The 57,671-nt window shown below is 66.9% G+C and carries 38 protein-coding genes; 20 read left to right on the forward strand and 18 right to left on the reverse strand.

The window, feature by feature from the left end:
• Both KAJ83_RS17605 and KAJ83_RS17610 read right to left on the reverse strand, forming a co-directional pair.
• Positions 1 to 9,674 (reverse strand): T1SS-143 repeat domain-containing protein (locus KAJ83_RS17605; RefSeq protein ID WP_210683432.1); only part of this gene is annotated, 9,674 nt, incomplete at its 3' end.
• Positions 9,675 to 10,457: 783 nt separating this feature from the next.
• Positions 10,458 to 12,485, reverse strand: coding sequence for a TolC family outer membrane protein (locus KAJ83_RS17610; RefSeq protein ID WP_210683433.1), 2,028 nt, complete (start codon positions 12,483 to 12,485; stop codon positions 10,458 to 10,460).
• Positions 12,486 to 13,054: 569 nt separating this feature from the next.
• Here KAJ83_RS17610 and KAJ83_RS17615 point away from each other — a divergent pair.
• From KAJ83_RS17615 to KAJ83_RS17630, 4 genes are all read left to right on the forward strand, one after another.
• The gene (locus KAJ83_RS17615; protein WP_210683434.1) at positions 13,055 to 13,828 is read left to right on the forward strand and encodes an ABC transporter ATP-binding protein; all 774 of its coding nucleotides are present in this window, start codon (positions 13,055 to 13,057) and stop codon (positions 13,826 to 13,828) included.
• A gap of 139 nt (positions 13,829 to 13,967) precedes the next feature.
• Positions 13,968 to 14,762 (forward strand): ABC transporter substrate-binding protein, encoded by a 795-nt coding sequence (locus KAJ83_RS17620; protein ID WP_210683435.1) that lies wholly within the window; start codon positions 13,968 to 13,970, stop codon positions 14,760 to 14,762.
• A 115-nt stretch (positions 14,763 to 14,877) separates the two neighbouring features.
• Positions 14,878 to 15,567, forward strand: coding sequence for an ABC transporter permease (locus KAJ83_RS17625; protein WP_210683436.1), 690 nt, complete (start codon positions 14,878 to 14,880; stop codon positions 15,565 to 15,567).
• Positions 15,568 to 15,571: 4 nt separating this feature from the next.
• Positions 15,572 to 16,387, forward strand: a complete 816-nt coding sequence (locus KAJ83_RS17630; RefSeq protein ID WP_246484852.1) for an ABC transporter permease — start codon at positions 15,572 to 15,574, stop codon at positions 16,385 to 16,387.
• 9 nt (positions 16,388 to 16,396) lie between these two features.
• Here KAJ83_RS17630 and KAJ83_RS17635 read toward each other — a convergent pair whose 3' ends face one another.
• Positions 16,397 to 17,554, reverse strand: coding sequence for a succinylglutamate desuccinylase/aspartoacylase family protein (locus KAJ83_RS17635; RefSeq protein WP_210683437.1), 1,158 nt, complete (start codon positions 17,552 to 17,554; stop codon positions 16,397 to 16,399).
• A gap of 194 nt (positions 17,555 to 17,748) precedes the next feature.
• Here KAJ83_RS17635 and KAJ83_RS17640 point away from each other — a divergent pair, with 194 nt between their 5' ends.
• Together KAJ83_RS17640 and KAJ83_RS17645 are read left to right on the forward strand one after the other, a co-directional pair.
• The gene (locus KAJ83_RS17640; protein WP_210683438.1) at positions 17,749 to 18,552 is read left to right on the forward strand and encodes a sulfite exporter TauE/SafE family protein; all 804 of its coding nucleotides are present in this window, start codon (positions 17,749 to 17,751) and stop codon (positions 18,550 to 18,552) included.
• Between the two features lie 64 nt (positions 18,553 to 18,616).
• Positions 18,617 to 19,165: a PAS domain-containing protein gene (locus KAJ83_RS17645; protein WP_210683439.1), complete on the forward strand. Its 549-nt coding sequence runs from the start codon at positions 18,617 to 18,619 to the stop codon at positions 19,163 to 19,165.
• Positions 19,166 to 19,288: 123 nt separating this feature from the next.
• Here KAJ83_RS17645 and KAJ83_RS17650 read toward each other — a convergent pair whose 3' ends face one another.
• Complete coding sequence (locus KAJ83_RS17650; RefSeq protein ID WP_210683440.1) at positions 19,289 to 20,212, reverse strand: LysR substrate-binding domain-containing protein; 924 nt, start codon at positions 20,210 to 20,212, stop codon at positions 19,289 to 19,291.
• Positions 20,213 to 20,324: 112 nt separating this feature from the next.
• On the opposite strand from KAJ83_RS17650, the gene KAJ83_RS17655 reads away from it, so the two are divergent.
• Entirely contained in the window at positions 20,325 to 21,554 is a 1,230-nt protein-coding gene (locus tag KAJ83_RS17655) for an aromatic ring-hydroxylating oxygenase subunit alpha (RefSeq protein ID WP_210683441.1), read from the forward strand.
• A gap of 30 nt (positions 21,555 to 21,584) precedes the next feature.
• Here KAJ83_RS17655 and KAJ83_RS17660 read toward each other — a convergent pair whose 3' ends face one another.
• From KAJ83_RS17660 to KAJ83_RS17670, 3 genes are read right to left on the reverse strand one after another with little or no spacing between them, the layout of a single operon-like run.
• Complete coding sequence (locus KAJ83_RS17660) at positions 21,585 to 23,612, reverse strand: adenylate/guanylate cyclase domain-containing protein (protein WP_210683442.1); 2,028 nt, start codon at positions 23,610 to 23,612, stop codon at positions 21,585 to 21,587.
• A gap of 47 nt (positions 23,613 to 23,659) precedes the next feature.
• Positions 23,660 to 24,916 (reverse strand): ABC transporter substrate-binding protein, encoded by a 1,257-nt coding sequence (locus tag KAJ83_RS17665; RefSeq protein ID WP_210683443.1) that lies wholly within the window; start codon positions 24,914 to 24,916, stop codon positions 23,660 to 23,662.
• A complete protein-coding gene (locus tag KAJ83_RS17670; protein ID WP_210683444.1) occupies positions 24,913 to 29,658 on the reverse strand; it encodes an nSTAND1 domain-containing NTPase in 4,746 nt (1,581 codons plus the stop codon). Before KAJ83_RS17670 ends, KAJ83_RS17665 begins: the two co-directional genes overlap by 4 nt.
• A gap of 336 nt (positions 29,659 to 29,994) precedes the next feature.
• On the opposite strand from KAJ83_RS17670, the gene KAJ83_RS17675 reads away from it, so the two are divergent.
• From KAJ83_RS17675 to KAJ83_RS17685, 3 genes are all read left to right on the forward strand, one after another.
• Complete coding sequence (locus KAJ83_RS17675) at positions 29,995 to 30,714, forward strand: hypothetical protein (RefSeq protein ID WP_210683445.1); 720 nt, start codon at positions 29,995 to 29,997, stop codon at positions 30,712 to 30,714.
• A 5-nt stretch (positions 30,715 to 30,719) separates the two neighbouring features.
• Positions 30,720 to 32,780, forward strand: coding sequence for an MFS transporter (locus KAJ83_RS17680; protein ID WP_210683446.1), 2,061 nt, complete (start codon positions 30,720 to 30,722; stop codon positions 32,778 to 32,780).
• A 378-nt stretch (positions 32,781 to 33,158) separates the two neighbouring features.
• Entirely contained in the window at positions 33,159 to 35,261 is a 2,103-nt protein-coding gene (locus KAJ83_RS17685; RefSeq protein WP_210683447.1) for a hydantoinase/oxoprolinase family protein, read from the forward strand.
• Here KAJ83_RS17685 and KAJ83_RS17690 read toward each other — a convergent pair.
• The 7 genes from KAJ83_RS17690 to KAJ83_RS17720 form a co-directional block, all read right to left on the reverse strand.
• Complete coding sequence (locus KAJ83_RS17690) at positions 35,258 to 36,346, reverse strand: aminoglycoside phosphotransferase family protein (protein WP_210683448.1); 1,089 nt, start codon at positions 36,344 to 36,346, stop codon at positions 35,258 to 35,260. The two genes, KAJ83_RS17685 and KAJ83_RS17690, sit on opposite strands and share 4 nt — an antisense overlap.
• Before the next feature lie 16 nt (positions 36,347 to 36,362).
• On the reverse strand, positions 36,363 to 37,007 hold the full coding sequence (locus KAJ83_RS17695; protein WP_210683449.1) for a TIGR04282 family arsenosugar biosynthesis glycosyltransferase: 645 nt from the start codon (positions 37,005 to 37,007) through the stop codon (positions 36,363 to 36,365).
• Entirely contained in the window at positions 37,000 to 37,749 is a 750-nt protein-coding gene (locus KAJ83_RS17700) for a TIGR04283 family arsenosugar biosynthesis glycosyltransferase (RefSeq protein ID WP_210683450.1), read from the reverse strand. The genes KAJ83_RS17695 and KAJ83_RS17700 overlap by 8 nt, the downstream gene beginning before the upstream one ends.
• A 110-nt stretch (positions 37,750 to 37,859) precedes the next feature.
• Positions 37,860 to 38,372, reverse strand: a complete 513-nt coding sequence (locus tag KAJ83_RS17705) for an Lrp/AsnC family transcriptional regulator (RefSeq protein WP_210683451.1) — start codon at positions 38,370 to 38,372, stop codon at positions 37,860 to 37,862.
• A gap of 25 nt (positions 38,373 to 38,397) precedes the next feature.
• On the reverse strand, positions 38,398 to 39,327 hold the full coding sequence (locus tag KAJ83_RS17710) for a DMT family transporter (protein WP_281413176.1): 930 nt from the start codon (positions 39,325 to 39,327) through the stop codon (positions 38,398 to 38,400).
• Between the two features lie 52 nt (positions 39,328 to 39,379).
• Positions 39,380 to 39,670 (reverse strand): membrane protein insertion efficiency factor YidD, encoded by a 291-nt coding sequence (yidD, locus tag KAJ83_RS17715; RefSeq protein ID WP_379786820.1) that lies wholly within the window; start codon positions 39,668 to 39,670, stop codon positions 39,380 to 39,382.
• Positions 39,667 to 40,125: an iron-sulfur cluster assembly scaffold protein gene (locus KAJ83_RS17720; RefSeq protein WP_210683453.1), complete on the reverse strand. Its 459-nt coding sequence runs from the start codon at positions 40,123 to 40,125 to the stop codon at positions 39,667 to 39,669. The genes yidD and KAJ83_RS17720 overlap by 4 nt, the downstream gene beginning before the upstream one ends.
• A gap of 256 nt (positions 40,126 to 40,381) precedes the next feature.
• Between KAJ83_RS17720 and folE the strand changes: the two genes are divergently transcribed.
• The gene (gene folE / locus KAJ83_RS17725) at positions 40,382 to 40,984 is read left to right on the forward strand and encodes a GTP cyclohydrolase I FolE (RefSeq protein ID WP_210683454.1); all 603 of its coding nucleotides are present in this window, start codon (positions 40,382 to 40,384) and stop codon (positions 40,982 to 40,984) included.
• A gap of 43 nt (positions 40,985 to 41,027) precedes the next feature.
• Here the strand turns inward: folE and KAJ83_RS17730 are convergent, their stop codons facing one another.
• A complete protein-coding gene (locus KAJ83_RS17730; RefSeq protein WP_210683455.1) occupies positions 41,028 to 41,522 on the reverse strand; it encodes a GNAT family N-acetyltransferase in 495 nt (164 codons plus the stop codon).
• Between the two features lie 89 nt (positions 41,523 to 41,611).
• Complete coding sequence (locus KAJ83_RS17735; protein WP_210683456.1) at positions 41,612 to 45,196, reverse strand: indolepyruvate ferredoxin oxidoreductase family protein; 3,585 nt, start codon at positions 45,194 to 45,196, stop codon at positions 41,612 to 41,614.
• Between the two features lie 294 nt (positions 45,197 to 45,490).
• Here KAJ83_RS17735 and KAJ83_RS17740 point away from each other — a divergent pair, with 294 nt between their 5' ends.
• Positions 45,491 to 46,495 (forward strand): SDR family NAD(P)-dependent oxidoreductase, encoded by a 1,005-nt coding sequence (locus KAJ83_RS17740; RefSeq protein WP_210683457.1) that lies wholly within the window; start codon positions 45,491 to 45,493, stop codon positions 46,493 to 46,495.
• A gap of 33 nt (positions 46,496 to 46,528) precedes the next feature.
• On the opposite strand, the gene KAJ83_RS17745 is transcribed toward KAJ83_RS17740, so the two are convergent.
• Complete coding sequence (locus KAJ83_RS17745) at positions 46,529 to 47,464, reverse strand: maleate cis-trans isomerase family protein (protein ID WP_210683458.1); 936 nt, start codon at positions 47,462 to 47,464, stop codon at positions 46,529 to 46,531.
• Positions 47,465 to 47,558: 94 nt separating this feature from the next.
• Positions 47,559 to 48,065: a YbaK/EbsC family protein gene (locus KAJ83_RS17750; RefSeq protein WP_246484854.1), complete on the reverse strand. Its 507-nt coding sequence runs from the start codon at positions 48,063 to 48,065 to the stop codon at positions 47,559 to 47,561.
• A 280-nt stretch (positions 48,066 to 48,345) separates the two neighbouring features.
• On the opposite strand from KAJ83_RS17750, the gene KAJ83_RS17755 reads away from it, so the two are divergent.
• The 8 genes from KAJ83_RS17755 (at position 48,346) to KAJ83_RS17790 (ending at position 57,483) form a co-directional block, all read left to right on the forward strand.
• Positions 48,346 to 50,571, forward strand: coding sequence for an adenylate/guanylate cyclase domain-containing protein (locus KAJ83_RS17755; RefSeq protein ID WP_210683459.1), 2,226 nt, complete (start codon positions 48,346 to 48,348; stop codon positions 50,569 to 50,571).
• Positions 50,572 to 50,729: 158 nt separating this feature from the next.
• Positions 50,730 to 51,896 (forward strand): acetyl-CoA acetyltransferase, encoded by a 1,167-nt coding sequence (locus tag KAJ83_RS17760; RefSeq protein WP_210683460.1) that lies wholly within the window; start codon positions 50,730 to 50,732, stop codon positions 51,894 to 51,896.
• Positions 51,897 to 51,956: 60 nt separating this feature from the next.
• Positions 51,957 to 52,958: an MDR family oxidoreductase gene (locus tag KAJ83_RS17765; protein WP_210683461.1), complete on the forward strand. Its 1,002-nt coding sequence runs from the start codon at positions 51,957 to 51,959 to the stop codon at positions 52,956 to 52,958.
• Between the two features lie 190 nt (positions 52,959 to 53,148).
• Positions 53,149 to 53,910 carry a tetratricopeptide repeat protein gene (locus KAJ83_RS19565; RefSeq protein ID WP_210683462.1) on the forward strand — a complete coding sequence of 254 codons (762 nt, stop codon included), beginning with the start codon at positions 53,149 to 53,151 and terminating at the stop codon, positions 53,908 to 53,910.
• Positions 53,911 to 54,114: 204 nt separating this feature from the next.
• The gene (locus KAJ83_RS17775; RefSeq protein ID WP_210683463.1) at positions 54,115 to 54,804 is read left to right on the forward strand and encodes a corrinoid protein; all 690 of its coding nucleotides are present in this window, start codon (positions 54,115 to 54,117) and stop codon (positions 54,802 to 54,804) included.
• Positions 54,805 to 54,856: 52 nt separating this feature from the next.
• The gene (locus tag KAJ83_RS17780; protein WP_210683464.1) at positions 54,857 to 55,561 is read left to right on the forward strand and encodes a DUF1638 domain-containing protein; all 705 of its coding nucleotides are present in this window, start codon (positions 54,857 to 54,859) and stop codon (positions 55,559 to 55,561) included.
• A 3-nt stretch (positions 55,562 to 55,564) separates the two neighbouring features.
• Positions 55,565 to 55,870 carry a virulence factor gene (locus KAJ83_RS17785; protein WP_210683465.1) on the forward strand — a complete coding sequence of 102 codons (306 nt, stop codon included), beginning with the start codon at positions 55,565 to 55,567 and terminating at the stop codon, positions 55,868 to 55,870.
• 113 nt (positions 55,871 to 55,983) lie between these two features.
• On the forward strand, positions 55,984 to 57,483 hold the full coding sequence (locus tag KAJ83_RS17790) for a hypothetical protein (RefSeq protein ID WP_210683466.1): 1,500 nt from the start codon (positions 55,984 to 55,986) through the stop codon (positions 57,481 to 57,483).
• The last annotated feature ends 188 nt before the right edge of the window (positions 57,484 to 57,671 follow it).

Consider the following 57,671-nt stretch of genomic DNA (forward strand, 5'->3'; position numbering starts at 1 on the left):
TATTGCGTCGCGCTGTCCGTCGAGCCGTCGGCGTCCGACACCGTGTAGGTGAAGTTGTCCGGCAGATCCCCGCCCGAATGATCCTCGCTGGCGTCGGAGGTATAGCTCCACGTCCCGTCGCCATTGACCGTCAGCTCGCCATATTGCGTGTTCACCGTGTCACCGGCCGACGCCGACTGCTCGTCGCCATTCTCGTCCGTGTAGGTGAAGCTCACGACCTCGAGGCCACCATCGGCGCCCGCGTCGTCGTTATCCAGCACATTGCCGCCGACGCTGTTCGTGCCCTCGGCCACCGTGGCCCCGCCGTCGCCGGAATCCGGGCCGTCGTCGCGGGCGATCGGCTCGCCGCCATCCGTGATCTCGATCGCCTGCTGCGCCGTCGACGTGTCCCCGTCGCCGTCCGTGATCGTGTAGCTAAAGCCGTCGGTCGGATTGCCGTTGGAATTGTCGACATCCGCCACCGGCGTGAAGGACCAATCGCCGTTCGCCGAAACCGTCAACGAGCCGTACTGCGTCGTCACCGTCGACCCGGCGGCAGCCGTCTGCGCCTGACCGTTGGCATCGGTATAGCCGAAGCTCGTCAGCGTGGCGCCGTCCGGACCCTCGACGTCATTACCCATGACATTACCGGTGATCGGGCCCGTGCCCTCCGCCACCGACACCGTCGCGTCATCCACCGCGACCGGAACGCCGTCCGTCACCGTGATGTATTGCGTCGCGCTGTCCGTCGAGCCGTCGGCGTCCGACACCGTGTAGGTGAAGTTGTCCGGCAGATCCCCGCCCGAGTGATCCTCGCTGGCGTCGGAGGTATAGCTCCACGTCCCGTCGCCATTGACGGTCAGCTCGCCATATTGCGTGTTCACCGTATCCCCGGCCGACGCCGACTGCTCGTCGCCATTCTCGTCCGTGTAGGTGAAGCCCGTAACCGTCAGCCCGCCGTCGGCGCCGCCCTCGTCGTTCGTCAGGACATTGCCGCTCGTGCTGTTCGAGCCTTCCGCGACGCTCGCCCCGCCGTCGCCGGCACCCGGGCCGTCGTCGCGGGCGATCGGCTCGCCGCCATCCGTGATCTCGATCGCCTGCTGCGCCGTCGAGGTATCCCCGTCGCCGTCCGTGATCGTGTAGCTGAAGCCGTCGACAACGGCCCCGTTCGTGTTGTCCACGCTCGCGTTCGGCGTGAAGCTCCACGTCCCGTCCCCATTCACCGTCAGCGACCCGTTCGCCGTCGTCACCGTCGACCCGGCCGTCGCCGTCTGCGCCTGACCGTTCGCGTCCGTGTAGCCGAAGCTCGTCAGCGACGCCCCGTCCGCGCCCTCGACATCATTATCGAGAACATTGCCGTCGACGGTATTGCCGCCCTCAACGACGCTGACCGTCGCATCGTCGATCGCCTGCGGGACGTCGTCCACGACATCGACCGTGAAGCCCGCGACCGCCTCGCTGCCGTCGGTGTCGGTAACCTTCACCTCGAAGGGCAGATTCGTGATCGCGTTCTCACCCGCGCCGTCCGGATGGTCGATCCGCCCTTGAAGATCGAAGGTGAAGCCATATTGGCCGCCCGATTCACCGAGCGTCACCGTGAAGATCGTGTCGGAGCCGGCGGAGCCGGTGATCGTCTGGCCATCCGGCGAGACGCTATAGGTGAGCGGCACGCCACCGGAGGTCAGGTTGGCATCCTGCAGCCCCTGAGGCACCTGCAGAACCACGCCAGAGAGACCGTCCGTGCCGCCGTCGATGGTCAGGGATCCGGACACACTGGTGGCGTCGCTTCCGTCCGACCCGCTCGTCAGATCGTCCTCGTCGATCGTGAAGGCATCGCCCTGAGCGCCCAAACCACCCTCGACATCGACCGTCGGGCCGCGATCCGTGACCGCGATCGGTTGCACGGCCGTGTCGGTATCCCCGTCGCTGTCGGTGATGGTGTAGGAGAAGCTGTCCTCGAGATACGAAGCGGTACCGTGGTCCAGCCCACCATTGGCGGTGTAGCTCCAGGTTCCGTTCGCGTTGACGGTCAACGAGCCATATTGCGTATCGACCGAGCTGCCGGCGGCGGCGGTCTGTTGCTGGCCGTTTTGATCGGTATAGGTGAAGCTGGTGAGCGACGCGCCCTCGGCATCCGCCCCCAATTCATCATTGGCGAAGAGATTCACCGCGCCGTGCGAGGTGCCGATGGTAGCGCCGCCCTCGCCAACGAAGATCGGTGTTTCGGAGCGCGCGTTCGGCACATCGTCCACCACCTGGATATCGAGGTCGCCGCGCGCCTCGTCCCCATCCAGATCCGTCGCGACGACGGTGAGCGGGATATCGCTGATCGCGTTCTCGCCCGCACCCGCCGGGTGGTCGAGATTGCGGACCAGATCGAAGCTATAGGAATAGCCGCTGTTGGCGTCGCCCGTGATCGTCGCCGTGAAGACAGTCTGACCGTCGGCCGTCGCGGTCACGGTCAATCCATCGGAGGAAAGGCTGTAGCTCAACGCCTCCCCGCCCGAGGTCAATCCAGCGTTCGTGAGTTCCGTCGGGATCTCGAAGCGCACCGGGTCCGTCGCGGCGGGTCCATCGTCGCCGAAATCGATCTGAATCGCCTGGGTGAAGGACGACGCGCCGGTTCCATCCGTACCGGTCTCACCGTCCCCAACCTCGGAGCCGAGATCATCCTCATCCACGCTGCCGCCGCCGGGCTGGCCGAAGGGCTGCGAGGCGAAGCCGATCTGGGGACCGCCGTCGGTGATCGAGATCGCCTGAACGGCGCTCGCCGTATCGCCGTCGGAATCGGTCACCGTATAGCCGAAGCCGTCCTCCAGCGCGGTTGTCACATTGTCCAGATCATCCGTGACCGTATAGGTCCAGGACCCGTCGCCATTCACCGTGAGTTGGCCGTATTGCGTGTCGACCGTGGAGCCGGCGGCCACCGTCTGCTGCTGGCCGTTCTCGTCGGCATAGGTGAAGCTGGTAACCGTGCCTCCGTCGGCGCCGATCGCGTCGTTGAGGAGCACATTGCCACCAACGCCGCCCTCCGCCTCGGTCATGGAGATCGCCGGCTCGTCGTTCGCGACCGGCGCGTCGTCGACGATATCGACCGTGATGTCCGCGCGCGCGACCGACCCATCGCCGTCCGTCGCCACCAGGGTGAAGGGCAGGTTGGAGATGACATTCTCGCCCGCGCCCGTCGGGTGGTCGATCGGCTGGGAGAGGGTCGCGGTATAGCTGTAGCCGTTCGTCGGATCGCCATTGAGCGTGATCGACAGCACCTCGTCCCCACCGGCGGAACCGATGATCGACATGCCGTCGCCCGACAGCGCGAAGGTAATGGCCTGTCCGCCCGCGGTCAGACCGGCCGCGGTCAATGCGGCCGGAATCTCCAGCACCAGGGGCGCGTTCGCCGCCGGACCGTCATTGCCGAAATCGACCGCGATATCCTTGGTGACGAAAACGGCGTCGCTCTGATCGCTGCCGCCGGGCGACAGATCATCCTCGTCCAGCGCGATGTCGGACGTATCCGACAAGGGGTCGCCCGGGCCGCCGGGGAAGCCGAGCTCCGGCCCGCCATCGCCGATGGTGATGTCCTGCGTCGCGCTGGCGATATCGCCGTCACCGTCCGTGATCACATAGGTGAACGGATCGTGCATCCCATCGCCATCGACACTGGTATTCGTCGTATAGCTCCAATTGCCGTCGGCATGAACGGTCAAGGAACCATATTGCGTATCGACCGCCTGGCCGACCGTTCCGGTCTGCTGCTGGCCGTTCTCGTCGGTGTAGGTGAAGCTCGTGATCTCCGCCCCGTCGGCGCCGAGATCGTCATTGGCCAACAGATTCGGCGCGCCGTCATCGGTGCCGATGGTCTGCCCCCCTTCGGAGACGGTCAGGGTCTGCTCGTCCGCGGCCTGCGGCACGTCATCGACGACATCGACCGTGAAGGTCGCGCTGGCCGTGCTGCCGTCGGTGTCCGTGACCGCGACGCCAAAGGGAATGCCGGACAGAACATTCTCGCCCGCCGCGTTCGCGTGATCGAGCGCGCCTTCCAAGTTGAAGGTGAAACCGTACTGGCCGCCCGATTCCGTCAGATCGACCGTGAAGACCGTATCGCCGCCCGCGCCCGCGGTCGCCGTCAGGGTTTGGCCGTTATTGGACAGCGTGTAGACGAGCCCCTGCCCACCCGAGGTCAGGTTGAGATCCTGCAGCGCCTGCGGCACTTCCAGCGAGACCCCGCCGATCCCGTCGGCCCCGCCGTCGATGGTCAGCGAGCCGGAGACACTCGTCGAGTCCGATCCGTCCGTCCCGCCGGCGACATCATCCTCGTCCAGCGCGAAGGAATCGCCGCCGACGCCAAGGCCACCATCGACATCGATGCTCGGCCCCTCGTCGGTTAGCTGGATTCCCTGCGTCCCGGCGGAGGTATCGCCGTCGGCGTCGGTCACGGTATAGGTGAAGCTGTCGAACGGATGCGGCGTCACATCGTGGTTCGCCGCCTCGTCCGCGGTGTAGCTCCAGCTACCATCGGCATTGACGGTCAGCTTGCCATATTGGGTATCGGCCTCCTGGCCGACCGTTCCAGTCTGCTGCTGACCATTGTCGTCGGTGTAGGTGAAGCTGGTGATCTCGCCGCCATCGGCGCCCAGATTGTCGTTCGCCAACAGGTTCGGCGCGCCGAAATCGGTGCCGATGGAACCGCCGTCCTCGCTGACATTCAGGGACTGCTCGCCCGCGGCCAACGGCACGTCGTCGACGACCGAGACATCGAAGCTCGCCTGCGAGGTGCTGCCGTCGGAATCCGTGACGGTCACGTCGAACGGCAGGGTCAGGCTGTTTTGCGCCTGGCCGGCCGGATGGTCGATCGCCTTGGAAAGCGTGAAGTCGTAGCCGCTGTTATTCGCGTTGATCGTCGCCGTGAAGACGGTATCGCCGCCGGCCGAGCCGGTGATCGTCTTGCCGTCGCCCGACAGCGCATAGGTGATCTCCACCCCGTCGGAATAGAGCGTCGGCAACCCGACCGTGCCCGCGAAGGACACGTCCGTCACCGCGTCGGTGCCATGGGTTTGGGTGAACGTGCCGGAGACGGTCGTCGATTCGGGCGTGGCATCGCTGCCCGCGCTCAGGTCGTCCTCGTCCACCGTGGCATCGGTCGCGTCGATCTGCGCGGCATTGCCGTCCGTGATCTCGATCGCCTGTTCGGCCGTCGACGTATCCCCGTCGCCATCGGTGATCGTGTAGCTGAAGCCGTCGGTCGGATTGCCGTTGGAATTGTCGACATCCGACACCGGGGTGAAGGACCAAGTACCGTCGCCATTCACCGTCAAGGAGCCGTATTGGGTCGTCACCGTCGACCCGGCAGCGGCCGTCTGCGCCTGACCGTTGGCATCGGTATAGCCGAAGCTCGTCAGCGTGGCGCCATCCGGGCCCTCGCTGTCATTCGCCATCACGTCGCCGGTAATCGGGCCCGCGCCCTCCGCCACCGTGGCGGTCTCGTCGTTCACCGCGACCGGCACGCCGTCGGTCACCGTGATGTATTGCGTCGCGCTGTCCGTCGAGCCGTCGGCATCCGACACCGTGTAGGTGAAGTTGTCCGGCAGATCCCCGCCCGAATGATCCTCGCTGGCGTCGGAGGTATAGCTCCACGTCCCGTCGCCATTGACCGTCAGCTCGCCATATTGCGTGTTCACCGTGTCACCGGCCGACGCCGACTGCTCGTCCCCGTTCTCGTCCGTGTAGGTGAAGCTCACGACCTCGAGGCCACCATCGGCGCCCGCGTCGTCGTTATCCAGCACATTGCCGCCGACGCTGTTCGTGCCCTCGGCCACGCTGGCCCCGCCGTCGCCGGAATCCGGGCCGTCGTCGCGGGCGATCGGCTCGCCGCCGTCCGTGATCTCGATCGCCTGCTGCGCCGTCGACGTGTCGCCGTCGCCGTCCGTGATCGTGTAGCTGAAGCCGTCGGTCGGGTTGCCGTTGGAATTGTCGACATCCGCCACCGGCGTGAAGGACCAATCGCCGTTCGCCGAAACCGTCAACGAGCCGTACTGCGTCGTCACCGTCGACCCGGCGGCAGCCGTCTGCGCCTGACCGTTGGCATCGGTATAGCCGAAGCTCGTCAGCGTGGCGCCGTCCGGACCCTCGACGTCATTGCCCATGACATTACCGGTGATCGGGCCCGTGCCCTCCGCCACCGACACCGTCGCGTCATCCACCGCGACCGGAACGCCGTCGGTCACCGTGATGTATTGCGTCGCGCTGTCCGTCGACCCGTCCGCGTCCGACACCGTGTAGGTGAAGTTGTCCGGCAGATCCCCGCCCGAGTGATCCTCGCTGGCGTCGGAGGTATAGCTCCACGTCCCGTCGCCATTGACCGTCAGCTCGCCATATTGCGTGTTCACCGTGTCACCGGCCGACGCCGACTGCTCGTCCCCGTTCTCGTCCGTGTAGGTGAAGCTCACGACCTCGAGGCCACCATCGGCGCCCGCGTCGTCGTTATCCAGCACATTGCCGCCGACGCTGTTCGTGCCCTCGGCCACGCTGGCCCCGCCGTCGCCGGCCCCCGGGCCGTCGTCGCGGGCGATCGGCTCGCCGCCGTCCGTGATCTCGATCGGCTGCTGGGCGCTGGAAATATCGCCGTCGCCATCCGTGATCGTATAGGTAAAGCCCGTGGAGACCGGCCCGCCGCTCTGGTCGATGCCGTCGTTCGGGGTGAAGCTCCAATCCCCATTCGTGCCGACCGTGAGCGAGCCATATTGCGTGTCGACCGTGGAGCCGGCGGCCACCGTCTGCTGCTGGCCGTTCTCGTCGATATAGGTGAAGCTCGTCAGCGTGGCGCCGTCCGGGCCGCCATCGTCATTACCCATGACATTGCCGGTGGCGGCGGAGCCGCCCTCGACCACGGAGACGAGGGTGTCGTCCACCGCGACCGGAACCCCGTCCGTGACCGTGATATACTGCGTCGCGCTGGAGCTGTCGCCGTCCTGGTCGGCGATCATGTAGGTGAAGTTGTCCGGAAGCGCGCTGACGGCGGAATGATCCTCCGTCGCGTCCGGGACATAGCTCCAACTCCCGTTCGCATTGACGGTCAGCGAGCCGTACTGCGTATCGACCGCCTGGCCGATCGTTCCAGTCTGCTGAGCGCCGTTCTCGTCCGTATAGGTGAAGGAGGTGACGGTGACGCTGCCATCGCCGCCGGCATCGTCGTTATCCAGAACATTGCCGGAAATACCGGTCGCGCCCTCGACCACCGTGGCCCCGCCATCGCCGGCGCCGGGCCCGTCATCCTCGGCCACCGGGCCGGGGCCATCCGTAATTTCGATCGGCTGCTCCGCCGTCGAGGTGTCACCGTCGCCATCCGTGATGGTGTAGCTGAAGCCGTCCGCGACGGCCCCGTTCGTGTGATCGATGCCGGTATCGGGCGTGAAGCTCCAACTCCCGTTCGCATTGACGGTCAGCGAACCGTATTGCGTATCGACCGCCTGGCCGACCGTGCCGGTCTGCTGCTGGCCGTTCTCGTCCATATAGGTGAAGGAGGTGACCGTGGCGCCATCCGGGCCGGCATCGTCATTGCCCATGACATTACCGGTGATCGGGCCCGCGCCCTCGACCGCCGTGGCGGTCGGATCGTCCACCGCGAGCGGCACGCCGTCCGTCACCGTGATGTACTGCGTCGCCGTATCGGTCGAGCCGTCGGAATCCGACACCGTGTAGGTGAAATTGTCCGGCAGATCGCCGCCCGAATGATCCTCCGACGCATCCGACACATAGGTCCACGTGCCGTTCGCATTGACCGTCAGCGAGCCATATTGCGTATCGACGGTGGAGCCGGCCGCCGCCGTCGCCGTCGCGCCGCTTTCCGTCGTGTAGGTGAATTCGGTGACCGACAGCCCGCCATCCGGGCCGGCGCTGTCGTTCGTCAGCACATTGCCGTCGATCGAGTTGACGCCCTCGGCCACCGACTGGCCGCCATCGCCCGCACCAGGCCCGTCGTCATTCGCGGTCGGCACGCCGACATCGGTGATCAGGATCGGCTGCGTCGCGGAAGAGGAATCGCCGTCGCCGTCCGTGATCGTGTAGGTGAACCCGTCCGGAACCGGCCCGCCGCTATTGTCGACGGTGGCATCCGGCGTATAGCTCCAGGTGCCGTTGGCATTGACCGTGAGCTGGCCGTTCTGCGTCGTCACCGTCTGTCCGGCCAGCGCGACCTGGATGCCGCCGCCCGGCGCGGTATAGGAGAAGAAGGTGAGCGAGGCGCCGTCCGGTCCCTGCACGTCGTTGGACATGACATTGCCGGAAATGGCCGCACCGCCTTCCGCGACGGAAACCGCCGAATCGTCGATCGCGGTCGGCACGCCGTCGGAAACGCCGATGAACTGCGTCGCGCTATCGGACAGACCGGCGCTGTTGGTCGCGGTATAGGTGAAGGTTTCCGTAAGGCTCGTGCCCGCGGAATGGTTCTCGCTCGGGTCGGAAGTATAGCTCCAGGTGCCGTTGCCGTTCACGGTCAACTGGCCATAACGGGTATCGACCGGCACGCCGGGCGTTCCGGTCTGAACCGCGCCATTCTCGCCCACATAGGTGAAGGAGGTCACGGAAACCGTGCCCGACCCGGCCGAATCATTCGCCAGGACATTGCCGGAAACCGAATTGCCGCCTTCCGCGACACTCGCGCCGCCGGCGGTCAGCGCCGGCCCGTCATCCAGGGCGTTCGGCGGCGCCGGCAGGGGCGGCGTCGTCGGCACCGCCGGCGGGTTCGGCAGAGGCGTCGGACCCGCCGTCGTGATCGGCGGCGGGGTCGTGATCGGCGGCGGGGTAATGCCCCCGGACGGCGGGTTGGAGATCGTCGAGGGGCCCGAGCCCCCCCCCGAGGACGTGGATGGCAGCGCACCCGAGCCCGTCGTGCCGCCGCGCGAGGTATCGCCCCCGATGCCCTCGCTGCCCGGGCTGGATTCCCCCGACCCGTTGCCGTAGTTGGTCACCGGGCCGACATTCGATTGACCGGAGGCCGTATTGGTATCGGCCAGCGCATCGGCCAGCGCGTCGATGTTGGAGCCCATGTCGATGAGCTCCTGCGACGACATCAGGCTTCCATCCGGCAGCAGCAGGATCGGCGGCGCGTCGGAGAAGGCCGCGTCGACGAGCGAGCCCATGATGATCTGGCCGCCGTCGGAGAAGCTCAGGATGATGTTGTTGTCGGTCTGGATGACCTCGACTTCCTCGAGGTCGAAATTGAGTCGCAGCGGCTGGCCCGGCTCGATCAGCATCTCGACGGAGACGCCGGCATCCGGACGCTCGACGTCGATCGCGCGACCCTCCAGCTCGGGATCGCTGGCGGCGATCTCGAAGGGGTTGGTATTGTTCGTGTTCTGCTCCGCCTGGGCATCCTGGATGGCGGAGTCGGGAGTCAAAAGAAGCGGGGGATTCGCCGTGAAGCCACCCGGCTCCGTCGATGTCAGCACGACCTGTCCGCCGCCCGGGAAGGTAAGCGTGATCGCATCCGGCGTGCTGGAGATCGTCGCCTCGCCCGCGTCGAAGTCGAGGCGCAGGGCCTGACCCGGCGCGATCGGCACCTCCTCGCTGCCGCCGCCGAGCGGCGCGGCGATCGAGATCGCGGTGCCCGCGGCCTCGCTGCTTTCCGGGATGTAGTCGAACGCGTCATCCGCCCCGTTCTGGTATCCGAGGCTCGGAATCTGACCGTCAACCGCCATGGCTCTCGTCCTTGCGCTTCCGGGTCGCTGCGCCTCCCGTCCCTTCCCGAACGATCGGCCGACCCATGAAAGTCCGTTCACGGCGTTCCCGCCGCCTGCCCGACCGCCCCAACGGCGGCCGGGGAATACCTTGGACACACGTCTCCCAAGGTCATCCAACCATACAATATGCCGGACACGCCCTCGATTTCCACAAAAACATGTTAAAATATATATCTTATTTATATAAAATGCAGTATTTTATGGTTTATCCATTCTTCCCAAAGACATATGCTATTCTACCGGCCGTGCCTCCCTCCGGATTCCGAGCATCCGCCGGCATGCTCGGGCCCGTGCCATAGCCGGACCGTCCCTTGGCGCGAGGTGGTCATCCGGCATGCCGCGACGTCGTACCGGCGCGGCTTTATATGTTCCGGCCTCCCGACACCCGCGATACCCGCCCCCTCCAATGTTCCCAATCGATGTTCCTAACCGATATCCCGAACCGCCGCGTAAGGCGCGCCGGATTGCCGGACGCGGACGCGGACGCGGACGCGCAAGGGCCGGATAGGCTTATATCAAATCTTGTTGATCATGCCCCATGCGGACGTCCCTCCCGGGTTCTCGGCCAGGGGCGCGTGCCGTGGCGATGCGGGACATCGCGAGGCACGGGTGACGCCGTCGGAGGGCGTTAGCGCGGCTTGACGATGCCCCGCATCGCCTGCGCCACCCTTCCTGCCCGCCTCCGTCCGTTCAGGGGAAAGCCGAACGCGATCCGCATGGGCGTGACCAACAAGATTTGGATTAGTCGGAGAAGAAGCCGTAGGGCACGGCCGGCGCCCGGCGCCCGGCGCCATCATTGGACACCGATCGGTCGGGCCGGGCGGCCGGCGCATCCGCCGATCGCACCGCCTCGCTCGCGGATGCTCCATTGGAAGGGGAGTCAACATGGAGCTGCGCGCGCGGCGCCTTGCTGGGCGTGCCCGGGGCGCCCATACCCCATGTGCCCACTGGATCCCGGGCGCTGTCGTCATTCAGGTCGGACACCGGCGGGGCGGACTGCCCGCCGAGCGACGTGAAATGCGCCGAGCGATCCTCCTCCCCGCCGCCGTTCGGGACAGGGCCCGCGGCCGCGTTCGCTTCCCGGGTCTCCTCGCTGACACGACGGATCGGCGCGATCTCCGGGAACCCATCGTCGTTCCGCGCACTCGGGTCCAACGGAGCGCTCGGATCCAGGGGCGCATTGGGGTCCAGCGGAGCGCTGGGGTCCAGTGGGGCGCTGGGGTCCAAGGGGGCATTGGGGTCGAGAGACGCGCCACCATCGGGTTCGGTATAGACCGACGGCGCTGGCAAGCCGTCCCCCGTCCCCGGCATCATGGTCGGATCGCCTTCTCCACCCTGCCCAACACCGCCCTCGCTCGGCGGTGCCGTCAATTGGCGTTCGAGGTCGATCTGATCCGGCGGCGTGGGGTCGAGTTCGGAACGCGCGGCGCCAAGCTGCGGCACATCCAAGGCGGCCAGCAGAATACCGCCGGTCGCGAGAATACGATACACGGAGAAAAGTTCCGTGAATTCCGAGCTCACCAAATTACCGCGCGCCAGGAAGTACTCGTTCTCCGCATCGAGCAATTCAAGCAGATTACGGCCGCCGAGATCGAACTGCTGACGATAAGTCTGCCGCACGCGGTCGTTCGCCTCGACCTCGCGACGCTGCGCGCGCAATCGGTCGCGCGCGGCGGTCAGGGCGTTCCAGGCGAGGCGCATTTCCTCCTCGGTCAGGCGCATGGCGCGATTGTGCCGCTGACGCGCCTCGGCGATCCGATGAATAAGCTCCTGGCGCCGATTGATATCCTGCCCGCCACGATAGAAATTATAGCGCAGGCGAAGCAAGGCAGACGCGCCGTAATCGGTGCCACGCGCGGCCTCCTGATTGCGCGCCGTGTCGGTCGTCATCTCCAGATCGACGGTCGGATAAAAAGCGCTCTTGCTCGTCTTGTATTCCTCCCGCGCCGTGTCGACATCGGCGCGGGTCACCGCGATCGTGGGATTGTTGCGCAACGCGATCTCGACCGCGCCGTCCAGGCTCTTCGGCAAGGACCAGAGCGGTGGCTGCGGGCGATAAAGCTCCCCCGGACTCTCACCGATAATCCGGACATAGGTGGCGTCCGCGTCGCGCAGCCGGGCCTCGGCCTCGGTCAAGGTCGATTCCGCCGCGGCAAGGCGCGACTGCGCCTGCTGGATATCCGCGACCGTCGCGGCACCGCCGGCCGCCTTGGCCTCGACGAGTTCCAGCGTCTGCTCATGGCTGCGGACATTATCCTCGGCGATCGCCACCAGCTCGCGTTGGCGCAAGGACTCCAGATAAGCCTCGATCGCGTCGAGGCCGACGAACTCCGACGTCTCCCGAACCCGCCGCGCGGCGGAGACCACGCGGCTTTCCTGCCGCGAGACATCGGCGTCCGTGGCGAAGCCGTCGAATAGCGGCTGCACCAGGCTGACGCTGGCGTCATAGACCGGCATGCCGACATGATCGGAATCCCCGCCGGCCTTTTCACGATTGCGGGTCGAATTGTCCTTGGTCAGCTCATAGCCGGAAGAGGCGGAAAAATCGATGGTGGGATAGTACCCACCCTCGGCCTGTTCGAGTTCATACTCGACCGCGCGCTTGTTCTCCGCGACGATGCCGACATCCGGGTTGGTCTGAAGCGCGCTGCGCACCGCGTCCGTCAACTCGACCGCGCCAGCCGGCATGACCACCGGGATCGCGGCCAACACGGTGCCCGCCAGCAGCGCGCGCAGAAGCAACGGCCGTCGTGGCTGCCTCGCCCTCACGGGCTGCGCCTCCTTCTGGCTGTTCCCCCGCATATACCGCCCTTCGTTCACGGACCGCCGGACCCATCCTTGCACCGAATAGGCGAAGCCCCGTTCCGCATTTCTCCGAGACCCTCGGAAAGCGCAGCCAAGGACTCCTCGCTACAGAACGGGTATCCACCCTCTATCAAAGACTAGATATAGTATAGAATACCATATCTTTGCCAGAGAAAACCGTCCCGATAAGATGGCATTCGGCCTGATTTCACCGAAATCGTCCGCCGCCCCGCGATCCGGGAAGCGCTGGCCGCCCGCGCGAGGCGCTTGCGTCAAATACATGATGACACTACGGTTTCCGTCGGGAGTAGGGGAAACGTGCCGTCGCGACGGCTGGCCGGCCGCCCGAACAGGGCGGGACGGCGCACGGACGGTCAGGTGGGGTACGTCGATTTATTGGGGGCAGGGCCGCCTGTGACGCAGTATGAATCCGACATCCGTGATTTTCCCGGGAGGCGCGAAACGCGCGCCCTGCATGAAAATTCGGGCCCGGCATGCCCTTACCGGACATCGATTCAGCGGACGGAGGCCGCATGACGGACGCGGCGCCGGTTCTGGAGGTCGAGGACCTGCACAAGAGCTTCGGCGAGATCGAGGTTCTCAAGGGCATTTCCCTGACCGCCAATCGAGGCGACGTCATCGCGATGCTCGGCTCCTCGGGCTCCGGCAAGAGCACCTTTCTGCGCTGCCTCAATCTTCTTGAGACACCGAACTCCGGCAAGGTCTCGGTCCAGGGCGAAACCATCCGTATGGGCTTGAAGCGGGGATTGCCCGCCGCCACCGACCGGCGTCAGGTGGAACGTATCCGCACACGCCTCGCCATGGTCTTCCAGGGCTTCAATCTCTGGTCCCACATGACGGTCCTGGAAAATGTCGTCGAGGCGCCGATCCATGTGTTGGGCCTGGGCCGCGCCGAGGCGATGGAGCGCGCCGAAACGCTGCTTAACAAGGTCGGCATCTGGGAACGTCGCGATTATTACCCGGCGCATATGTCCGGCGGTCAGCAGCAGCGCGCGGCGATCGCGCGCGCGCTCGCGATGAATCCGGACGTGCTGCTGTTCGACGAGCCGACCTCCGCGCTCGATCCTGAACTGGTGGGGGAGGTCCTGACGGTCATGCGCGATCTGGCGGAGGAAGGGCGCACGATGATCGTCGTCACGCATGAGATGGGATTCGCCCGCGACGTGGCCTCCGAGGTCGTGTTCCTGCATCAGGGCCAGATCGAGGAACAGGGTCCGCCCGGGCAGGTCTTCAAGAACCCGCGATCCGACCGATTCAGGCAGTTCCTGGCCCGAACCCGGGAATAGGGTCCGGCATACCGGCCCCACGAGACGATCGCGAGAAAAGCGGGAGCGAGCGGGGCGGCAGATGCATTCAACCGACGGGTCGCGCGGCGGACGGGATGGACGGCCGGCGACCCGGCAAAACAGGGAGCACGAGAAAACGATGCGGTTTACGAGACTAACGGCCACGATCGCCGCGGGCGCTTTCGCCCTCGGCCTCGGCATGGGCGCGGCGAGCGCCGAAGACACGCTGCGGATCGGCGTCGAGGGCGCCTATCCCCCCTTCTCCTGGACCGAAGCCGACGGCACCCTCAAGGGCTTCGACATCGATATCGCCCGCGCGCTGTGCGAGCAGATGGGCCGCGACTGCGAATTGGTGCCCCAGGATTGGGACGGCATCATTCCGGCGCTGCTGGCGAAGAAGTACGATGCCATCGTCGCCTCCATGTCGATCACGGAAGAGCGCAAGAAGCGCGTCAACTTCACGGACAAGTACTACAACACCCCGGCCAAGTTCGTCGCGCCGGCCGACGCCGATTTCGAGGCGACGACGGAAGGCCTGGACGGCAAGGTCGTCGGCGTCCAGCGCGGCACGATCCACCAGTGCTATATGGAGAAGGCGTTCCCGGACGTCGAACTGGCGCTTTACGCCACGCAGGAAGAGGTCTTCCTCGACCTCGCCTCGGGCCGCATCGACGCGCAGATTTCCGACTCGATCCAGGCGAAGGAAGGCTTCCTCGACAAGGAGGAAGGCGAGGGCTTCGCCTTCCTCGGCGATGATCAGTTCGATCTGGAGTGTCATGGCGAGGGCGCCGGCATCGCGGTGCGCAAGGAGGACGACGACCTCCGCGTCGCCTTCAACGACGCGATCAAGGCCCTGCGAGAAAACGGCACCTATGCCGAAATCAACGACAAGTATTTCGAGTTCGACGTCTACGGCGCCGAGCCCGGATCCTGATCGTCCGGCCGTTTAACGGCCGTGGCGCGGCCCGCCGGACGGTTCCTTATGGGACCGCCCGGCGGCCTCGCCGCCACGAGATCCACCCTTTCCCCGGTAACGAGAGCGGATCGGCATGGACCAGGTCGTCGCCTATCTGCCGAGCATCCTGAACGGGACGCTGGTCACCATCGCGCTGGCCTTGCTCTCCCTGGCCCTGGCGGTCGCCCTGGGATTACTGGGGGCCTGGGCCAAGCTATCCGACAATCCGGGCGCCAATCGCCTGGGCGCCGCCTATACGACCCTCATCCGGGGCATCCCGGCGCTCGTCATGATGTTGCTGCTGTTCTATGGTGGACAGGAAATCGTCAATCGCGTCGGCTCCGCCACCGGGCTTTGGGAATATTACGAGATCGACCATTTCACGGCCGGTGTCTTCGTCGTCGGCTTCATCATGGGCGCCTACTATACCGAAACCTTCCGGGGCGCCTATCTCTCCATTCCGCGCGGGCAGATCGAGGCGGCGACCGCTTGCGGCATGACGCCTCCACTGATCTTCCGGCGCATCGTCTGGCCACAACTCGTGCGCTACGCGCTGCCGGGCTTCACCAACAACTGGCTGGTCCATCTGAAGGAAACGGCGCTGGTCTCCGTTCTGGGACTGGAGGAACTGGTCCGCGAGAGCTTCGTCGCCGGCCGATCGACGCGCCAACTCTTCACCTTCATCTTCGTGGCGCTGGTGATCTATCTGATCCTGACCGCGCTCTCCGAAACCGGCCTGCGCTGGCTCGACCGGCGCTACAGCCGCGGCGTCAGGAGGGCCTGAGCCAATGGCCGAAAGCGACGCGAGCGGCGGCATGATAGAGACGATCCGGCAATTCTCGGCCGAAAGCTCGCCGATCGACTTCGTCATCATCCTCGAACATGGCGATCTGTTCCTGATGGGGTTGGTGCAGACCGTGGCGCTGGTCGGGCTGGCGCTGGTGATCGGCGGAGCGCTATCGATACCGCTGTCGCTAATCCGTGCCTACCGCCATCCGGTCCTCAACCCGATCGTCTGGGTCTATACCTATACGTTCCGGGGCACGCCGTTGCTGCTGCAACTCTATCTGATCTACTACGGCCTCGGTCAGTTCGAGGCCGTGCGCGAAAGCTTCCTTTGGCCGATCATGCGCGATGCTTGGTGGTGCACGCTGTTCGCCTTCGTGCTCAATACCTGCGCCTATACGACGGAAATCCTGCGCGGCGCGATCGACGCCACCCCATGGGGCGAGGTGGAGGCCGCCAAGGCCGCCGGCATGTCGCCCGCCACCCGGGTGCGCCGGATCATCCTGCCCAGCGCTTTCCGCCGCGCCCTGCCGCAATATTCGAACGAGGTCATCTTCATGCTGCATGGCTCCGTCGTCGCCTCGACGGTGACGGTGCAGGATATCCTGGGCGTCGGCTGGACCCTGAACGGCAAATATTATCTGGCCTATGAGGGGTTCATCGCGGCCGCCGTGCTCTATGCCCTTCTGGTCTGGGGGATCAGCCGCCTGTTCCGGTATCTGGAGCGCCGCTACCTCTCCCACCTCCGCCCGAGGGACGGATCGTCCGGCGGCGGGAAACGCGGGCCGAAGGCGCCATCCCCCCAACCGGCGACGTGAGATTCGGCCTCAATCCTCCAACAGGCTGCCCTTCTTGCGATAGCCGAGCGGCTTGTCACCGACGACCTTGACCAACCGGTCCCCGGGCTGAACCAGGCGATGTTCGTTATAGGTGAAGAGACGGCCCGTCTGCGCCGTCGTCACCTCGACGCGGTTCTCGCCTGGCACGGCGGCGGGGTCGATCAGGACGGCGACGACCTCCCCCTCCTCCACCATCGCGCCGAGCGGACGCTGATAGGCTACGAGCCCCGCGATGGGGGCGTTGACGGTATCGACCGCATCCAGGCGATAGGCGGTCGATAAGCCGTCCGGGGGCGGGGTCAGCCCGTCCGCCGCGCCGGAGGCGAGCGCCCCGATCCGCGCCAGGAACCGCATCAACCCGGCCGCGTCCTGGCGTCCCAACTCGTCCGAGACATCGTTCTTCCCGCGCAGTTCGATCGTCGCGCCGAAGCAGACGGCGGGCAGGTGCTCCGCCTCCGCCACGCCCGCTTCCGCGAGGCGCCACCAAAGCTCGACCGGCGCGGTGTCGAAGGCGCCGCCACCGGCCTCCTCCTCCAACAGGACGATCCCTATGCCCATCGCCTGGGCCAGCGTCATCGCCGTCCCCGCCCGCGCCTCATTGGCATAGAGATGCGGTTCCGCCTCCCCGTCGCAATGCAGGTCGAGCACATGATCCGCGTCGGCGGAAAGCCGCATCAATGTCTTGCGCCATTGCATGGTCGGCGTGCGATCCGGCAAATCGTCGAGAGCCTCGCGCAGCGCCCCGCGCACCCGCGTCACATCCGCCGCGACATCGCCGGAGAGCGGGCCATTCAGCCGATCCTTCACCAACGGCGCGAGGTCGGCCCAATCGCGGTTGTAATTACCGCTGCCGTCATAGGCATAGCGGCCGGAAACGATACCGCCCAAGCGGTTGTCCATGCCGAGCGGATTGGCATAAGGCACGACCACGATCTCGCCCACGATCCGGCCGGCCGCGTCCGCATCGTCCAGCAGCGGCAGCAGGTGATGCAGCGCCATCAGCCCGGGCCATTCATCCGCATGCAGCGCCGCCTGGAGATAGACCTTCGGACGCGCGCCCTCCCGGCCATAGCGATGGACGACGAGGCTGCGCTCGACACCGGGCGTGGGTGCCAGAAGCGGCAGGGTCTCGGTGCGACGGGACATGGGGTAATCTCCTTGCCGATTAAGAAATCGGATGCGGCGCGAGACCAAAGGAATATGCCCGCCCCCATGGACGCGCAAGGGGGCCGGCGCTAGGCTGCACCTGAAGAGTGCCCGTCCCGAGGGTACCGGAGGAAACGCCACGTCATGTCAGAGAAACGACGTCCCGCCGGCCGCGCCACGATCCGGCGGGCCGCATGAATTTCGTTCCGATCACGGATCCACTGTTCTATCTGGTCGCGATCCCCGGCGTTCTCGTCGCCGGAATATCGAAGGGCGGATTCGGCGGCGGGTTGGGCATCGTCGCCGTGCCGGCGATGGCCCTCGTCATAGGGCCGGTGCAAGCGGCGGCGATCATGTTGCCGATCCTGTGCGTGATGGACCTGTTCGGCCTCGCCGCCTATCGGCGGAAGGCGGATTGGCGCAATCTGATGTGTCTACTGCCGGGCGCGCTCGTCGGCACAGCCATCGGCGCGCTCACCTTCCATTGGTTCGACGCGGATGCGGTTCGGCTGACGATCGGCCTCGTCGCCGTGATTTTCACGCTGCATCACTGGTCGGGCACCGGCACGCGACGCAGGCCCCCGGGCCCGGACGAAGGCGACACGATGCCGGGGCCGAGCCATGTACGGGGCGGCATCTGGGGAACATTCGCCGGTTTCACGAGTTTCGTCGCCCATGCGGGCGGCCCGCCGGTACAGTTCTACATGCTGCCGCAACGGGTCGATAAGACGCTTTATGTCGGAACGACCGTCTGGCTCTTCTTCATCGTGAATGCGGTCAAGCTGGTCCCCTATTCGACACTCGGCCTGTTCTCCGTTCAGAATCTCGGCACCTCGCTCGCTCTTCTGCCTCTCGCTCCGATCGGCATCTGGATCGGCGTGCGCCTGCATGGTCTCGTCGGCCAAGCGCTCTTCTATCGTATCGCCTATGGCCTATTGTTCCTGACCGGATTGAAGCTGTGCTGGGATGGGATCGACGGGCTCTTGCGCGTGACTTGACCGGCCGGCGCGATGGCATGGGAAGTGGGTATTGCGAGGGATCAACCGTGACAGGATTCTCGCCATGACGGACGTGAACGCCATCGCCAAGGCATCCGTGGAGGTGCGAGACATGATCGCGGCATGGGCCATGGCACGCGCCGATGGCGCACCGGTTCCATTTAAGCGCGACTTCGATCCGATAGCGATTCCACGCCTGCTGCCGCATATCTGGATCTATCGGTTCGACCCCGAGCTGGACGACTTCGTTTGTCGGCTGGCGGGCGAGCGCATCAACCTCGCCTGGGGTGCCGTCAGCTTGCGCGGACAACGGTTTCGCGATATCGTCGGGGTGAAGAATCACGCATCGGCCCTGCGCCGGTGGCTCGACGTGATCCAGACGCCCCTCGTCCAATATGGAATGCAGGAGGACCCGCTCGGCGGCACGAATCACGCCGAACGGCTGGTTCTCCCCATGGCCTCCGAGGGGGGCACGGTCGACTACACGATCGGATTGAGCCTCTATGAGCGGCGGCAGACCGACCATAAGCTGACACCCCCGGTCTGGGACAATGTTCATCGAATCGCCTGCGCGGAGTTGGACGCCGATTTCCTGGCGCGTTTGAAGCGTTAGTGCATGATGGGTCGATATGGAACCGCCCGAGATTGCCTTATGCGAGTTTATACCGGAAAAAACGCGCGGAGGCGGTTCGCATCGTCAAGCGACCGCGACACGATCCGGAAGCGCGGCGATATGTCAGACGCCGGATATCTCCCCCTCTCCTCCCAATGAATCGGTAAGCCAGGTCCCGAGGAGCTGGGCTTCCGCGCTGAGCGGCCGGTCCGCGCGGCGTACCAGGAAATATGCCCCGGGCGAGGCAATCTCCGCGTCCGTCAACCGCGCGAGGCGTCCGGCCTCCAACAACCCACCCACCATCGAGTGCCAGCCGAGCAGCGCCCCCTGCCCGTCCAGCGCCGCCTCCACCGCGATGGAATAGCTGTTGATTCGGTTAAGGCGCAGCGGCCGTGCCGGCGCGCCCGCCGCGCGCATCCATTCCGGCCAGCCGAGCCACCCTTCCTCCATCACGCCGCCGATATCGATGAGGGGCAGGCGGGCGACATCGTCCAGCGTCTCGACCGGGCCCTGTTCCGCCACGAATTCCGGAGCCGCGACGGGATAGATCCGGTCGGCGAAGAGCATCCGGCTCTCCAGCCCCGGCCATTGCCCCTGCCCGAACCGCACGGCCAGGTCGACCCGCTGCCGCGTCAGGTCGATCGTGAAGTCTGAAATGACGTGATGCAGCTTCAGTTCCGGATAGGTGCGCCAGAAATCATGCAGCCTCGGCACCAGCCAGAAGCGCGCGACGGAGGACGTGCTGCCGATCGTCACCTGCTCCCCCACCGGACCGCGAAGGCCGCGCGCCGCGCCCGCCATGCCGGCGAAGGCGGCGGACACGGCATCGTGGAAGGCCTCGCCCTCCTCCGTCATGACGACACGTCGATGCAATCGGCGGAAGAGCGGCCGACCGAACCATTCCTCCAGCCGCCTGATCTGACGGCTGACCGCCGCGGGCGTGACGTTCAACTCCCCGGCCGCGTCCTTGAAGCTGAGCCGCCGGGCCGCCGCCTCGAACGCGGCGACGGCACTGAGCGGCGGAAGGTCGTGGGGGCTCTTTGACATTACTTGAAGTTACCCGATACATGTGAATTTGTCAGCTTTACGCGCATTCCAATTTCAGATGAAAGTCATCGGACAGCCGCGCCTCGCTACCATTGCAGGAGGTGAGAGGGACATGACCGATATAGTGCGAACCGAAACAATACTGACTTCGGACAAATTAAACGTACTTCATCTCGCCTTGGAATCCGTTTCGGCCGAGGGCGGCACGGTCGGCCTGCCGAACGCCTGCTACACCGACGACGAGACCATGGAACGCGAACGCGATACCGTTTTCGCGAAGCACTGGGCGGGCCTGGGCTTCACCGCCGACATCGCCAAGCCCGGTGATTGCTTTCCGATCGATTTTCTCGGACAGCCGTTGCTGATGGTGCGGGACAAGGGCGGCGGGGCCCGTGTCTTCCACAATGTGTGCAGCCACCGGGGAATGATCCTCGTCGAGAAGGCGGGGCCCAGCAAGGGCGTGCTGCGATGCCGCTATCATAGCTGGGCCTACGACCTGGAAGGGCGGCTGAGGCGGACTCCCTATGTCGGCGGGGCGGGTCAGGACACGCACCCGGATTTCGACCCGACCTGCCACGGCCTGCGCGAGGTGCGCGCCCATGAGTGGTTGGGCGTCGTCTGGATCAATCTCGACGGCATGGCCCCGCCCTTCGAGGTGGCGAACGACCGTATCCTGGCGCGCTGGCGCGAATTCGCCGACGCACCGCTCGTCCATACGGGCGAGGACTGCCGCCTGACCTTTGAATTGGCGACCAATTGGAAGCTCGCGATCGAGAATTATTGCGAGGCCTATCACCTGCCCTGGGTTCACCCGGCGCTTAATAGCTATTCGCGGATCGAGGATCACTACAATATCGTCGAACCCGGCCATTTCTCCGGCCAGGGATCGACAGTCTACAATCCGATCCTGTCGCCCGACGGGCGCAAGTTCCCCGCCCTGCCGAACCTGAGCGCGACATGGGATACGGGTGCGGAATATGTCTCGCTCTATCCCAATGTCATGCTGGGCGTGCATCGGGACCATTGCTACGCCATCGTCGTTCTACCCGACGGGCCGACCCGATGCCGCGAGCGGCTGTGCCTGCATTATTTCGACGAGGCGGTGCGCGATCCCGACTATGCCGAATTGCGCCTGACCAACCAGCGTACCTGGTCGCAGGTCTTCATGGAGGATGTCTTCGCGGTCGAAGGCATGCAGAAGGGCCGTGCCTCCCCCGGTTTCGGCGGTGGCGTCTTCACGCCGGTGATGGACCCGCCGACGCGGTGCTTCCACGTCTGGACGGCCCAAACGATGCTGGACGGCCCGCGCGGACGGGAAGCGGCACGCGCCGCGGCGGAATAGCAACGCCGGAACGCGTACCCGGCCGGCGGTTCAAGCGGCGCGCAGACTATAAACCTTCTGCGCGCCGAACTTCTTGGCGAGCGCCATGTTGCCGATATATTCGATCGCCCAGGGTTGATCGTCGAGCCTGGCGGCCCCGCCTTCCTGCGTCGCCTCCGCCGTCAGCAGGGCAGCATATTGTTCCGAGCAATAGACTTGCCCCGGCACCGTGACGGGCTCGATCCGCGCCGCCCGGTTGACATGGCCGCCATAGAAATTCGGCCGGCCGGTCAGCGGATCGATCTCGCGATAGGCCGGTCCGGCATGGAGCGCGATGCGCAGATCCAGCTCCGCCGCCGGACCGGTGAGCCGCCCGCGCGCCGCGCGGATCGCCGCCTGCAGGGCCAGCGCATAGCGCGCCATTTCCGCCGCCGTGTCCGTGACCGCGAAGATCGCATCCCCCCAGGTGTTGAGGAAGACGGGCGTCGGCGCGTCATCGAGCCCTTCCGCCACATGGGTCAGGAAGCGGACGAAATCCGGCACATGTTCCTCATGGATTTTGGAAAAGCCGACGACATCCGCGAAAAGCAGCGCCTGGATGCCGCGTTGGCCGGTGCGTGCCTCTTCCGGGCTTGGCGCCGGGGCCTTGGCGAGCGCATCGAGCAGCCCCGTATCGGACGGCGGCGTCCCGTCCGGCGCGCGCAAGGCCGTCAAATTGATCATGCGCAGCCGTCCCGTCGGCGCCCAAAGCGCGGTCATGTCCGCCGTGCCGCCGACCAGGCGCGTCGGCGTCCCGTCCCAGAGCGACACCAGATAGGGGGCGGTGCCCAGCAGGTCCGCCCGCAATTCCGCCATGCCGGCCATGACCTGCGCGCCATAGCGGAACAGGATATCGTCGCCCAGATGCTTCTCCGTCGTGGCGTAACTCACCGTGTTGGCGAGCTTCATGATATTGTCGAACCGCTTGATCCAGTGCGGCCCCGCGGCCGCGACCGATGCCTCGACGAAATCCGCGCGCGCGAAGGGAAGGACGATATTGACCTCCGCCCCGCGCTCCGCCAACGCCTCCAGGAACAGGATATCGCCGCCCTGCGCCGCCGCCGCATAACCGATGCGGCAGTCGATTTCCTCCAGCTTCGCCGCGATCGCCGCCTTCGCCGCGCGCTCGCACCCCGCCGGGAAGCGCGCGGACGGCCGATCCGGCGCGTCGATCATATGGCCGGTGAAGAGCGCGATCGCCGGCGGGCATACCGCCGCGCGCACGGCCTCCGGCACCGCGAGGCCGCGCGCCGCCAATTGATCAAGGCGCCGATTGAGTTGCGCCGCCCCGTCGCTCGTCGGCGGGTCGCTCGCCATCAGGGCCACCGCCTCGGCGGGCGCGCCCGCGATCAACAACGCCTCGACGGAGGGCGGCGGTGCGCCCGCCGCCTCCGCCTTGGCGAGCGCCGCGCGGGCAAGCGCCTCCGCGCGCCCGCTCTCCCCCGTTAGATAAACCGCGACCGCCGCCAGCGCGCCGAGGTCCGGCCGATCGGTCAGGCGCCACCCATCCTCCAGTACATCGCGCGCGCGGGCGAGTTCCTCCTCGCCCCCCTCGCGCGACCATAGCGTCAGATGCAGCCGGCCGAGCAGCGCGAAGGACGCCCCATCGCTTCCGTCCGACGCCCGGGACAGGCCCGCCTCCGCCATCGCCTGCATGGCGGAAGCGAGGCCGGAGATCGCGTCGAGCGCCGCGTCGTCCGGCGCATCCGCCTTCGGGTCGATCGCGCGCATCACCTCGACCATTCGGTCATAGGCCGCGCGCACCCGGGGATTATTGCGTACCAGCGCGGCCTCCAGCGGCGCGGCCAGACGCTTCGCCTCCCCGAAGGCACCGGCGCTCAAGGCGGCCTCCGCGCCGAGGCGCTGAAGTTCCCGGTCGGCCGGAAAGCGTTCCAGGCCGGTACGCGCCAGATCATGCGCGACAAAATATTGACCGTCGCGGATCAAGACGCGCACGGCGCGCTCGAAATCGTCCGCCTCGTAACTGGACGGATCGAGGCCATGGCCCGCCAGCGCGGCCAGCATATCGGAATCGCTCATCGAAAAATCTCCTCCCCCTCGCCGCGCCGTCCGCGCGCCTCTAGAGCCTAACGCATCGACCGGGGCGGCGCCGGATAAACCACCGTGTCCCAGGCCCAGTTCGCCGGCGCCACGATCTGAAACCGCCCATCGCGGATCTGATAGAACAGCATCGGTTTCGCCACGTTCCGGCCGGTCTCGTCGAACCGAATTTCGCCGAACAACGTCTCCAGATTGGTTTCGGCGAGGGCCGCGCGCACCGCGTCGCGCTCCAGCGTCCCCGCCCGTTCGATCGCATCGGCCAGGACCAGCACGGCGGCACTCGACTGGGCCGCCTGATAGGTCACGGGCCGACCGGTCTTCTCCTCGTAGAAGAAGGCATATTCATTGGCCGTGCCGAACCACCGGTCGCGATAGCTGAGATACCGGTCCCATTGGGTGCCGCAGATCAGATAATCGCGCGCCGCCGGGGGACGATCGGCCAGGGCCGCCGGATCGCAATGGGTCATCGCCACCAGCGGCAGATAGATCCCCGCCGCATGCAGCGCATCGACCGCCGCCGTGCTGCCGGCCGAGAAGCCGGAGAACAACAGCGCATCCGCCCGCGCCGCTTCCGCCGCCTTGAGGATCGCGGGAAGGTTCGAGAAATCCTCCGCCAAGACCTCGTCGACCGCGATGGTCATGCCCCAGCGCATCAGTTCGTCGAGCACGCCGTCGCGAATCTCCTGCGTGCCGGCATTGCCGAGAAAGGCGAGCGCGATGCGCGCCTCCGCCGGATCGCGCCCCACCGCCAACAGTTCCTTGCCGATCAGATCGACCGTGCCGGCGAGATATTGCCGCGAGGTGGAGGGTACGGCGAACAGGTTCCGGCGGCCCTGATCGAACAGGAAGCTCGCCGTGCCGTTGGAGATCACGACCGGCATGTCGGCCGCCTCGGCGACGGCGGCGACGCTCTCGCTCAGCCCCGAGCTATAGGGGCCTAGGAGGAAATCGACCCCATCCTCCTCGATCAGCGCGCGGGTCGCGGCCGTGGCGCCCGCCGTATCCGATTCATCGTCCCGGAAGGCCAGGGCGAAGCGCGCGCGCCGCCCGTCCGCGAGGGCGATGCCGCCCGCCTCGTTCACGGTTTCCACCACCAGGGCGTAACCGTCGATCACCTCGCGCGAGATGGCGGCGAAGCGTCCGCTTTCGGAGATCGCGGCGCCGAGCGTGACGGTAACCGTCCCGTCCGTCTGCGCGCGCGCCGCGCCACCGGCGAACGACAGGGCGCCCCCCATCGCCAAACCGATGACCAAAAGGATCGGAAGAAGCCGGCGCGCCCTCATCGTCCCTCCTCCACATCGAGGAAATAGCGGTCCCGCTCCACCGGACCGAGCGGCCGGTCGCGGCGTTGGCGCGCGTGGGCGACGAGCGAGCGAGTATCCGGGAAGACCGGTGCGAGAAGAAGCGTGCCGTCGTCCAGCCCCGCCGCGACCGTGTGTCCCGTGGGATCCAACGCCGCCTCGCTGACCGCATGGTCGCTCTCCACCGGGCGGGCCAGTTCGACACCGCTCGCCGTGTCCCAGAGCCGGACCGTCCCGTCCGAGGATGCGGTCAGGAGCCGCCCGCCTTCCGCGTCGAAGGACAGCCCCTCCACCGCCCCGCCATGGCCGGCGAAAGCCGCGCGCTGATAGCCGGTGCGGGTGTCCCACAGATTGACCGTCCCCCCTTCCCCGCCGGCCGCGATCGACCCGCCGGCCGGCGCGAAGGCCAGATGATAGACCGCGCGCGATCCGCCGAGCCGCAGCACCGCCGAGCCGTCGGCCGCGTCCCACAGCACGATCCGTCCATCGGCCGACGCCGTCGCGACCTGCCCGCCGTCCGGCGCGAACAGGGCCGACGTCACCGGCGCGGCGTCGGACGCCTCCCCGCCGGGAGCGAGCCGGACGGCGGTCCAACCAGCCGACTCCCCAGTCGCATCCCCAATCGCATCCCCAGTCGCGCGCCCAGCGGCCTCATCCGCGCCATCCCCCTCACTACGATGCCAAAGACGCGCGGTCCCATCGGCCGAGGCGCTGACGAGGCGCGCGCCGTCGGGCGACCAGGCGACCCGCCGCACGGCCGCCTCGTGCCCGGCAAGCGTCGCGCGTAGCGCGCCGTCCCGGGCCGAGAAGAGCCGGACGGTTCCATCATCCGATGCGGTCGCGAGCGTCGCGCCGTCCGGCGCGAAGGCGATGTCGCGGACATCGTCCGTATGGCCGTAGAGGACCGCCAGCGCCTCCCCCGTCGCCGCGTCCCAAAGGCGCGCCGCGCGATCTTGACCGGCGGTCGCCAGACGCGCGCCATCCGGCGAGAGTTCCAGCATATGGACCCGCCCCTCATGCGCGGCGACACGCCACCCCGGATCATTCGCCGACGCGTCCCCGCCCGTGAAGGCTTCCGGCAGGTCCCATCGCGCCAGCCTCCCTTGTCGGTCGGCCGCGAACAGGACGCCGCCATCGGCCGAGAAGACGAGCCGGTCGGCCGAGCCCGCCATGCGTCCGAACAAGCGCGCCGCGCCGCCATTCATCGTCCCCTCCGCGCGCCAACGCCGAAGCCTCCCGTCGCGCGCACCGGTCAGGACATGCCGCCCATCGGCGGAGAAGAGCGCCCGGGTCAGCCCATCCTCCGAGCGCAGGGTGGCGAGCGGCCGGCCCGTCACGGTCCACAAACGCACCGTCCCGCCCGCATCGGCAGTCAGCGCACGGAGGCCGTCGCCCGCGAAGTCGACCGAAACCACGCGCGCGTCGCTCGTCGCGTCGCTCAGAACCGCGATCTGCCGGCCCGTCGGCCCATGCCAAAGAATGGCCTTGCCGTCGCGATCCCCGCTCAACAACGCGCCGCCGTCCGACGAATAGGCAAGCGCCGTCACCGAGCGGCCATGCCCGACCATCCGCGACAAGGGTCGCCCGTCGATCCCATCCACCTGCAACACCGCGCCGTCCCGGGTGCCGAGCGCGACGCGCGCGCCGTCCGGGGTAATCGCCATCGCGGTGATACCGCTTTCCGCCACGGACACGAAACGGGGGGGCTGTCCCGCCCCGGGCCAGAACACGACACGGCCCGAGAGATCCGCCGCGATCCACCCACCCGCCGGATGCGCGACCAGGGCGGAGAAACGGTCGCCGCCCGTGCGGACGCGCGCCAGGATCTCCCCCGTCTCCACCCGCGAGACGGCGAGTGTCCCGTCCCAGCCGGCGCTGGCGATATCGCCGCCGGTCGCGTCGAAGGCGAGACCCGCGATCGGCCCCGCATGCGCCGCGATCGTCGCGACCAAGGCGCCATCGGACGCGCGCCAGAGCGCGATGGCGCCGTCCGCCGCCGCCGTCGCGATCCGCCGCCCGTCGGAAGAGATCGCGGCATCCGTCAACCGCCCGCCGCGCGGATCGAGCGCGAAGACGGGCCGTTCCCCGTGCCCCGCGTTCCAGACCAGCGCGCGGCCATCGGCGCCGACGCTGACCATGCGGATGCGGTCGGGCGCGACGCGGATCGATTCCACCGCCGCGTCGTGTCCCGGCAGCCGGTCATTGCCCCGGAAGCGGCGCAATGCGTGGTAAAGCGCCGATTCCGCCTCCGCCACATAGGGGCGTTCCGGCCGGTCGAAATCCGAAGGCAGGGCGGCGAGCGCAAGTTCGAGCGCGGTTCGGAAATCGCCCGCATTCGCCCGTTCCCGACTGATCCGAGCCAGGAATTGGGATTGCTTGCGCAGCACGCGCTCGGTCTGCTTCTCCGCCCGGAGCAGCGCGACCTCCGCCGCCTCGCGCGCGGCCTCGGTGCGGCGCGCCTGGAAGGCGGTGGCGCGCGCCAGGGTCTCGGCCTCCTCCCGCGCGGTCTCGGCGTCGCGGGCGCGTGACTCGGCGACGGCGCGTTGCGCCTCGGCTTCCTTCTGCCCGCTATAGCCGAGCCACCCGCCCGCCGCCGCGACGAGCGCGAGCCCCGCCATCGCGACCGCCAGCATGCGGGTCCGCTTCAATTTGCGGCGCTGGGCCTCGGCCGCCTCTTCCTGACGGTGCTGGAACGCGGCATAGGAGGCCTCGATATAGGCGATGGTGGCCTCGTCCAGATCCTCGCGCCGCCCACGCAGAAGATCGCGGGCATCGAACAGCGGCTTGCCTTCCGACAACAGGAGATCGGGGCTTTCCCCCTCTTCCCGCCAATGGGATGCCTGATCGGCGATGCGCGCGCGCAGCCGCAGGAAATCCTTATCCGCCTGTAGCCAGACCGCCAACCGGGGCCAGCGCGTCAACAGCGCCTCATGCGCGACGCGCACATGGCTCTCGCCGCCCTCCCCGTCGATGACCAGAAGCCGGGCTTCGACGAACGCATCGACCAGCGCCGCGCGGTTCGAATCCTCCCCCACCGCCTCGACCAGCGTGGGGCGCCGGGCCGTCGGCCGGTCCTCGTCTCCCTTGGCCAGCGTGACCAGACGGCGCAGCACGGGATTCAGCGCCTCCTGCACCGCCGGCGGTTGCTCGGCAAAACAAGCCTCCGCCCGCTTGGCGAGCGCGCCTTCCAACCCGCCCAACGCCTCATAGGCATCGAAGGTGAGATACCCTTCGTCGCTGCGCGCCTCGAACAACTCGTCCAGCACGAAGCTCATCAAAGGCAGCGCGCCCGGGTCCTGGGCGGCCGCGCCCTGCAGGACCTCGTCCAGGCGTTGCTCGCGCACGGGGTCCATCTCGAAGCGCAGGCCCGCCGCGCGGGCCGGCTGGCGGATCATCTGACCGATCTCGGAGAAATCGGGGGGCAGGAGATGGATTTGCCCATCCCCTTCCATCAGGGTGACCAGTTTCTTCAGCCGCGCCGTGCGATGATAGAAATCGTCCCGCATCGTGGCGACGACATGGACCAGGCCGCTGCGGGCCAGCGCATCGATCACGTCGATGAAATGGACCGCCTGATCGTCGGTGATCGCCTCGCCGGTGAAGAGTTCCTCCGTCTGGTCGAGCGTGAGGGCGAGGCGCGCCTCGGGCCGGCGACTCAGCCGCTCGGCCTCCGCCACCTTGTCGGCCACGGCGGCGAGCGCGATGCGCAGGGGCTCGATCACGGCATCCGGCGCCCGGTCGATCAATCGGGTCAGCGTGGCCGGGTCATAACCCAGCCCCTCCAGTTCCGGCAGCGCATGCTCCGACAACAGGGCCTGGGCGATACCCCGGGCGATATCGGCCTCCCCATCGGAGGGGCGTACCGTCGCGCGCCGCCACACGCCGATGCCGTCCACCACGCCCGGCTGGCACAGGGTCGGAATCACGCCCGCGCGCACCAGCGAGGATTTGCCGCCGCCCGACGCCCCCAGCACCATGACGAAGGCCTTGCCGCGATGCGCCTGCCGGGTCAGCGCGTCCTTGACCTCGCCGATCCAGCGCGTACGGCCGAAGAAAACCGGCGCATGTTCGTACTGGAAGGCCGCCAGCCCCCGGAAGGGCGAGCCCCGGGTCCAGGTGACGGCCGGCGCGCCGCTGTCGTCGGACAGGCGTTCCGGCACCTTGGCGCGCATCAGGCGGCGCAGATGCTCCTCCGCCATCTCCTCGAAGCGATCGGGCGTGTCGAAGGGGTGGAAGGCGCTCTTGAAGCCGCTGTCGTGGCTGCCGAACCATTTGTTGAGGAAGGCGTCGAGTTTCTTCTTCTGCTCCAGCCGATCGATCAGCGCCTGCTCGTCGCTCATGTCGGAAATCGGCGGCGCGGTCTTGCGATAGACCATGATGTCCGGCTTGCCGGTCTCGCGGAAAGCGGTCAGCGCGTCCTCGAACTCCCATTCCGTGCCGGAATCATAGGTCGTGCCGTCGGTCCGCCGGAACTGATCCGGCAATCGCGTGCCGAGACGCGACCATAGGATGCAGACCACGATATCGGCGTCGGACGGTTTCTCGATCTCCTCCTGGAAATGGGCGTGGGCCCGCAGGGGTTCGTGCTCCCACAACATCGGCTTGATTTCCAGGAAGCCGGAGAACTCGCTTTGCAGCCGATCGAGAATACGCGCGCAGATCAAGCGCTCCTGGCCGACATCGCCGGGCGACGAGATGAAAACTTTGACGCTGCGCCGTGCCATGATCCGCCCAATGATTCCCGACAGTTCCGGTCGACAGCCCCACGTCCCCGGTCGGTTCGACCGCGACCTTACGACGGCGCGCGGCCGCCACCAAGCGCCGCGATTGCCGCCCCGCGTGCTTTGTGGTTTCATCCCGACGTCCCATCGAGACGGGGCCTTCAGGGGGGGATCGAAAACTGTCGCAAGCACGGAAAAACCCGCGCCGACAGACGGGGAGGCGACGACGCCACCACGCGGGGCAACCGAACGCCTCCCGCCATTTCTCGGTATTTCCACCGGCGGTCGTAGGCGCCCGGCCGGTCGACATCTACCGGCGCGCGGGTGGTGGGGCCTGACATGCGCCTGCCACTGCGCATCGCCATCATGCTATTGCTGGTTCTGGGCTTCGGGGTTGGGCTGACGGCTTTTCTCAGTCAGGCGAAGTTCGAGCGCACGCTCGAGGATCTCGTGCGCTCGCGCCTTCAAGTGGTCGCGCTCGACCTGTCGCACACGATGGAAGGCGCGCTCGGCCTCGGCCTCTCCCTGGAGGAAGCGCGCAACATCCCCGACGCGCTGGCCACCGCCGCAGCCGCGGATTCGGATATCCTGTGGATCGGCGTGCGCGATCAAACGAATAGTGTCCTCTTCGAAACCGGCACCCCGCCGCCTGAGGAACAGGGGTTGAGCGTGACGGCACCGATCGTCAACGCCTTCGACCAACCGGCCGGCCGCGTCACGGTCGTCGGATCGCGCGCGGCGGTCGGCCAGGTGGTCGCGGACAGTCTGCGGCGGCTAGGGCTGGTTTCGGCGATCGCCGTGCTGGCGGCGACCCTCGTCGGCGCGCTGCTCGCCAGTCTGGCGTTGCGCGGAATCGTGCACCGCTTCGCGGAGGCGCGCGACGCCCTGCGGGCGATGCGAAACGGCCGAACGCCGGAGATTCCACCGCCGGACGCGGATGCCACGCCGCTCGACCGGGACTTCATCGCGTTTCGGCGGCTCGCGCGCCAGGCTTTCGTCGATCTCCACCACGCGGAGCGGGAAGCCAACGGGTCCGCGCCACCGCGCGCGAAAGGCTAAGAGCGATGCAGGCCGAACAGGCGAACCGTCTTGCCCGGACCCTCAACCTCCGACTGATGGGGCTGACGGTTCTGTTGCTGGCCGCGACTCTGGGCGGCGTCGGGCTCTATGCGCTTTCACTGTTCGACGATGCCCTCGCCCCCGCGATCGACCGCAAGGCGACCACGATCGCGCGCCTCGGTGGGGATGTGATCGAACGGGGGCTGACCCACGGCATTCCTCTCGCCCGCATGACCGGGGTGGAGGAATTCCTGGCCAAGCAGGCCGAAGGCCATCCGGAAGTCCTTTACCTTAGTGTCGAGGGACCCGACGGCCGGGTGCTCCATACCCATGGGACCCCACCGGAGGAGCCCCCGGAAACCACCGGCGAAACCCCGATGGAAGGCGGGGCCGGCCGACCCTTCACCCGCACGATCCGGGGCGACGCGGTGGATCACGCGACCCCGCTCATCGCCCCGGGCGACGAAGGAAACCGGGTCGTCGGGGTGCTGCATGTCGGCGTCGACCGGGCCTTCGTGCGCAAGGAATTGCAGGATATCCTGTTCGATATCGGGGTGGTGATCTTCGCCGCCCTGCTGATCACCTTCGAGTTCCTCCTCTATCTCGTCACCACGACCTTGAGCGGCCCGATCCGCGAGGCAAGCCGATTGATCGCGCGGCTGTCGGAAGGGGATTTCACCGCCCGGGTCGGCCGCGTGGGCCGGGACGAGATCGGCCGGACCCTGGGCGCGCTGAACGATGTCGTGGACGCGGTGAACAGCCGGTACGAGGCGCTCAGGAATCGCGCCACGGGCCGGGCGCCGGCGGCGCGCCTGGCTGAAACCTACCGCTTCGCCGCCGATCACGGGGCGGAGCGGATCGACGCCGACCGGATCGCCGCGATCCGCACCCCGCTTTTCCTCTTCATCTTCGCGGAATCGCTCTCGCTCAGCTTTTTCCCGCTTTATGTCGATAGCCTGCTGGGTCCCGTGCCCTGGCTCGGGCGGGAGGTGGCGATCGGCCTGCCGATCGCGATCTTCATGATGATCTGGGCCTTCAGCCAACCGATCGCCGGCGCCTTCTCCGAGGGGCGCGGCCGGCGCCCGGCCTTCCTGATCGGCGCGGCGATCGCCATCCTGGGTTTCGCGCTGACGGCATTCGCCGGGGATTATTATCAACTCCTCGCCTTTCGCTCGCTCACCGCCTTCGGCTATGGCGCGGCCTATATCGCCTGCCAGGGTTATGTCGGCGACAACACGACCGCGGAAAACCGGACCCAGGGCTTCAACGTCTTCGTTGTCGGCTTCTTCGCCGCGACGATCTGCGGGACGGCCGTGGGGGCGATCCTGGCGGACCGGCTGGGCTATCGGACGACCTTCCTGATCGCGGCGATCCTGGCGGGCATGGCCTTCCTTTTCGTCTGGCGGCTGCTTGACGAGCGGCCGGCGGCGAACCGCGCGGCCAGCCGCTTCACGCTCGCCGACATCCGGGCCGTCTTCGCCAATCCACGGTTCCTGGGCCTGACGCTCTTCGCGGCGATCCCGGCCAAGTTCCTGCTCGCCGCCTATCTCTATTTCCTGGCGCCGCTGCATCTCGACGCGCTCGGCAACAGCCAGTCGGCGATCGGGCGCATCCTGATGATCTACGCCATCCTGATGGTCTTCCTTTCGCCCTGGACGGCACGTCTCTCGGATCGGGTGGGGCGGCCGCTCGTCTTCGTCACGGCGGGGACCGCGCTGTCGGGACTCGCGCTCTGCGCCACATTGATCGTGCCGGGCACGCCGGGCGTGCTGGCGGGCGTGCTGGTGATGGGGATCGGGCACGCGATCTCGGTCTCGACGCTGGCGACCATGGTGCCGCTGGTCGCGCGTGAGGAATGCGCGCGCCTCGGCCGCGGCACCGTTATCGGCATCTATCGGTTGGTCGAGCGTTTCGGCAGTGTTTTCGGGCCTTTCGCCGCCGGGGCGCTGCTCGCCGCCGGCGGGTTCGCGCTCTCCACGGTGGCGATCGGCGCGGGCATCGCCGCCTGCGCCCTGCTGCTGCTGCTCACCTTCCGGCTCAGCCCAATGCGCGAGAAATTTGAATAAAATTCTCGACTTTCTCGCGCTTGGTAACCTTTTGTTAGGAATTCCACGTCTATCCTTAATCCACGGCTTAGGCCGCCTTCCTAATCGGGATTGGAGGGGCAGGACATCCCGGGTTCGGGATGTTTGATACCGGATCGGACTCGCGTTCGATCGGATCAGGGCATGCGTCGCGGCGCTTGGCTGGTGGGGACCGGCAGACGCACGTATAAGGGGCGGTTCACGCGACCTGTCGCGGGGCCGCCCTTTGCCTGTTCATCTGCCGGTTCACCGCATCGCCCGCCCGCGCAATTTTATCCATTGCCGCCATGCCGGCTCTGTTCTAAAGCGCGCATCGGTCGATAATCACCATGTCGACGCGATCGGGCGGTGAAACAAAACATGACGCTTCTTCTCGGCATCGATACCGGCGGCACCTATACGGATTCAGTTCTCTTCGACGAAGCCGGCGGGCATGTCGTCTCCGCCGCCAAATCCCTCACCACCAAGCACGATCTCTCGTTGTGCGTCGGCGACGCGATCGACCGCGCGCTCGACGCCGGTCCGCCCGACGCGCGGTCGCGAATCGGGCTGGTTTCCCTCTCCACGACCCTCGCCACCAATGCGATCGTGGAGCGTCACGGTTTCCCGGTCGGCCTCGTGCTGATCGGACAATCGCGCGCCGCGCTCGACAGGGCCGGTCTCGCCGAGGCGCTCGGCGGCGATCCGGTGGTGCTGATCGCCGGCGGGCACCAAGCGGACGGGCAGGAGCAGGCTCCGCTCGACGAGGCCGCCCTGATGGACGGCATCGCCATGCTGCGGGAGAAGGCCGCCGCCGTCGCCGTCAGCGGCTATTTCGCCGTGCGCAACCCAACCCACGAACGGCGCGCACGCGACCTGATCCGGCGGGAAACGGGCATGCCGGTTTCCTGCGGCCATGAGTTGGCGAGCGCGCTCGACGCGCCGCGCCGCGCCTTGACGGCCCTGCTCAACGCGCGGCTGATCCCGCTATTGCAGCAATTGATCCTGGCCGTGCGCGACCATCTGGCGCGACGGGGAATCGAGGCGCCGTTGATGGTGGTGAAGGGCGACGGATCGCTGATCGCCGCCGAGACCGCGCTGATGCGGCCCGTCGAAACCATCCTTTCCGGCCCGGCGGCCAGCGTCGTGGGCGCGCGTGCCCTCTCCGGCGAGGCGAACTGCATCGTCTCCGATATCGGCGGCACGACGACGGATATCGCCATCCTGAACGGCGGCCGCCCGGTAATGGACCCGGACGGCGCCTCGGTCGGCGGCTACCGCACGATGGTGGAGGCGGTGGCGGTGCGGACACTCGGCCTCGGCGGCGACAGCCAGATTCGCCTCGACGACGAGAAACGGCTGGTGGTCGGACCGAGGCGGGTGGTGCCGCTCAGCCTCCTGGCGCGCGACCACCCGGCGGCGCTGGAGACCTTGCGCGAGCAGGCACGGCGCGCCTGGCCCAAGACCCATGACGGGCGCTTCGCGCTGCGCCTGCGCGGCCTGGGCGGGGCCAAGCTATCGCGTAACGAGGCGATGTTGTGGGATCGGCTCGAAACCGGACCGGTAAGCCTGGAGGCGCTGTTCGCCGGTCGCCCGTCGGAACAGCCGCTACAGCGCCTGGTCGATCGCGGCTTCGCCATCCTGGCGGGCTTCACCCCCTCCGACGCGGCCCATCGCCTCGGCCTTCAGACGGGATGGAACCTGGAAGCCGCGACGCTAGGCGCCGAGCTTTGGGCGCGGAGCGACCGGCGCCCCGGCCATCCCGTGGCACCCGACGGTGAGAGCTTCGCCCGCCAAGTGATCGAACGCGTGATCCGCCAATCCGGAGAGGCCATCCTGGATGCCGCGATGGCGGAAGAAACACGCCGTCGCGGCCGCCCGCCCCCGCCACCCTCCGCGGCGGCGTCCCCATCCGGTGGAAGCAATCGGCCCGGTGGAAGCAATCGGCGTTTCCTGGACGCGGCCCTCGCGCCGAAGGCCGATTCCGCCCCCCCGGCGGAAGAAGACGGCGATACGGATGCGGCGCCGCTCGTCTCATTCTCCGTCACCCTCAACCGCCCGCTGATCGGTATCGGCGCGCCGGCCACGACCTATTATCCGGCGATCGCGGAGCGTCTCAACAGCCGTCTGGCCGTGCCGACCCATTCGGATGTCTGCAATGCCGTCGGCGCGGTCGCGGGTGGCGTCAGCCAGAGCCAGTCCGTGCTGATCACCGCGCCGGAAGAAGGCCGATTCCGCGTGCACGGCGAAGGTGGTCCGGAGGATTTCAGCGCCCTGACGGATGCGGCCGCCCGGGCCACGGATCTGGCCCGTGGCGGGGCGGAGCGCAAGGCGCGCGAGGCGGGCGCCGACGAAATACGTGTCGAGGTCACCCGCGCCGACCGGGTGGCGAGCGTGGCCGGCGGCCACGAGGTCTTCGTCGAGAGCGCGATCAACGCCACCGCCTATGGCCGGCCGCGATTGACGCCGGGACGTCCCGGTTAAAGGATTCCCAACAGGTCACTCAACGGGTTCACCGACCGCCAATCGGCGCGCACGCGCTCGATCACCTCCGGCGTCAAATAGTGATCGACCCGCCCCCGGACATGCTCGACCAAGTCGTCGGCGCTGTTCTCGGCCGACCAATCCTCCGTGTCCTCGGCCAGATGCTTGTCGCCGCGCCTGGCATTCGCGCTCGCCACGCGCCATTTCGCGCACCAGGTGATCGACCAGAGCCACATCAGACGCCGCAGCGCCATCAGATGCGGGCGCTGCGCATCGGCGAGGTCACCGGGCAGCGCATCCAGATAGCGCGTATGGAACCGCGCGATCGCCTCGTGCCCCGGATCGGAGAAAGTCGCGACGTCCCATGTCGTCGAGGTATAGAGCGTCGCGTGCGCCAAATCGAACCCGGCCGCGCCGTAACGCGCCTTCTCCAGATCGACCAGAACGGCCCGCCCATTCGCCTCGTCCATCAGGAAATTGCCCGGATGGGCGTCGAAGGAAATCAAGGTCGTGGGGGGAGCGTCCTCCATCGCGCCGGCATGCCGCGCGGCCGCGTCGATCTCCGCCTCGATCATCCGGCGCGCATCCTGCTCCAACGCCGCCGCATCCAGATGCCGCGCATGGTCACGCACCTCCTCCAGCGTGGCGGCGTAGGCATCGCCCGGATCGGCGAGCGGCGCGCGCTCCGCCGCGGGAGGAACCGGCAGGGCGTGGATCGAGGCGAGCGCACGGGCGACCTCCGGCAGTCCTTCCGGCAATTTGACCGGCGCGCCGATGATCTCCTCGACGATAAGAGCCCCCATGGGCAATCCGGGGCAGGGACGGATTTGCCCGAAATAACGGGGCGCATGTCCGCCCGCGCTCGCCCGGCCGAAGCAGGCGGCCTGATAGTCGAGATTGCGCGCCGCGTCGAGGCGCATCTGGCTCTGCCGCGGCACGCGGAGCAGCCGTCCCGTGCCAGAGATGCGGATATGATCGTGGGCAAGCCCCGTCGTCGGCAGCGGCTCCAGCTTGCCGGGCGATATTCCGGCGAAACTGGGCACCAGCGCCAGTGCCTCGGCCAGCGCGGGGATGCTGTCCATCATTTTCACGTAAGACGCCTCATAGCTTCTCGCGCCCCAACCCATCGCTGCCCAACCATCCCTGATAGTCGTCTCCATCGTCGATATCTTCAAGCTCCGCCTCGCGCGCAACGCGCCACGAGGCCGGGAAACCAGCCAATGTATCCTCGTACGCGTACGCGCTCGACCACCGTACCCCGGCGAACAGCCGATCCGGCAGCGGTGCCGCGCGCCTCAGCCCGATCAGCCAGTAGCCGCCGTCCGGCGCGGGTCCCAGCACCGCCTCATGCGTTCCCAACCGGTCAAAGGCGGCACGCGCATGGGCGCGCGTCACGCCCGGAATGTCGCTGCCCAGGATCACGGCCGGACCGGGCGGCAACGACCGGAGAATCCGGGCCATGCGTTGCCCCAGATCGCCGCGCCCCTGCGGAAGAATCGCGACGCCCCGGCGCCTTGCCGGTGTCAGCGCGGGCCCATCCGCGCCGTCCGGCGTCAAGGCGAGCCATGTCCGCCAGCGCGGATCGCCGCCGAGCGTGCGGATCGCGCGGTCGAACTGCGCCCGGTAAAAGCGCAACGCCGCCATGGCGCCGATATCCCGGGCAAGACGACGCTTGACCCGACCGAAGCGAGGATAGCGGGCAAAGATGACGAGATGACATGTCCGAATCGCGCACCCCCTATCCATAGATCCGGTGGATGAGCCACGCCGGCACGCCACAGAAATGGAGACCGAGACAAAGGAGATTGCGCGTGCCCCGGCGCAGATACCCTTCACGGCGATAGCGCGCGGCGCTCGTCATCGCCGCCCCGTCGAGCGCGACCAGCCGCCGCCGCCCGATCCTGCGGACGAGCGCCACATCCTCCATCAAGGGAACCGGTGGGAATCCGCCCGCCTCTTCATACGCCATGCGCGCGACCAGCAGCCCCTGATCGCCATAGGGCAATCCCAGGAAGCGGGAGCGCCAGGCGACGAACCGCTCCAGGCGCCGCGCGGCCGGATTCCTCTCATCATCGAGGGTGAAGCGGAAATAGCCCGCGCGCCCGCGCGCGCCGGGCGCTGTCGTGAAATCACGGATCAGGGCCGGCCACTCCCCGGGCGGCACGGTGTCCGCATGCAGGAAAAACAGCCAATCGCCGAGCGCCACCCGCGCGCCTTCCGCCAATTGCGGACCGCGCCCGCCTTCGGCCACCGCGATGCGCGCGCCGAAGCGTTGCGCGATATCGAGCGTCTCGTCCCCCGAACCGCCATCGACCACGACGATATCCACCGACAGGCCCGGCGTCGGCACGGCGAGCGCGCGCAATGTGGCGCGCAGGCTCGCGGCGGCATTCAACGTCGGAATGACGATACCAAGACCGATTGGCCTATCCGGCGCGCTGGCGGCCACGGAGCGCGTGGTCGTACCGGCGGGAAACTGGGCATTCATGCGGGCGGGCAAACCTCTCGCGGTCGTTGTCGGTCGAAACCATCGGCATGCAAGCACCGCGCCGGATGGCGATAGAATAGCGACTTTATTAAATCATGGGACGTGCTTCCTCAGAGACGACGCCCGGCCGCCGCCAGAAGGCTCTCGATCGGCCAGCCATCACCCGGCTTGACCGGCTTTGTGACGATATAGGTAAAATAGCGTTCGATCCCGAGATCGGCGGCGAGCCACTCGTCGACAAGGGCCTGATAAGCGGCAATGCCCGGTGCCACGACCAGCGCGATATAATCCACCCCGCCGCCAATGGCGTAGCAGAAAAGCACCGCTTCCTCCGCGCGCATCGCCTGCTCGAAGCGCGCGAAATCGACCGCGCCGTGGCGGCCCAACGTGAATTCGACGAAAACCAGCGCGGTCGCGACCAGCCGGTCGATATCGATCAACGCACGATAACCGGTGATATAGCCCGCCGCCTCCAGACGCTTCACCCGCTCATGCGCGGGGCTGGGGCTAAGCCCGACGGCATCCGCCAGCGCGGTCTTGGTCATGCGTCCGTCCCGCTGCAAGGCGGCCAGGATCTTCAGATCGATCGAATCCAGTTTCGGGGCGCGCGCGTCGCTTGGCATTGTGACAGTCTAGGTCCTCGCGGTCTCATTGGCGAGGGGCGGAGGCGAGCGCCAGGCGCCGCGCGCGAACCCGTTCGCGGTGAAAGCTGTAGAGACCCGTGCCGACCACGATCGCCGCGCCGATCAACATATGGGGGTCCGGTATCTCCGCGAAGACGAACACCCCCAGCAACAGCGCCCATATCAAATTGCTGTAGCGGAAGGGCGCGATGAAGCCGATATCGCCCGCCCGCATGGTCATGACGGAGAGCAGATAGCCCACGAAGATAAAAACCGCCGATGCCGCCAGCAACCAACCCGCCGACGACTCGACCGGCACCCACTCCCCCGTCACCGCGACGCCGACCGCCCCCGAGATCATGATGACGATCGCCGTCAGGCTGGCCGCCAGCATCGATGGAACGTCCCGCGACAGGCACCGCGTCGCCAGATCGCGTACGACGACGAAACCGACGGAGCCAAGCGCGTAGAGGGTATGGAGATTGAAGCCTTCGGCCCCGGGCCGGACGATGATCATGACGCCGGTGAACCCCACCGCGATCGCCAGATAGCGCCGCCAGCCCACCGGCTCCCCCAGGAACAGCGCGGCCGCCAGCGTCACGGCCAATGGCAGGGCCTGGAGAATCGCGGTCGCGTTCGCGATCGGCATATGAAAGAGCGCCGTCAGGAAACAGAGCGTCCCACCGACCTCCCCCACCATCCGCAAGGCAAGGACACCCCGGTCGCGATGCGCCGGAAGCACGCGGAACGCCCCCAGCCGCCAAGCCAGGACGAGGATCAACAGGCTGGCCCCGATACCGCGCAACAGGATGATCTGGAATAGGCCAAGCTCCACCGAGGCGAGCTTCACCAACGCGTCATTGATGCCGAAGGCCGCCATCGACCCCATCATCAGCAGTGCCCCTCTCACATTATCGGAAAGGGGTTTTCGCCCTGTCGCACCATCCTCCGTCATGTCCGCCTTCTATCCCGGCGATGTGGATCGGTCCAGCGGCCATGAAGGGCCGTCACCGCCCACCGCGGTGGGTATCGTCACCCGTCGGCGGCACCGGATCGTACCCGCTGCCCCCCCAGGGATGGCAACGCGCGATTCGTTTCAACGCAAGCAGCCCGCCGCGCATTGCCCCATGGGCGCGCACGGCCTCGGCCGCGTATTCGGAACAGCTCGGTAGAAAGCGACAGGTCCGTCCCATCACGCTCGACAACGTCACGCGATAGAGGAGGATCAGGGCAAGCACCGCCCGCTGGCCCGGATTGAGTTTCAGGCGGTCCGGCCGGGGAATCGGCCGGCCGGTCACGCCGGTTCGCCGTCGGCGGGACCGGCGTCCTCGCCGCTCGCGCGATCGAAGGCCTTCACCGCCGCCTTGAAGGGAAGCATGATGGAGGCGTGGCGGGATTTATGATCGCGGGCGGGCAGCAATACTTCAAGCTCCGCCCACTCCTCGCCCGGCGGCGGATCGCCGCGCTTCAACATGCCTTCCATCGCATCGCGCACCGCGACCAATTCCGCGCGCGTGCGACCGACTGCATGGCGCTTCATGATGGCGGCCGCGCTCTGCCCCAGGGTGCAGGCACGCACCTCCTGGCCGTAGGCGGCGACGCGACCGTCCGCGACACGCACATCCACGCGGATGCGACTGCCGCAAAGCGGGCTCGTCTCCTGCACGCTCGCCTGCGGGTCCATGAGCCGGTCGTCGGCGCTCAACCCCCGGGCGATCTCCAGGATTCTATCGTTATAGAGTGTCTCGCTCATTCCGTTCCGTCGCGCGCTGCCATGCTTCTCGCGAAGACGTCATCCGTACTCCCAGGGATATTGTTGACTCAAGGGGCCGTTGCAACAATATACGCCGCGTTTCGACGTCGCGAGCCGGGGCCGTGATGGCCGGGCTGGTCGATTGGACCGTCCCACCCCATCTCGTCACCATGGGACGGACGATTATATCCGGCCCACGCACGGCGATCGACGCATCGACCCCCCGCGCCCTTGGAGTGCAAGTCAGGATTCCCCCATGCCCGATACAGCGAATAAGCCCTCGATCGTCGCCGAGCGCCCCGAGCGGAAGGAGGCCGAGGCGGCCGTCCGTACCCTGCTGTCCTTCATCGGCGAGGATCCGGCGCGCGAAGGTCTGCTGGACACGCCGGGACGGGTGGTCCGCGCCTATGAGGAATTCTTTGCCGGTTATACCATCGACCCGGAGGAGGAACTGCGCCGCACCTTCGAGGAGACCGAAGGCTATGACGAAATGGTGATGCTGCGCGGCATCGGCTTCGAGAGCCATTGCGAGCATCACATGGTCCCGATCATCGGCACGGCCAGCATCGCCTACCTGCCGGCGAGCCGTGTCGTGGGTATCTCCAAGCTGGCGCGGGTGCTTGAAATCTTCGCCAAGCGTCTGCAAACGCAGGAGACCATGACGGTCCAGATCGCCGAGACGATAGAGCGCGTGCTGAAGCCGCGCGGCGTCGCCGTGGTGATCGACGCGGAGCATCAGTGCATGACCACGCGCGGCATCCATAAGCCGGGGGTCAGCACCGTCACCAGCCATATGACCGGCGCCTTCCGTACCGATCCGGAAACGCGCCGGGAATTCCTGGCGATGGTGCGGGGATAGGATAAGCCCCGCGCTCCTCCACGCGGGTCTTTCAGCCGGCCGGTCAGCTAAGCGGCTTCACCAGCGTTTGCAGATAAGGTGCGAAACCGCGCTTTTCGTAAGCACGGGCGGCGGGCTCGTTTCCCGCCACATAGGAAATCGTCATCCGGCGGACGCCGAGCGCGCGGAAATGCGCCTCCGCCGCCTCCATCATCGCCTCCGCCACCCCGCGCCCGCGCCAATCCACCACGACATAAAGATCGGAGATATGGGCCGGCGCGGCATAGTCCACGGTGAGATAATGGCCCTCATCCTCCTCGACGAAGCCGATCAGGAAGGCGATCGCCGCGCCCCCTTCTTCGCCCGAGGCTTCCGCGATCAGACAACATCCAAGGTGGTCGGCCACCTTCCCCAATAGATGGTCGAGGTGATCGGCCGCCATGGCCGCGCCGGGCCGGCGGCTGGGGTGGAGCGCGCGCTCGACCTCCTGCAACGCCGCCATGAAGCGGGTCAGGGTCGGACGGTCGGCCTCGGTCGCGTCGCGGATGGTAAAGGACATGCGCGAAATGGTCCCCAAAGCACCGGCCGGGTCAAGCCCGGCCGGCGGGGAGCGCCCATATCACCGCCCATTCCGTCGCCGCGCGCCTTCTATTCCGCCGCCGCCGGGGCCGCCCGGCGCGGATTGCGGAATCGCTCCAGAAGCAGCTTCTCGTTCGCCTTGGCGGTTTCGATATGCTGCTCCTTCACATGGCCATAGCCCCGGATATGCTCCGGCACGGAGGCGAGTTCGACCGCCACCGGGTGATTGGCGGTGCCGAGCGTGCCGAGAACCTCGGCGATCACGGTCTCGTACTCGGCGATCAAGGCGCGCTCTCGCTTGCGTTCCTCGGTATAGCCGAAGATATCGAAGGGCGTGCCGCGCAGTCCCTTCAGCTTCGCCAACAGGCGGAAAGCCGGCATCATCCAGGGACCGAATTGTTTCTTCACCAGATGCCCCGTCTTCGGGTCACGCGGTGCGCCTAGCGGCGGGGCGAGGTGGAACTTGAGCTTGTAGTCCCCCTCGAACTTGGCATGAACCATCCGCTCGAAGCTGCCGTCGGTGTAGAGGCGCGCGACCTCGTACTCGTCCTTGATGGCGAGAAGCTTGAAGTAATAGCGCGCGACCGCCCGGGCGAGGGCGTCGGAATCGCGCACCGCGCGCGCCTCCGCCGTCACCACGCGATCCACCATGTCCTTATAGCGCCGCGCCAGTTTCTCGCCCTGATAGGCGCGCAGGAAATCGACACGCTTGGCCACCATGCCTTCCAGGGTGGTGGCGATCGCCTGGTCGTCCTGTTCCGCCGGGGTCTGTTGGGCGGCGGATTGCTCGTTGGCGCGGCGGACCAGCTTCTGGACCGCGGCCAGGTCATGCGCCGCCCGGCGCCCCCATAGAAGCGCGCGTTTGTTGAACTCGATCGCGACGCCGTTCAGCTCGATCGCCCGCTCCACCGCCTCCAGGCTGACCGGAAGCAGGCCCTTCTGCGCGGCATAGCCGACCATGAAGAGGTTGGTCGCGATGGAATCGCCCATCAGCGCCTCGGCGAGTTCCGTCGCCTCGACGAAATGGGCGGCATCCTTACCGACCTCCTCGGCGATCACGTTCTTCATCTCCTCGACCGGGAAGGTCCAGTCGGGATTGCGGGTGAAATCGCCGGTGACCGTCTGATGGGTGTTGATGATGGCGCGGGTCTGGCCATGATCCGACTTCGACATCGCATCCATGCCCGAGGCCACGACGATATCGCAGCCCATGATCAGATCCGCCCCACCGGCGGCGATACGCAGTGCCTTGATCTGTTCCGGCGACTTGCCGACCCGGATATGGCTGGTCACCGCGCCGCCCTTCTGGGCGAGGCCCGCCATGTCTAGGACGGAGCACCCCTTGCCTTCCAGATGCGCCGCCATGCCGATCAGCGCGCCGATCGTGACAACGCCCGTCCCGCCGACGCCGGTCAGCAGGATGCCGAAGGGCTTGGCCTCGACGCTCGCCGCTTCGGGATGGGGCAGGGTTTCGAAGATGTCGGCGACGCCGGCTTCCTTGCTCGCATTGGCGGCGGCGCCCTTGCCCTTGCGAAGCTGCCCGCCCTCGACCGTCACGAAGCTGGGGCAAAAGCCGTTCAGGCAGGAGAAATCCTTGTTGCAGCTCGACTGATCGATCTGGCGCTTACGACCGAACTCGGTTTCCTTCGGCACGACGGAGACGCAGTTGGACTTGACGCCGCAATCGCCGCAGCCCTCGCAGACCAACTCGTTGATCACCACCCGCTTGGCGGGGTCGGGAAACTTGCCGCGCTTGCGCCGGCGACGTTTCTCCGCCGCGCAGGTCTGATCGTAGATCATGATGCTGCAGCCCTCGGTCTCCCGAAGCTCGCGCTGGATATCGTCCAGGTCGTCGCGGTGATGGATCGTCGTGCCGCCCGGGAACATGCCGGTCGTATATTTCTCCGGCTCGTCGGAGACGATGACGAGGCGCGAGGCACCCTCCGCCACGACCTGCGCGGCCATCGTCGGCACGTCGATCGGACCGTCATGCGGCTGACCGCCGGTCATGGCGACGGCGTCGTTGTAGAGGATCTTGTAGGTCACATTGACCTTGGCGGCCGCCGCCGCGCGGATCGCCATCAGGCCGGAATGGAAATAGGTGCCGTCGCCGAGATTGACGAAGACATGCTTCTCCTCCGTGAAGGGGGCCTGACCGACCCAGGTCATCCCCTCCCCGCCCATCTGGGTGAAGGTGGCGGTCGAGCGGTCCATCCACTGCGCCATGTAGTGACAGCCGATACCGGCGATGGCGCGGCTACCCTCCGGCACCTTGGTGGAGGTGTTGTGGGGACAGCCGGAGCAGAAATAGGGCAGCCGGCTCATCGGCGACTTGTTCTGGGCGAGCGACTTCTCCTTCGCGTCGAGGAAACTCAGCCGCTGTTGGAAGTGAGAGTCCTGCTCGCCGGTCGCGTCCCCGCCCGGAAGCGCCTTCAGCCGTCCGACCAGGACCTGCGCGATCCGCGCCGGGGTCAATTCGCCATAGGCCGGCAACAGTTCCTCTCCTGCCTCGTCGAACTTACCGACGACGCGCGGACGCTTTGCCGTGGTCCAGTTATAGAGCTGTTCCTTGAGTTGGTTCTCCATCAGGGCACGCTTCTCCTCCACGACCAGGATTTCCTCCTGGTCCTGGGCGAAGGCGCGGATACCCTCGCGCTCCAGCGGCCAGGGCATGCCGATCTTGTAGATGGAGATGCCGAGTTCCTTGGCCCGCGCCTCGTCCACATGCAGATCCTCCAGCGCCTGCATGACGTCGAGATAGGCCTTCCCGGTGGTCACGATGCCGAGCCGGGGCTTCGGCGATTTCAGCACCACCTTGTTGAGATTGTTCGCCCGGGCATAGGCAAGCGCCGCATAGAGCTTGTACTTATGCAGCATCTCCTCCTGCTCCAGCGGCTGATGGCCCGTCCAGCGCGCGTTCAACCCGCCCTCCGGCATGTCGAAATCATCCGGCAGGCGCGTTTGCAGGCGCAGCGGATCGACATGGACGGAGGCCGAGGTATCCACCGTGTCCGCCAGCGTCTTGAAGGCGACCCAGCAACCCGAATAACGGCTCATCGCGAAGCCGTGCAGCCCCATATCCAGGAATTCCTGAACATTGGAGGGATTCAGGACCGGAATCATCGCATCCATGAAGGCGTATTCGGTCTGGTGCGCGGTGGTCGAACTCTTGCAGGTATGATCGTCGCCGGCGAGCGCCAGGACGCCACCATGCCGCGACGTGCCGGCCAGATTCGCATGCCGGAACACATCGCCGGACCGGTCGACACCCGGCCCCTTGCCGTACCAGATGGAGAAAACGCCATCGACCGTCGCGCCGGGGAAAAGGCCGACCTGCTGCGTGCCCCAGATGGCGGTCGCCGCCAGATCCTCGTTCACGCCGGGCTGAAAATGGATGCCGCCATTGGCGAGGAAGCTGCGCGCCTTCCATAGTTGCTGATCCAATCCGCCCAGCGGCGACCCGCGATAGCCGGATATGAACCCGCCGGTCTTGAGGCCGGCATCGTGATCGCGCGCACGCTGCATCAACGGCAGACGCACCAGCGCCTGGGTCCCGGTCAGAAAGATTCGTCCCGAGTCGACGGTATATTTGTCGTCGAGATGCACATCGGCGAGCGCTTGTCGGATTTGCTCGGAGGTCTGATGTTCGGCCATGATTGCTTCGCTTCTCCCGTCCGGCGCGATTCGAGGCCCGCGCGCACCTACCTGTTCGAAGGATCTTATTATAATGGATATGGCGTCTTCCGCCCCGCGCCTCAAGCGAGGGCCGGACGGAATGCCTTCCTTCATTCGCCAAGATAGGTTAGCATTACTGACCTATTTTTTCAAGGCCGCGCCCGCTCCCGCCCGTAACTGGCATTTCCACGCGTGCATCCGCCCGCCCAAGGGGCTATAGGAGGGCGCCCCCTCACGGGCCACGTTTTCACTAGACGGTTCGCGGGTTTCAGCATGACCATCCTCGTTACCGGCGCGGCCGGTTTCATCGGCTCCCACGTTGTACGGGACCTTGCCGCACGCGGGCAGCGCGTCGTCGGGATCGACAATCTGAACGACTATTACGATCCGACTCTAAAACAGGCGCGGCTGGCGACACTGAACGGGTTGGACGGCTTCACCTTCGAGAAAATCGATATCGCCGACCGCGCCGCGATCGAGGATTTGTTCGCGCGCCGTGGCGACATCACGCGGATCGTCCATCTCGCCGCCCAGGCGGGCGTGCGTTATTCGCTGGAGAACCCGCACGCCTATATCGAGGCGAATATCCTGGGCCAGCTCAACATCCTGGAGGGCGCGCGACGCCTCGCCGCCGAAGGGCGGCTGGAGCATATGGTCTACGCCTCAAGCTCCTCCGTCTATGGCGGCAACACGAAGGTTCCCTTCTCGACCGACGACCGCGTCGATACGCCGGTTTCGCTCTATGCCGCGACGAAGCGCAGCGACGAGTTGATGGGCCATTGCTACAGCCACCTCTACCGCATTCCGATGACGGGCCTGCGCTTCTTCACGGTCTACGGTCCCTGGGGCCGGCCGGACATGGCGGCCTATCTATTCACCGACGCGATGGTGAAGGGCCGGCCGATCAAGGTCTTCAACAACGGTGACATGCGACGCGATTTTACCTTCGTGCGCGATATCGTGGCCGGCGTGCTGGCGGTGCTCGACGGCCCTCCCGCCGATGGCGGCGAGGCGGCGGGCCCCGACGGCGTCCCCCACCGGGTCTATAATATCGGCAACAACCGGCCCGAGCCCCTGATGCGCATGATCGAGGTGCTGGAGGACGCGCTGGGCATCAAGGCCGAGATCGATTTCCAGCCGATGCAACCGGGCGACGTCCGCGAGACCTATGCCGATATCTCCGCCATCGCCCGCGATTTCGGCTATGCCCCGACGACGCCGATCGATGTCGGCATTCCGGAATTCGTCGCCTGGTATCGCGACTATCACACGCTTTGACGGCGCGCCCGTCCGGCGCCCCGCGCGAGCGGGTCAGCGCGGCTCGAACAGCCGACCGTGGCCGGCGAGCGATGCCTCCGCCCCGGCGAGACGCAGCGCATGCCAGCCGAGCGCCATGTTGGAGGATGTGACCGGCTTGCCGAGCGCCGCCTCCAGCCGTCCGATGACGGGCGCGAGCCGGATGGAGGTGCAGGAGACGAAAAGCCCCTCCACCGCCGGATCGCCCGCCAACGCCATGCCCGCATCGAACAGACTGTCCGGCGATATGCGCGAAGCATCGTTATCGTTCGGGATCGAGAAGGACCCCATCCGGGGGATGGCGAGACCGTGCGCCTCGAACCCGGTGCGAAGGCATTCATCGACCTCCGGCATATAGGGGGTCAGCATGGCGACGCGCGTCACCCCCAGCGATCCAAAGGCGGCGAGCGCGGCGCTCACCGGCTCCGTCACGGCGACGCCGGGGCGCGCCGCCCGGACCAGGTCGCGCACCCGGTCCGGACCGATCAGCATCGCCGCCGAGGTACAGCCATAGGCGATCACGTCGAACGCCGCCCCGGGCAGCAGCAGATCGGCGGTCGCCGTGATCCGTGCTTCCATGGCGGCCAGGGAACGCGTCGTGATTTCCGGATCGTTCGCGATTCGCGCGGCATGGACGGCGATGCTCTCGGCGCCGCCTTCCGCCTCGGCCGCCGCCTGCATCAGGGTCCGCCACTCGAACTCGACCGTATGATCGCTGGCCAGGACGATGAGGCCGATCCGCGCCTTCCAGCCGAGCGACGGCACCAATTCACATGGAATCGCCGCCCGGTACTCACCGCGACACTCACCAAGGAACGGGCCCCCGCCACGCGATGCCGTCGCCGCATCGCGCACCACGGGCACCCTGCCCGCAAGGTTTGTCCGGGGAGCCGGCGATAGGACGAAATCGCCGCCCCGGCCGGGCCGTACGGGGTCGCTTTCCTCATGCATCGCCACCTCCTCGGTTGCGTTCCGATACCGGGAACGATTTAGGATAGGGGCGGGGTTCGCGGAACGCCTAGCGAAATCGCGACATCACTTTTCGCTATGCGCGCCGGATATCGTGCCAATCCGCGTCGGTGAGAGCGGCCAGTTGATCCGGCGTCAACCGAAAGACGGCATCCGGCGCGCCGGCCGCGGCCCAGATCTCCGCATGCGCGCGCAAATCCCGGTCGAGAAGGACGACCGGCGTCTCGCGATGACCTACCGGCGCGACCCCACCGATCGCGAAGCCGGTCCGCTCCCGCACGAAGGCGGCATCGGCGCGCCCCGGAGGCTCCCCGATCGCGGCGGCGACCTTCTTTTCGTCCACCCGGTTCGTGCCGCTCGTCACGACCAGCACGACGCGGTCGGTTTCCGCGCCGCGAAAGACGATGGATTTCGCGATCTGCGCGACGGTGCACCCGATGGCGGCCGCCGCATCCTCCGCCGTGCGGGTGGAAGCGGGAAAGCGCTTGATCTCCAGGTCGAGGCCGAAGCGGTCCAACACCGCGCCGAGCCTTTCGACCGAGCCTTTCGCCGCCGCCCCGTTATCGCCCGTACCCATCGACATGCCGATCCATCCTCCCGATCCGCCGAATTCTTCCACACGCTGGAAATCTTAACGATTCCAATAGATACTTTGCCACTACGGTTCCGCGCGAGTCCGTTATACTGAAGGGGCCTCAAGCGTCCAAGGCGGCGCGATCGGCGGAGTAGTACAAGCCCCGGGGGGACTCGAACGGGGGGAAGGGATCGATGGTGCAGAAGGTCGGGACGGTATCGCAGCCGCGCGCGGCCGGCGAAGTCTTTACCGTGCGCGCCGTCTCACGCGCGGGACCGGGATTCTAACCATGGCCCGCTCGGTTTCCTTCGAAGTTTACTACATGCAGAACGGGCGCTGGCAGATTCATGCCCGCTTCGAAGCAGCCGACCGGGACGATGCGATCGAGGAGGCCAAGCGCCTTGACAGCGGGGCCTTCAGTGCCGCCTGCGTCGTAAGGGAAGCCTTCGATAGCGCCACCAACACCGCCAGCGAATCGGTGATCTATCATACGCCGACCATGAAGGCGAAGCCGCCCGTCTCCTTCATTACCTCCGGCGCGGTGGATAGCGGCAAGATGGCGGGGGGGAAATCCCGGGGACCCGCCTTGGCGGCGCCGGCGGGTTCGGCCGCGGCCAACGCGGCCGACGACGCGCGCAAGCGCATCGACGCCGCCAAGAAGAAACGCGCGGAACGCCTAGACCGGCAAAAGCGGGGAGCCCGCTCCGCCCAGAAAAGGGGGGGGCGCGACCAACCCCTCGCGAGCGTGCCCGCCCGCCGGGCGAAGCGGCAGGATGTCGATCTTCCCAGATTGACGCTTTGGATCGCGCTCGCCTTCATGGCGGCCTGCCTGGTCGGAACGGCGGTGGGCGTCCTCGCCTTCCACGGTTTGCGGTGGCTCGCCTCGACGGGCGTCTCCCTGGAACGGACCTTCAGCCAAACGGTCCTGATCGGCAGTTGGGTGATCGGCTGGGCCTTCACCTTCTTCCCGATGCTGAGGAAAGCCCTCGACGACAGCCGTCCCGGCACGCCGGGCGAGGACGCTCTAGAACCTCTCGCGCCGGAAAGTGCCAAACCGGCCAAGAAACCTCCCGGACGCAAGGACGCCGCCACCGCGTCCCTGGCGGCGGAAGCGGAAGCGTTGCGCGGAATGGAAGAGGAGGAGCCATCCGCCGCGCACGAGGAGGACGAGCCGGACGAGCCCGGCGACCCCCGCGAGGCGCTCGACGCCCTGGCCCGCGATGTCCTCGACGCGCTGGAGGCCGAACGGCGGTCGCACGGGGAAGATGCTCCGCTGATCGAGGAAGGGGAGGATATGCCCGCCCCCTCCTCCGTCGGGGCCGCCGAGGAGGCGGTCACCACCATGCCGGACAGGACCGAACCAAGCGACCTCGACAAGAACACGAACCTGCCGCCGAACTCGGCGACCGACCGGCCGTCGGAACCGCCCGCCGAAAACGCCCCGCCCTCCACCCCCCGGCCCGGGCATCCAGCGGAAGAGGGCGCGGCGGCGGTCAAGGCCGGCCTGTCGAGGCTGGTGCGCGAGGCGCAGGGGCTCTATGGCCGCACCCTGATCCAGGACAGCTATCTTCGTTTCGGATTGATCCTCTTCCTCGCCGGGGCGGCGGAAACCTTCGCGCGCCGGTCGGGTGTCACCCAGCGCCAACTGGTCGAGATGTTGGCGGCGGAGATCGAGCGGCTCGGCGCCTCCAAGCAGCATGCCCGGGGGTTCGCGGCCAATATCGATGAATATCTACTCGATCAGCGCTATTTCGACATGTACGCGGCCGGGCGATCCGGCGGGCTGCGCATCTCGAAGGGCACGAACGAGGACTCCGGTCTCGAACGCGCGGTCGAGACCTGGCGCCGGCCCGCCGAAGCCCGTCAAACCACCCGTCAGGAACGGGGGGGCGCTCAACCTGAGTCGAAACATTTCGACACCGACCCCCGCCGCAAGGCGCGGGGCGACGACACGCCGCTCGGGTTCGTCGCGGTGCTGTTCACGGATATCGTCGACTCCACCAACCTGCAGCAGCGTAACGGCGATAAATGGATGATGAATGTCGTGCGCGCGCACAACGACATCGTGCGCGAGGCGCTGACCCGTTTTCGCGGTCAGGAGATCAAGCATACCGGCGACGGCATCATGGCCAGCTTCCCGGATGTTGTCGCCGCGGCGGAGGGCGCGCTCGCCATGCAGGACGGCTTCGCGCGTTTCAGCGAGATGATGCCGGACCTGGCCTTCACCGTTCGCGTGGGATTGAGCGCGGGCGAGCCGATCCATGAATCGGGGGACATCTTCGGGACGCCGGTCAATCTTGCCGCCCGCGTGATGAGCAAGGCCGGCGCGGGGCAGATCGCCGTCTCCGGTATCGTGGAGGAGATGTGCCGCGACCAAGCGATGAAGTTCGTGGAACTCGGCCGGTTCCAACTCAAGGGATTCCAGAAACCGCAACCGATCTTCCGCCTGACGCGGCCGCGCCGCCGACCGCGCGACCCGACGGCCGGCAAACGGGCGACGGCCGTCGTCAGATGATGGCCGCGCGGCGGCCCGGCCACGGGTCGGCCACGGGTCGACCGTGCTTGGAAGCCTGGAGCCCGCCTGTTAACACTTCCGCAGACTTCGCGCCGTGATCGGATCGCCGGCCGCGACGAGACCCGACCCAGGACCCGACCCAGGAAAGGACCGTCCCGATGACCGCCTGCATAACCGGCTGGAGCCATTCACCCTTCGGCAAGCTGGAGGACGAGGATGTCGAATCCCTCATCGGACGGGTCGCCGCCGACGCGCTGGCCGATGCCGAGATCGCGCCGGAGGAAGTCGATGCCATCTATCTCGGCTGGTACAATGGCGGCTTCTCCAAGCAGGATTTCGGCGCCTCGCTGGTGATGAACGCGATTCCCGGCCTGCGCTACGCGCCCGCGACGCGGCTGGAGAACGCCTGCGCCACCGGGTCGGCCGCCGTTCACCAGGGCCTCAACTTCATCGAGGCACGCCAGGGCCGCACCGTCCTGGTGATCGGCGTCGAAAAGATGACCGCGACGCCGGGACCGGAGATCGGCGGCATCCTGTTGCAGGCCGCCTATCTGAAGGAGGAAGGCGAGACCGAGGGGGGATTCGCCGGGGTCTTCGGCCAGATCTGCAATGGCTATTTCCAGAAATACGGCGACCAGAGCGACGTGCTCGCCGCCATCGCGGCGAAGAACCACAAGAACGGCTGCGCCAATCCCTACGCCCAGATGCGCCGCGATCTGGGCTATGACTTCTGCCGGACGGTCTCGGACAAGAACCCCGTCGTGGCCGGGCCGTTGAAGCGCACGGATTGCTCGCTCGTCTCCGACGGGGCGGCGGCGCTCGTGCTGCGCGACGTCGACGCCGCGCTCGCCGGCAGGAAGGCGGTCGCCTTCCGCTCACGCGCGCAGGTGAACGATTTCCTGCCTATGTCGAAGCGCGACATGACCGGTCTGGACGGCTGCGCCCGCGCCTGGCGCAAGGCACTGGAGGACGCGTCCCTCTCCATCACCGATCTGGATTTCGTGGAAACCCACGACTGCTTCACCATCGCCGAATTGATGCAGGTCGAGGCGATGGGCCTCGCCCGGCCGGGAGAAGGCGCGAAGGCCGTGCTGAACGGGCTGACCCGCAAGGATGGCAGGCTTCCGGTCAACGCATCGGGCGGCCTCAAGGCAAAGGGCCACCCGATCGGCGCCACCGGCGTCTCCATGCATGTGCTGACCGCCATGCAGGTACGCGGGGAAGCCGGCGACATGCAGGTGGACGGCGCGGAAATCGGCGGCCTCTTCAACATGGGCGGCGCGGCCGTCGCGAACTATTGTTCCATCCTGGAGGCCATCCGCTGACGTCGGGCGACGACGGGGAAGGCTTCCACGCACGCGCATCGAACGACAGGAGAGCGAACCATGGCAGGCACATTCCGCGCGCTGGTGCTTCGCGAGGGCGATGACGGCAAGGCCAAGGCCGGGATCGAGGCGCTGACCGAGGACGATCTGCCGGAAGGCGAAGTCACGGTCGCCGTCGACTATTCCACCCTTAATTACAAGGACGGCATGGTCGTCGACGGCAACAAGGGCCGGCTCGCCCGGAAATTTCCGCATGTGCCCGGCATCGACCTCGCCGGTACGGTGGAGCATTCCAGCGACGACCGCTACAGGCCCGGCGACAAGGTCGTGCTGACCGGCTGGCATGTCGGGGAGCGTTATTGGGGCGGCTTTTCCCAGAAGGCGCGGGTCAAGGCGGATTGGCTGGTGCCGCTGCCGAACGGGCTGGACACGAAACATGCGATGGCGGTCGGCACGGCGGGCCTGACCGCGATGCTGTGCGTCCTGGCGCTGGAGGATCACGGCCTCAAGGCCGGAAACGGTCCGGTGTTGGTGACCGGCGCATCGGGCGGGGTCGGGTCGGTCGCGACCGCGATCCTGGCCAAGCGCGGCCATGACGTGACCGCGCTGACCGGCCGGCCGGAGGAAGCGGATTATCTCAAGCGCCTCGGCGCCACCGATATCCTGGAGCGTTCCGCCCTCTCCGAGCCCAGCGACAAGCCGCTGGAGAGCGAGAACTGGAACCACGCGGTCGACACCGTCGGCGGTTCCGTCCTGGCCCGCGCGATGGGTCAGATGAAATACGGCACCTCGATCGCCTGTTGCGGGCTTGCCGGGGGACCGCAGGTACAGACCACGGTCGTGCCGTTGCTGCTGCGCGCGGTCAATCTGCTCGGCATCGATTCCGTGCTGCAACCCTTCGAGAACCGGGTCCGCGCCTGGAAGCGCGTCACCGAGGATCTGCCGAGCGAGATGCTGGACACGGCGATGAGTACCTGCACCCTCGACGAGCTGCCCGCCCGGGCCAAGGATATCCTGAAGGGCCGGGTCCGCGGGCGGCTCGTGGTCGATCTCGCCGGCTGAACGGCCGGGTTACTACGCGCCGGCCTTCCCGCCACTCGACGCCATGAGGGAATCGTCCTAAGTTCCACGCGTTGAGGGGAAACCACAAGAAGGTCGGTCGATGCATAACGGGGCACCTACCCCGGATCGAGGACTCGGACTCGGATCCGCCATAGTCCGACGGCCGGCGCATGCGCGCGCGGCGGCCCGCGTGGGCGCCTTCTTGGGGGTGTGCCTGCTCGGCGCCGCCCTGTCCGCCCTTGCGGCTCTTCCCTCTCCTGCCTCCGCGCACGCGCGACCGGGGCCCGCCCCGTCCGGGACCGTTCAACTCGCCCAATCCTATCTCGGCGATCGCACGTTGGAACGTGCGCCGGATTTCGTCGTCGAGCGTTATCGCGACCGCGCGGAAAGCGGCGACGCCCGCGCCCAATTCTATCTGGGCCTGATGGCCGAGCAGGGGCTGATCACCGGCACGCCGGACGACGCGGCGGCGCGCGGTTGGTTCGAACGCGCGGCGCGCCATGGCTATCCACCCGCGCAATACAAACTCGGCGTCATGCTGGAGGAAGGGCGCGGCGGTCCGCCGGACGCCAAGGGTGCGGCCACGAACTATCGGCAAGCCGCCGATTCCGGCATGGCCGAGGCGCAGTACAACTACGCCCTGATGATGAGCCAGGGGCGCGGCCTGCCCCAGGATATCCCGACCGCCATCCGCTGGTTCGAGCGCGCGGCGCTGGCCGGGGTCGTCGAGGCGCAAATGGCGTTGGCCGAAATCCACAGCGTCGGTGTCGGCGTTCCCATCGATCCGGTCGAGGCATGGGCATGGCTCAAGCGCGCCGCGGAGGCCGGAAACGCCGAGGCCTTGGAGCTTCTGCCGCAAATCGAGGCCCGGATGGACGAACCGGCCAAGGAGGAGGCGCGCAAGCTCAAGAGCGCGCACGACACCCTGGCCCAAATCCGGACCGAGCGCTGAACTCCATTGCCCATCCCCTATTGTCGGGAACGCGACGTGCGTGCTGGTCGCGCCAGGAATAAATCTGGTCGCGGCCACGGGAGTTTGTCCGGCCCCAGCCGGTAGCGTTGGGCTCGACGCATGGGGGCTTCCGTGGGTGGATCGGCCGGCCGTTTCGCCCCGTTAGCCTTTGACGAGGGCCGTCGTTTTTAGGGGATAGAGGACATGGCCGAGGAAGACGATCTCGATCTGAACGAACTCGACGACCAGGAACTGGTCGAGCAGATGTGGGACGATCTCTATGACGGGCTCGCGGACGAGGTCGTCGCGGGGACCAACATCCTGCTGAGTCGTGGCTGGCCGCCCTACCGAGTCCTGACCGAGGCGCTGGTCGAGGGCATGCGGATCGTCGGCGTCGATTTCCGCGACGGCATCCTGTTCGTGCCGGAAGTGCTGATGGCCGCGAACTCGATGAAGTCCGGCATGAACATCCTGCGCCCGCTTCTGGCGGAGACCGGCGCGCCCCCGCAAGGCAAGATGGTGATCGGCACCGTCAAGGGCGACATCCACGATATCGGCAAGAACCTCGTCTCCATGATGATGGAGGGCGCCGGCTTCGAGGTGATCGATATCGGGATCAACAACCCGGTCGAGAACTATCTGGAAGCGCTGGAGAAGCACAAGCCCGACATCCTGGGCATGTCGGCGCTGCTGACCACCACCATGCCCTATATGAAGGTCGTGATCGACACGATGAAGGAGCAGGGCATCCGCGACGACTATACCGTGCTCGTCGGCGGCGCGCCGTTGAACGAGGAGTTCGCGCGCGAGGTCGGGGCCGACGCCTATTGCCGCGACGCGGCCGTGGCGGTCGAGATGGCCAAGGAATATCTGGCCCGCAAGCACAATCAATAGAGGCGCAAGCGAACCCGGACGCCACGGCGACACCGGGTCAGGAGGGCGCGCCATGGCGTCCGAACACGACGAGGAGTTGCCCCCGCCCCCCGTTCCGGCGCCCGACGAAGCGCCGGAACGGGTGAGCGGCTCGGCGGCCATGCTGATCATCGCCTGCGGCGCGCTGGCGCGCGAAATCCTGGCGCTGATCGACCTCAATGGCTGGCGGCACATGGATCTCACCTGCCTGCCGGCCGACCTGCATAACAGGCCGAAGCTGATACCGGAGCGGCTGCGCGCGAAGATTCGCGCCAATCGCGACCGCTATGACCGTATCCTCGTCGCCTATGCCGATTGCGGCACCGGCGGCGATATCGACAAGGTTCTGGCCGAGGAAGGGGGCGAACGGCTGGCGGGGCCGCATTGCTATGCCTTCTTCGCGGGCCAGGAGGCGTTCGACGCCCTGCACGAGGCCGAGCCCGGCACCTTCTACCTGACCGACTATCTGGCCCGACATTTCGAGACGCTGGTGATCAAGGGCATGAAGCTCGACCGGCATCCGGAATTGCTGGCGATGATGTTCGGCAATTATAAGCGGCTCGTCTATCTGGCGCAGACCGACGACCCGGCGCTCGACGCGCGGGCGGAAGCGGGGGCCGCGCGCCTCGGCCTCGCCTATGAGCGGCGGCGAACGGGCTATGGCGAACTCGCGGATTTCATGGCCGAGGCGGCCTCCGGCCACGCGACGGTCCCCTCGGCGCAAGCAGGAAAAGGCTAGAGAATGGCGCAACTCATCACCGTCTATTGGCGCGACATCCCCGCCCAGGTCATCGTCAAGAAAGGCCGGCGCGATCAGGTCAAGCGCGTGCTGGCTGAGCGCTTCGAGAAGGCGATCGACCGCGCCGCGATGCGCGGCAAGGCGCGCGCGACCGACGACTACCTGGCCGAATGGCGCAAGGCGGACCCGGTCGAGGTTTCCGACGATCTGAACGGCGAGGCGGAGACGGCCGCCGCAGCGCTGGAGCGCGACTACGATCAGGCGCGCCTCGACGCGCTGGTCGCCAATGGCGGCCATTCACCCGGCTGATCCGCCCCCCCCGCATCACGAGCGGGCAATCGCGTTTTACTTGCACCCCCGAATAGAATCACCTTACCAAGGGTTGGGTGGGTCATTGGCCACGAACTTCGGGGGGACGTGGGATGATACGCGGTTCATTCGCCACGGTTGTCAGGAATAGCGCGCCGGCCCTCGCCGCGGCGCTGTTGCTCGCCGCCTGTTCCGGCCCTTTCGTGACCAGCCGGGAATTCGACGCGGACGTCTATGACGACCCCGAGAAACGGGCGGAGATCGCCGAGATCGAGAAACTCGATCTGACGATCCGCCAATCCGGCGCGCTCGCCCGGAAGATGGAGGCGCTCTATCTCGCCCAGGTGCGCGACGACGTGGCGGAACAGCGCGCCGCCCAGACCGGCATCCTCGGCCTGATCGCGGCGGCGGCCGGCTTGATCGCCTATGACGCGCATAACGACTATCTGATCGGCGCCGGGCTTGCCGGCGGATTGTTCTATGCCGCGCAATCCTCCCAACCCATCGGTATCCGCCGGATGTTCTACGAGAAGGCGATGGAGGGCTTCGCCTGCGTGGCGGAGCGCGCCGATACCCTCGGCGCCGACACGGCGATTCACACCTTCCAGCAGACCCACGCCAATCTACAGCGGGCCTCCGAGCGTCTGCTCATTCTCTGGCCCAAGGTGGAAACGGCCCTGTCCCGCATCCCCGCGCCGCCCGGCGAAACGGCAGCAAACGGGACGGCAGAAAGCGGGACTGACGACAAAGCCTGCACGATCAAGGGTGTGAAGGATATCCGCGAACGCATCGGGGAAGATGCCAAAGATTATCTGCGGAAGACCGGAGAAGCCAGGCGCCAACATGGCGAGGCCTTGACCAAGCTGAACGAATTGGCCGCGACCCTCAGCGGCACGACCTGGGCCATACAGCGCCAGACCACCCTGGCCCTGGCCAAGGCGGAACCGGATTTCGTCGCCTATATCGCGGGAATCCAGAACAGCTTCGGCACGGGCTTCACCAATATTTCGGGATTGAACGCCCCCGTCACGGCGAAGGCTTCGGGAATAGAGGGCATCCCCCTCTTTACGGAACAGGAGAAGGGGACCAATAACGAGGCTGCAGGTAATGCGACTCTCAAAGACATCCGCGAAAAATGCGAGGATGCACCAGCCACGTCCAAAGCTCTCGATAAAGCCATCGCGTTGGCGAAGAGCCTGACGCCGATCTATTCGGAAATCGACGAGAATCTGCTGCGCCTAACCGCGCTCGGCGACGTCACGTTGCGGCCGACCGATATCTCGACCGACGATATCGCGGCCTGCAAGGCCTCGATCGGCGATACCGGCGCGATCGCCGGCCTGACCGCCAGTCCGGATGTCCTGCGGATCGAGGCGTCGGAGCCCAAGAAGACCGCGAACCTCGTGCTCGAGGGGGGGACACCGCCCTATAGCCTGGTGCCGACGGACACGGCGGCGATCGAGGCGGAATTGAAGCCCCTCACCACCACGAAATCCCTGGTCACCGTCACCCGGAAAGGCAATGCGCCGACCGAGGCGAACAAGTCGGTCGATCTCCTGCTGATCGATGGGCGGGGCATGTCGATCCGCGTGCCCGTCACGCTGGTCAAGTAGGAGAGCGACTGAGCGGCGCCCTTGGGACGCCCCCTTGTCGGCGGCCCGGCGGCCGGCGCGTTGCTTCACCGCTTGCCCCGCGACGGCGATTCGACCGAAACTGCGGTTATGAAAAGCGATTCCCGTCCTTTCGCGTCCAATGCGCGGCGCGTATTCGGTGCCGTCATCCTTCTCGCCCTCGCGGCGAC

It is taken from the genome of Marivibrio halodurans, from assembly GCF_017963645.1.
Lineage (GTDB): Bacteria > Pseudomonadota > Alphaproteobacteria > UBA8366 > Aestuariispiraceae > Marivibrio > Marivibrio halodurans.

Excerpts from the sequence above, each read along its gene's own strand:
- KAJ83_RS17640 (WP_210683438.1), top strand. The coding sequence starts at position 17,749 with ATGAATTTCGTTCCGATCACGGATCCACTGTTCTATCTGGTCGCGATC.
- KAJ83_RS17730 (WP_210683455.1), bottom strand. The coding sequence starts at position 41,522 with ATGTCCTTTACCATCCGCGACGCGACCGAGGCCGACCGTCCGACCCTG.
- KAJ83_RS17695 (WP_210683449.1), bottom strand. The coding sequence starts at position 37,007 with ATGGATAGGGGGTGCGCGATTCGGACATGTCATCTCGTCATCTTTGCC.
- KAJ83_RS17780 (WP_210683464.1), top strand. The coding sequence starts at position 54,857 with ATGGCGTCCGAACACGACGAGGAGTTGCCCCCGCCCCCCGTTCCGGCG.
- KAJ83_RS17785 (WP_210683465.1), top strand. The coding sequence starts at position 55,565 with ATGGCGCAACTCATCACCGTCTATTGGCGCGACATCCCCGCCCAGGTC.
- KAJ83_RS17765 (WP_210683461.1), top strand. The coding sequence starts at position 51,957 with ATGGCAGGCACATTCCGCGCGCTGGTGCTTCGCGAGGGCGATGACGGC.
- KAJ83_RS17615 (WP_210683434.1), top strand. The coding sequence starts at position 13,055 with ATGACGGACGCGGCGCCGGTTCTGGAGGTCGAGGACCTGCACAAGAGC.
- KAJ83_RS17660 (WP_210683442.1), bottom strand. The coding sequence starts at position 23,612 with ATGAGCGATTCCGATATGCTGGCCGCGCTGGCGGGCCATGGCCTCGAT.
- KAJ83_RS17775 (WP_210683463.1), top strand. The coding sequence starts at position 54,115 with ATGGCCGAGGAAGACGATCTCGATCTGAACGAACTCGACGACCAGGAA.
- KAJ83_RS17645 (WP_210683439.1), top strand. The coding sequence starts at position 18,617 with ATGACGGACGTGAACGCCATCGCCAAGGCATCCGTGGAGGTGCGAGAC.
- KAJ83_RS17625 (WP_210683436.1), top strand. The coding sequence starts at position 14,878 with ATGGACCAGGTCGTCGCCTATCTGCCGAGCATCCTGAACGGGACGCTG.
- KAJ83_RS17655 (WP_210683441.1), top strand. The coding sequence starts at position 20,325 with ATGACCGATATAGTGCGAACCGAAACAATACTGACTTCGGACAAATTA.
- KAJ83_RS17635 (WP_210683437.1), bottom strand. The coding sequence starts at position 17,554 with ATGTCCCGTCGCACCGAGACCCTGCCGCTTCTGGCACCCACGCCCGGT.
- KAJ83_RS17755 (WP_210683459.1), top strand. The coding sequence starts at position 48,346 with ATGGCCCGCTCGGTTTCCTTCGAAGTTTACTACATGCAGAACGGGCGC.
- KAJ83_RS17680 (WP_210683446.1), top strand. The coding sequence starts at position 30,720 with ATGCAGGCCGAACAGGCGAACCGTCTTGCCCGGACCCTCAACCTCCGA.
- KAJ83_RS17685 (WP_210683447.1), top strand. The coding sequence starts at position 33,159 with ATGACGCTTCTTCTCGGCATCGATACCGGCGGCACCTATACGGATTCA.
- KAJ83_RS17690 (WP_210683448.1), bottom strand. The coding sequence starts at position 36,346 with ATGATGGACAGCATCCCCGCGCTGGCCGAGGCACTGGCGCTGGTGCCC.
- KAJ83_RS17735 (WP_210683456.1), bottom strand. The coding sequence starts at position 45,196 with ATGGCCGAACATCAGACCTCCGAGCAAATCCGACAAGCGCTCGCCGAT.
- KAJ83_RS17620 (WP_210683435.1), top strand. The coding sequence starts at position 13,968 with ATGCGGTTTACGAGACTAACGGCCACGATCGCCGCGGGCGCTTTCGCC.
- folE (WP_210683454.1), top strand. The coding sequence starts at position 40,382 with ATGCCCGATACAGCGAATAAGCCCTCGATCGTCGCCGAGCGCCCCGAG.
- KAJ83_RS17740 (WP_210683457.1), top strand. The coding sequence starts at position 45,491 with ATGACCATCCTCGTTACCGGCGCGGCCGGTTTCATCGGCTCCCACGTT.
- KAJ83_RS17710 (WP_281413176.1), bottom strand. The coding sequence starts at position 39,327 with ATGACGGAGGATGGTGCGACAGGGCGAAAACCCCTTTCCGATAATGTG.
- KAJ83_RS17750 (WP_246484854.1), bottom strand. The coding sequence starts at position 48,065 with ATGTCGATGGGTACGGGCGATAACGGGGCGGCGGCGAAAGGCTCGGTC.
- KAJ83_RS17630 (WP_246484852.1), top strand. The coding sequence starts at position 15,572 with ATGGCCGAAAGCGACGCGAGCGGCGGCATGATAGAGACGATCCGGCAA.
- KAJ83_RS17705 (WP_210683451.1), bottom strand. The coding sequence starts at position 38,372 with ATGCCAAGCGACGCGCGCGCCCCGAAACTGGATTCGATCGATCTGAAG.
- KAJ83_RS17670 (WP_210683444.1), bottom strand. The coding sequence starts at position 29,658 with ATGGCACGGCGCAGCGTCAAAGTTTTCATCTCGTCGCCCGGCGATGTC.
- KAJ83_RS17665 (WP_210683443.1), bottom strand. The coding sequence starts at position 24,916 with ATGAGGGCGCGCCGGCTTCTTCCGATCCTTTTGGTCATCGGTTTGGCG.
- KAJ83_RS17675 (WP_210683445.1), top strand. The coding sequence starts at position 29,995 with ATGCGCCTGCCACTGCGCATCGCCATCATGCTATTGCTGGTTCTGGGC.
- KAJ83_RS17760 (WP_210683460.1), top strand. The coding sequence starts at position 50,730 with ATGACCGCCTGCATAACCGGCTGGAGCCATTCACCCTTCGGCAAGCTG.
- KAJ83_RS17790 (WP_210683466.1), top strand. The coding sequence starts at position 55,984 with ATGATACGCGGTTCATTCGCCACGGTTGTCAGGAATAGCGCGCCGGCC.
- KAJ83_RS17745 (WP_210683458.1), bottom strand. The coding sequence starts at position 47,464 with ATGCATGAGGAAAGCGACCCCGTACGGCCCGGCCGGGGCGGCGATTTC.
- KAJ83_RS17720 (WP_210683453.1), bottom strand. The coding sequence starts at position 40,125 with ATGAGCGAGACACTCTATAACGATAGAATCCTGGAGATCGCCCGGGGG.
- KAJ83_RS17650 (WP_210683440.1), bottom strand. The coding sequence starts at position 20,212 with ATGTCAAAGAGCCCCCACGACCTTCCGCCGCTCAGTGCCGTCGCCGCG.
- KAJ83_RS17700 (WP_210683450.1), bottom strand. The coding sequence starts at position 37,749 with ATGAATGCCCAGTTTCCCGCCGGTACGACCACGCGCTCCGTGGCCGCC.